Genomic DNA, 57,671 nt, shown 5'->3' with positions numbered 1-57,671 from the left:
ATTAAAGCGAATTACGCAAGTTGTTTCGTTTGGAATTTTTGCGATTACCGCATTATACACCCTTCCGTTTTTTCCGAACAGAAGAAATGCGCGAAACTGGGCCGGAGTAAAAATTTATATGGTTGCCATTTGTTGGGTGGGAGCGACTTTGGTTTTACCTCTAATCAATGCTGAAATTCCTTTTACTTCTGATTTTTTTATCAAATGCATTCAGCGTTTTATTCTGGTTTTTGTTTTGATCTTGGTTTTCGAAATTCTTGATTTGGCCAATGATGATCCACATCTGCAAACTGTGCCACAAACGATAGGTGTGAAAAAAACTAAAATTTTAGGGTTGTTATTGCTGATACCGTTTTGTTTGTTGGAGTTTTTAATTTCGACCTTTAATTATCAAGATCTTTTTATTAATATCATCATGATCACAATGTTGTGTTTGTTCATTGTATTTGCAAACACCAATAGATCTAAGTATTATACTTCTTTTTGGGTAGAAAGTGTGCCGATCTTTTGGTGGCTGATGTTGGTTTTGCTATAAGCTTCAGTAGTTTTTTTAAACACGAATTACACGAATTATCACTAATTAATTAATGAGATTCTTGGCGGGGAATTTTTGCCACAGATTAAAGGATTAAAATGATTAAAAAATCTGTGCAAATCTTTTAATCTGTGGCAAAAAAATAATTCGAGCAAATTCGAGCAAATTCGTGGCAAAAAAATCAGGACGATCAAAATTTACCGAACGCAACGATTTATTAGCAAACAACTCAAAATAGTTATATCGAATCTTTTCTCATTAGAACTCCATACTATTGGTGTTTAATTTTTGCGATTGCACCACTTTTAGATTTGACTTCCTAAATTTTTATTTCTTATTGAAGGTGATATTTTCTAACTATACAATTCCTTGTAAAAGCAATCCTGTAACGGTTTTTTACTTCTTTCATAACCATAAAACGTTGTCTCATAACATTTTATTTATTAATACTATAGATTTAGTATAGTTTTGATCTAAGAAAAAGAGACCGAAAAAAAATCTTTTAGCACAATCTTTAATTAGATGATATGGATTTTTTGTCAGTACGATTTCCCAAAACAAACCCTATATCAGACCAGTGGAGCAGAACCCACTAAAAAAAACGAGGCGGTTCTGAAAAGCCTTACGAGTAAGAAAAAATTAAATTGAAAAGTTATGTCAAAATTATTAGCAGATGCTTATTTAGCAAGTGGCAAAATAGGAAATGTTGGAACTCCGGGAGCTCCAATCGCTACATTTAGTTTAGTAGTTGTACCATCACAAAATTCAGTATCTGGTACTGTTGTGATTACGCAAGCGATAGATGGACCGGACAGCCATATCGTTGTAGATGTAAAAGGAAAAATTTATGCTACCGGATTTGGACCTTTTACAAAAGTAGTTAGCTTGCACGGAGAGTACATTCAGTCTTTCCCGCCGCCGGCAATCGGAGCTTTTCCGGCTGAATTTGATGCGCATTTTGCGATCGATAATGAGTGGAACGGAATTGGAGGTTTCTCTTACTGGAGACACCATATTGAAAATGTACCAGTTCAAGCAATAAGAAACCTAAAGGAAGAGTTGGCGTAAATATAAAATTTACGCCAAATAATTCGATACAGGAATAGTATGAATCACCATAACTATTCCCGACAAGAGTTTCAATGTAAAAAGATCGTCTGACACAGACGGTCTTTTTTGTTACAGGGAGCTGTTCTCTGCGGTCTCTTTCAGGATTTTATTTCTGGCTAAAAGAAAATTGGTCAGATGCTTTTCGAGGCATATAATATCAAACAATTCTCCGAAAATGCCATAAGGCGTTTCATATTGTAAATGGTCTTTCATGATGGTAACCCCGTTTTGTTCTTCAAAAAAATGTTGGTGTTTGAATGATTTGAATTTGCCTTCCTCCATTTCATCCAGAAAATAATCATAAAGATCCATTTTTGTGATTCGGCTTTTGTGCGTCAGATAAAATCCGAAATGTTTTCCTCTCCAGGTGACGGTTTCATTGAAATTAATTAAGCCCGATGTAATACCGGCAATGGCTTTTTCATTTGAAGTTGCTGTTGATTTTTGATGCAAATCAATATCTCTCGCGGTATCAAAAACAATTTGTTTTGAGGCTTTTATTTTGGTGACTAAGTTTATTGTTGTCATTGTATTAGATTTTTTAATGCTTTTTCTAAAGTGTCAAATTCAAATTGAAAACCTTCTTCAAGCAATCGTTTCGGAATCACATTCCTGCTTTTTAAAACCAATTCCGGTTCAGTCCGGATAAGCAGAGAGCCTAATTTTAATAGCGATTCCGTTATTGGAATCCCAAATGGAGCCTTGACGGCTTTTCGTAGTAAGGACATGAAATTTTTATTTGTCACGGGTTTTGGAGCTACAATATTCAGTACTCCGGTTATTTCTTTGTCGATTATAAAATCTATTGCTCTGGCAAAATCTGTTTCATGAATCCAGCTTACCATTTGGTTTCCATTTCCTTGTTTTCCGCCAAAGCCAAATTGGGCAAGGGTTTTTAGCGGTACTAATGCACCTCCCTTTTTTCCTAAAACAATAGATGTTCTCAAAGCCGTTTTTAAGGTACTTGGCGTTTCGGTTTTAAAAAAAGCTTTTTCCCAGGATTGCGCCACGTTCATCGAGAAATCATTGCCAATTTCGCCGTTCCTTTCGTCCATTTCCTTGTCTAATGAGAAACGATATATGGTAGAGGTTGAGGAATTCAACCAGTGTTTCGGTGCGTTTTTACAATTTAAGACTGCTTTATTTAAAATCTTGGTGCTTTCAATTCGGGATAACAGTATCTCTTTTTTATTTTTTTTGGTGTACCGGCAATCAACCGATTTTCCCGCAAGGTTTATCAAAACGGCCGCGTTTTCGAGTTCTTTTTCCCAGCCGGAGAATGTCTTAGCATTCCAATTAACATATTTAATTCCGTCAATCGTTTTTGATTTCCCTCGGGTTAAGATTACGATTTCTCCGAATCTGTCTTTAAAATGACTTAGTAAACCCTGACCTAAAAAGCCGGTTCCTGCTGCGATGATTAATTTATTTCGGATCATTAGAAATTTAAAATTAAGAGTAAAACAATAAGTCTGTAAACAACCCACGTGATACATAAGTAAGTCGGTAGTTGTAGTATTTTAATCCTTCTGTAATGTTCCATAAACATAATAAAAGCGGTAAGAACAAACCAAATTAAAGAGGTATTTACTGAAATAGTGACAACAGTCTGAAATGCCAGTATTGGAAGAAGCAGTAAGGATCCCATTAAAGAAACCGTCATTAGATTCCCGCTATAATTGAGGATTGTTTTTCGGTCTGATTTCAAAAGAAACAAAGATTGAAAAAAGAGTTGTCCAATTGCTATCATAAATTCTCTTGTGATACTTGCTTTTGGCAAACTCGGAATCAGAAAAGAATAGTTGTACAATACGATTGTGGTCATAACAGTAGCAAAACCAATAAATAAAAATCGATACTTATAATTGAAATTCGGTACACATTGTAACTTCGCCGCTGTATTGATTTTACTCGGAATAATGACTTTTCGATTATAAGAAACAAACGAATACAGTTTCTTCAAAAAGAATTTAACGGGTTTTATATTTCCGATTTTTTCAATTAAAGGAAAAGAGAATCCAAGGACTTTTAGCAAACTGTCAATTCCATAAAGCACCGTTTGATTTTTGTTGTCTATTAACGCAATCTCATTGGAAGCACGGTTTATGTCAACAAAAGTTTGTTCGTTTTCATCTAATTGACAATACGATTTACGACCGTTTTCGTCCAGCATTTTTGCTTTTATAAAACCCGTAGTGTAAACTTGACATAACGGACAGTCTTCGTCATACAGTAAAGTTTGGTTTTCCAGTGTTTTCATGACAGGTAGTTTTTAGTAAATCTGACGAGTTTTATAAGTCCCGCCAGATGTAAGGGATGACTTAAGCTTTAAATACTAATCGTTCTTCTCTTGTTTCTTTTGCTTTTCTTTTTCCTCTGAAGAAAAAGTACAAATTGATGAATAACATTATACCTAAGTAAATAGAGAATCCGCCAATTTTATAACTTAAATTTTCAATTAATTCCTGGTAACTGTCTCTGCTCAATTCAAGTTGTAAAATCATTAAAGCGAATCCAACATTTAAAAGATAGAAACCGGTTTCAAAAAGTTTATTGGTGGCCTGAGCGATATCTTCTCTTCCTTTAAAAATATCAAGCATAAAGATTTTCCCATTTTTAAAAAGTGTTTTAGAAACATAGTAGGTAAGGAATAATGCAATTGGCAAATAAATACTGTAACCGATTAAGATTTTTATAGTTTCCATGATAGTTAAATTTAAGGTGTTATTTAATTAGTTTTTGAATGTATTTGGTAAGAATTATAATATTGAGATAATGTAAAATTGAAATGATGAAAATAATGATCGCCGTTTTTATTCCGATGGTTTCAATAAGTTGTGTCGATGATGTGATTTTCTGCCAGGAAACTAAAGTCATGGCACAATAACCACTATTCAAAAGATAATACGCCAGTAACAATACCTGATTGATTTTTTGACAAATTTCGATGTGATCCGGAATCAGTTCGCGGACATAAATGTTCCCATTCTTGTAACAGATTTTCCCAACTCTGAAAATGATGAAAATCGTGATGCTGAGGTAAATCAGATAGCCAGTAATGTTGAGATTCATGGTCTGTTTGTTTATAGTTATTGATTGTTTTAAACTTTCAGAAAAAAATGAAACTTTTAATGAAATTTTTTTATTTCATGATTTTTAAAACCAGACGACCTAGCCAGTTTTCGTTAAACTCTGTTATTTTATCCAGCATATTATCTGCCTTTAAAACAAAATCATACAATTTATTGGTTTGATCGATAAAGTGTTTTTCTTCGGCAGTGTCTTTTGCTTCTATTGAGGAAACTTCTTTTAGGATTTTAAGAGCAGGTTTAATCTCTCTTTTGCTTCTTTCTCTGGCAATTTTTACAGCCAATTCGTCCAGATCTTTTTCAGCAGTAAAAAATTCCCTTCTTTCTCCAGCTTTGTATTCTTTATATACAATTCCCCAATCCATTAAACCTCTTAAGTTCATACTTGCATTACCACGGGAAATCTGCAATTCATCCATAATGTCTTCCATAGAAACCGGCTCGTTAGAAACCATCAGTAAAGCATGAATCTGTGCCATGGTTTTATTGATGCCCCATTGAGAACCTAAAGCTCCCCAGGTCTGTACGAATTTATTTTTTGCTTCTTTGAATTCCATAGATCAAATGTAAGCAAAAGTTTTTAAACTTTCAAAAATAATTGAAAGATAATTTTAAAATATAATATTGTTGCCGCGTAAAACGGTTTCTCAACTGCCTTTTTAAAGTTTTAAAAGCACGGCTATTCTGCGATTAAGTTAGGGATGTTTGCTTTGAATTCATTTACTAAACTATTTATCTCATCTAGGTAAGAAGGGCTTTCATGACATCTAAAAGGACTCTTGGGGCATTTTTTATCTCTTTCATGACAAAAAAAAATTGCCTTATGACATTTTTTTGCTCTAAGCGGGACTGCTGTTATAGCTTTGATAGGGAATTTAAGAGATGGAGTACGGAATAGCGTTCCATTTTTATGCCCGTTTACTTTTCAATAAAGAGAAGAGCAGCCACTCGAAAGAAACCAGCTCAATTCTGAAAAGTTCTAATTAAACATGACAAAAACCAAAAACCAAACCAAAATGGAAAATTTAGTAACAGAAGATTATTTAGCAGAAGGAACTATAGGAAATGTTGGGATGCCGGGTGCTCCCATTGCTACGTTTAGTTTGATAGTAAAGCCATTGAAGAATTCTGTGACGGGTACGGTTATCATTAAACAAACCGTAGATGATTCTGAAAATGATATAGCCATTGAGGTTAAAGGAAAAATCAATGTTACGCGATTAGGGCAATTCACAAAAGTAGTCAGCCTGCAAGGAAAGTACAGACAGTCGTTGGAGAAATCGGAGAATGACTCTTTTTTGGCTGATTTTGATGCCTATTTTGCGATTAATAACTGCTGGGACGGAACGGGAGGTTTTTCGTGCCACAATCACCAGATTGAAAATGAACCTGTTGCTTTGGCGGAAAATTTGAAAGAGGAATTTGGTATCAACTAAAAAAGATACGCCTGATCATTTTACTGCCTGTAATGTGAATTTAAATAAATGTTTTGCTGCTTAATTATATCCCTAAATAAACCAAATCTAAACTGTGAAAAAGATGAAAAAAACAACCACAAAAATTATTGCTGTAGCATTTATGGTAATAGTAATCCTGTTTTTAGGATGTAAAAAAGAGAAAGGCCTTTTGGCTTCTAATGATTATGAGTATTTACCACAAGATGTAAAAGAAACTTGCACGGTGTCTGAATCCGAGTTTAAGTCTTGGTTTGCTTCGGGTACCGTAACTGAAAACGGATTAGTCAAACCGGCAAACAGTGTGTTGTTTCCGAGTAAAAACAATTGTGATTTTTATAAATGGTCGGAGCAGATGTTCTTATGGCTAACGTCTCCGGCTTCAGGAGGATATAACGGAAAAGGAACTGTTTTAGAATCTCCCGTATTTTACAATGTTTCTCCTCCTGATTCCTTAAACAAACGTACGCTGACACAACACAAAGCCAATGAAGCGATTCGTGCGGTAAGTAACATTAATCAAAGCGGACCAAACAGATTGCCTATTTTGATCGATAAAAATGGAAGAAGGTTTGAAATTGAAGCAGCGAAAAAAGACGAAAAAGTTAAAAACGACGCTAACAAATTAATCCAGTTCGATCATATTTTGACCAATGCCTCAGGATTGCACTCTTTTATTGATACAAAAGGAAAAGTCATCAAAAATCCAAAACCTGTTATCGACAGTAAAATTAACCCGTCCGCGGTGGTACAGGAATTTAAAATAGGGGCAAAATCAATTTTTCTTGATTCTAAAGGTAGAGAAGTGCAGTCTGAACAAGGACAAGCAGGTTCTCATGGCGCTTTAATGGGAGAAAATAAATCATTAGTATACTATATCACTATGGTTAATGATGTTTACGCTTATTTTTTAACCGGAGTCAACGAGGGTAAATTAAACGGAAATCAATTTCCAACCACAGCCAGCGCCAGAGATAGTATTTTGGCCTATGCAAAAACAAAAGGCTGGGCCGCACCTCCCGATCCGGATGCTTTGGCAATGGAATTAAAAACGTCATGGGTAGAAGTCAAAGATTTACCAAACGCGGATACTTATGTTACGATAAAAGCGGTAATCCCTACTTATGATAAGTCCAATCCAAAGGTATGGGTTGAAAAGGGGCAAAAAACAACAACATTAGCATTGGTAGGAATGCATGTTGTAGGAAGTGTAGCCGGACATCCTGAAATGGTTTGGGCCACTTTTGAACATGAGAAAAACTCGCCAAATGATGCTTACGCTTACCGCGATAAACAAAATAATATAAAACAGGTGCGAGCCGATACCGGTAAAGGATGGCTTTTTAATGTCAATGCCAATGATACAACAGGAAATCAAAACTTTCAAAGTATGACTGTTTCAGGTAATACGATTCAGGTAAAAGATACAACGATTAAGACTCCTAATGTAAGAAGAATTATGGCTTGGGGAGTGGCTTCTAATACCGTTCCTAACGGAGAAGATCAAACACCGGCTGATTCCAACAGTGAGATCATTTCCATAAATAATGCCGTTCGTAAGATGTTGGTAGGCAAAGATGTCAGAAAAAATTATCTGTTAATAGGAGCAACATGGACTTTTGGAGGTGCTGCACCAAACGGGAATGTTTACCCCTATGGAGGGACAGCTGACTCAATTCCTAATGGAGATGCAATTGGTACCGGACAGTTGTCTAATAGTACCATGGAAACGTTTGTTCAATCTCCATCAACGGCTTCGACAGACAGCACTGCAATCTCTTGTTTTTCTTGTCATAGTAATAATACTAGTCCTAGTCTGCAACCCAAAATCCTGAGTCATGTTTTCGGTGAAATTATACCGTTATCGTCCTCTAGTAAGAAAAAAATATAAGTGAAATAAAAATGGTATTGTCGTCAAAAAGCGATTGATCACCTAAAATAAGAATGGCAAAAAAAGCGAAGCAACAGTTTCGGTTTTTTTGCTGTTTTTGTCTTTCTAAATAATAAATCTCAAACACCAACAATTAACCTAAAAAAGAAGTATTATGACAACATTTTCATCAAGTCCGAATTTTGCAAATGGTTACCCGACACCGGGACCGCAAGATCCGACACCCCAAAAAGTTTTCGATCATATTTTTTTTCTTTCAGAAACAGATTGGAAAATAGCTCGCGAACAAGAGCATTTTGATTTTATTATAATTGGTAGTGGTTTTTGTTCTTTGGCTTTTGCCGAACGAACTTTAGCTCAAAACCCAATGTCTAAAATTTTGATTGTAGAAAGAGGGCCTTTTTTCCTGCCGGAACATTTTCAAAATTTACCTATTCCTTATCAACATGTGTTAGGCGGATTGTCAGAAACATTTCCGTGGACACTTTCGAGTAAAACGGCGACACAACCTGCAGGGAATATTCAGTTTCAACACGGAATGATTCCTTTTTTTGGAGGAAGAAGTATTATGTGGAGTGCCTGGTGTCCAAGACCTACACAGGAAGAAATGCAATATTGGCCGCAAGAAACTATAGATGCTGCAAAAGCGCATTTTAAATCGGCAGAAATTTTATTAAATGTAGTGCCGGCCGATCAGATCGATAGTGATTTAGATCCTGTCGTTTTAAAACATGTTGCATTGCAACGCCCTGTGTATGGACTATTGCAAACCGAGCTTCAGGAGATGTTGGCTGCTAATTTAGGGAAAGTGACTTCAGCAACCAGAAGTATGGCAGCGCCTTTGGCAGCGGGGTCAGGGGTACAGGAAGGTTTGGATTTTGCTAAATTTTCTACCCCATCTGTGATGTTGGATCTTGCCATAAAACAATCTGATTTAAGTAAAAAAGGAGAGGGAAGTCCGCTGCAAATGGTGGGTAACTGTATTGTAAACCGCATTCATCAGCAAGACGGGGTTGCCACTGCTTTAGAAACTTCCAGAGGAATGGTAAATGTAGGTAATGCTAAAGTGATTTTGGCAATGGGAACACTTCCTCCGGCTACGTTGATCTTAAATTCTTTTCCTCAGGTAAAAAAAGCAGGAGAACGTTTTACGGCACATTTCATTACCTCTGTAGTAGCACGTATTCCGCGTAAAGATTATGATTTTGCAAATCAATTAAGTGAATTGGAATTAGCGGCGATCTACATGGCAGGTGTAAATAAAGAAAGTGGTATGCAATATCACGTACAACTTTCGGTTCTTTCAGATAAAAACCCGCTTAAGAATGCTCAGAAAGCAGCTCGTTATATGCCCGATGTTGTCGCTACTGCGTCTATGGCACAGCTTACAAGTTCTGAGGATTATTTGGTATTTGTATGTGCAGTACTGGGCGAAATGGATTTCAGAAATCCGGAGAATTACCTGCGTCTTAACGGACAATCTGATCCTACAACAAATGTAACGTTGCAGGCGGTAGCCGGTGAAACAGATTTGCAGACTTGGGATACCATGGATCATGGGACTTTTCAGATGTTAGAAGAGGCTTTATCACCAAAAGGGCACACTGCTGTAGAATATTGGCACGGTAATGCAGATGAAGGAGTCTGGATGAGTGAGCACCCACCGGTTAAACAACGCAGAGTGGGCGGATTGGTTCATGAAGGTTCAAGTCTTTGGATTGGCAAAGGAGACGAAGGAGTTGTTGGTTTGGATTACCGTCCAAACGGTGTTGAGAATGTCTATGTGACAGGAGGAGCACTTTGGCCTGCAAGTGGTTCGTGGAATCCAACAATGACTATGGTTGCACTAGCTCAGGATTTGGCAGATAATTTGCATCAGGAGTCCCATATTAAGGTTAAAAGTGAATCTAAAACTTTTGTTTCAAATTAATCATGGAAAATCAAACCTTAAACGAACTCGATACCGATATAAATAATATACCATTAGATACTATTCCTGCCATGACAGTGGGAGATGTACTCGATAAAACAGATGGTGTATATTTTTGTATCAAGAATCGCGATGCTGTCTTTTTGTGGGTCAATAAAGATTTTGCAGATTTATTAGGGCAAAAGCAAGAAGACCTTATCGGGACCAGAGATAGTCGTGCCGCACATGTGGCCCATGACAAAGAAGTTATGGAAAGTGGTATTCCATTGTTGAATTACTACGAGACCATTGAAATAACCGAGCCAGACGGATCCGTTGCCGATTTAGAAATTGTTACTCAAAAAGGGCTTTTACGGAAGAAAGGTGGCGACGAAATTATAGGAATCACCGTGTGTTTTTCTAAACGATTTCCTAACGCCAATATCGAGGCCGATCGATTGATTCGAAAGTTAAATATGGTTCCCACAGGAATTGGAGGGTATTTAGCCCATGGACCCGAAAGTGATATCATCCTCCCGGAAGCAGCTTTACCAAAACGTTTTAATGGTGATCGTAGGGCTTATTCTACCAATTATTATCTTTTAAAAGAAGGAGAGGTGCTTAAAATTCATGCCTTGAATCAAGATGAGCAATGGTTTTTCCATCAGGGAAGCGCGATCAAACTGCATATTTTCTCAGAAGAGGGCGTTTATTCTACGGTAACTTTTGGCAGTGATCTCGATCAGGGACAACTTCTAATGGGAGCTGCACCGCATAACCATTGGTTTGGTGCCGAATTAGTAGGCCTGGGTTATGCCTTATCAAGCTGTAGTCTTGCTCCAGCCTGGGATAAAAGTGATAGTTTTCTTCCTACTCCTGAACAAATTGAAATGCTTAAAATTAAATTTCCGGAGCAAGTTGAAATCATTAATAAGCTTCAGTAAAAGCATAAAAAAAATGGAGCTATTTGCGATAGCAAGCAGCTCCATTTATAGTAGTATAAATCAAAACCGAAGCAATTGCTTCGGTTTTTTAGTTATCTTTTGTCTTCCTTGGAATAATTAGATTCTCCATCAAGAGGGATAGGATTTCCTAAAAAATGAGGTTCGCGATTTCTCAGAACATCAAAAAAGGATTTCACTATAGAAATACATTCTCTAAATCGGACATATTTATAGCCATTATATTCCCCTCTGTTTGCAGAGAAACCAATTGATTTTACGCCAAGTTTGTTTCCAATGTAAATGGCTCTGTTTAAATGGTATTCCTGAGAGATTAAAGTTGCTTTTTCAACTTTAAAAATATGCTTCGCTCTATACATCGTTGAATACGTATCGAAACCGGCATAATCAACAAAAATCTTAGTCGTATCAACACCGTTTCTATAACAGTAATTTTTCATGACCGTTAATTCATCATATTCGTCACGTCCATTGTCACCCGAAAGTAAAATTTTGCTAATTCTTTTGGTTTTGTACAGTAGAATTCCGGCATCAAGTCTGTCCTTTAAATATTTACTTGGCTGATCACCATTAATTCCCGCACCAAAAACAATTCCAATGTCGTTTTTTGGTAATTTTTCTAAAGAGTGGTAAATAAGTGGTTCTGTAGTTGATTTTACATAGTAATTAACAGAAATAATTGCAACCAATCCTATAAGAGAAAGGTAAAGGAATAGTTTAAAATACTTTTTCAAGGTAGTTATTTTTTAATATTAAAATTCCAGTCACAGCCTTAAACTGCGACTGAAAACAGAGAACTTTTTAAAGTAATCCCGCACGTTTCAATAAAGCCTCAGGTTTTGGTTCCTGACCTCTAAAACGTTTGTATAAAAGCATCGGGTGCTCTGTTCCTCCTTTTGAAAGTACGTTTTCTTTGAACTTTGAAGCTACTTCAGTATTAAAGATTCCTTTTTCCTGAAAATATTCAAAAGCATCTGCATCTAATACTTCTGCCCATTTGTAGCTGTAATATCCCGAAGAATAACCTCCTTGGAAAATATGTGAAAATGCCGTACTCATGGCATTTTCTTTTACTTCAGGATACAATTTGGTATCGGCAAATTGCTCCGTTTCGAAAGCTTTCAGATCCGTAATGTTGGTCGGATCTTGTCCGTGCCAAGCCATATCTAATAATCCAAAACTCAACTGACGTAAAGTAGCTAGTCCTTCTTGAAAACTGGCACTTTCTTTTATTTTTTGAACATATTCAATCGGGATGATTTCACCCGTTTCATAATGATTCGCAAACAAAGCCAAGGCTTCCGGTTCGTAACACCAATTCTCCATAATCTGACTTGGCAATTCTACAAAGTCCCAAAAAACGGAAGTTCCGGACAGACTTGGGTAGGTGGTGTTGGCCAACATTCCATGTAACCCGTGACCAAATTCGTGGAATAAAGTCGTTACTTCATTAAAAGTAAGTAATGAAGGTTTAGTTTCTGTCGGTTTAGTGAAATTACAAACATTAGAAATGTGTGGTCTTTCATTTACATCATCTTTTACATATTGCGATTTGAATGAGGTCATCCAGGCACCGTTTCGTTTTCCTTTTCTTGGGAAAAAATCCGCATAGAAAATCGAAACTAATTTATTTTCTGCGTCTGTTACTTCATAAGTGGTAACTTCTTCATGGTATTTGTCAATATCAAAGACTTCTGTAAAGGTTAATCCGTATAGTTTTTCGGCAACGATGAAAGCTCCGTTTAATACTTTTTCTAACTGGAAATAAGGTTTTAGCTTTTCATCATCTAAGTTGAAAAGTTGTTGTTTTAATTTCTCAGAGTAATAAGAGCCATCCCATTTCTCCAATTCTTCAATTCCGTCCAGTTCTTTTGCAAAAGCCGTTAATTCTGCAAACTCTTTTTGAGCGGCAGGCTTTGCTTTCGCTAATAAATCGTTTAAGAAAGTAAAAACTTTTTCCGGGCTTTCTGCCATTCTTTCTTCTAGAACAAAATGCGCGTGTGTTTTATAGCCTAACAAATTGGCTCTTTCGAAACGTAATTTAGCTATTTTTAAAACATTCTCCTGATTGTCAAATTCGTTACCCTGAAATGCTTTTGCGCCAAAGGCAATGGCCATTTTTTTACGCAATTCGCGATTGTCAGCATAAGTCAAAAACGGAATATAACTTGGGTGATCTAAAGTAAATATCCAACCTTCTTTCTCCTGACTTTTAGCCAGTGATCGGGCTGCTTCAATAGTTCCTTCCGGTAATCCGGCCAAGTCACTTTCGCTTGTTAAATGCAATTCGAAGGCATTGGTTTCTGCCAAAACATTTTCGCCAAATTGTAAACTTAATTTAGAAAGTTCTTTGTCGATTTCGCGTAATTGCTCTTTTTTGTCTTCGGCTAAGTTGGCTCCGTTTCTGGAGAAACTTTTATATTTTTTATCTAAAAGTGTCGTTTGTTCCGGAGTTAGATTCAAACTTTCTTTTTGATCATAAACTGCTTTTACTTTAGAAAATAAAGCGGCGTTTAGCGTAATGTCGTTTCCGAAATCTGATAATAAAGGCGAAACTTCCTGAGCGATTTTTTGCATTTCGTCATTCGTTTCAGCCGAATTTAAATTGAAGAAAATACTAGAAATACGATCCAAAATATCACCGGAATATTCCAATGTAAGAATCGTGTTTTCAAAAGTGGGTGTTTCGGGATTGTCTACGATAGCGTCAATTTCGGCTTTGGCCTGAGTAATTCCTTCCTGAAAAGCAGGAAAATAATCTTCGATTTTGATTTGCGAAAACGGGGCTGTATTATGTCTGGTGTTGAAATATTGTGTTAAGATACTCATTGATATTGTTTTTTATTCTACTGATTTTTTATGACGTTTCGGGCTAATTTAGCAGTTTAATTTTGATTGTTAGGAGCCTGAAAAGTTAAAGTCATAATTTGAATTTTTCTAAATCTTGAAAGTTGTTCCAAAAACGTAGTAAATTGGATTGTTTCGTTTTCTATTCGGTAATAAAGTGAAATGTGTTTTGTAATGACAATTTTGTAGACGTTTTTGTAGTTGGTCTTTAGGAATAAAACGGTGTCATTTTTTAAAAGGGCTATTGTTGTGTCTACTTTTTTAATAAAATGTAAAGCACTTTTTTCAGACCATTCTGCTTCAAGATAATCGATATTGTTCCAAAAATCTTTTTTAGCTTGTGGAGCCCAAATTACATCCATTATTTAAAATATTTTGAATAGCGGATTTTGGTTTCTTCCATTACGGCATCATGTTGGATTCCTTCTTCTTTTTCTAAAGAATAAATAGCTTCATTGATTTTGCTTTTTTGCTCTTCTGATAAACTTTCTTTCGATTGAATGAAATCAACAATTTCCTGAATCAAATCAGGATTGTCTATGTCCAGAACAATTTTAGCTAATTCTATTTTAGAGGCTTGGATATTCATTACTGCTTTTTTATCAAAGTTAAGTTTTTCTTTTAAGTTTTAAAGTGTTTTAAATCTGATTGTTTGTCAAAAGAGGATAAGCGTAAAGGTCCATTTGAATTGAAATCTAAAATTCCCGCAGGATTTTGGAAATCTTGCGGGAATTAGTTTTTTATTTTTTTAAACCCTCAGCAGCTTTATTAACGGCAGCTTTAAGTTCTTCTTTGTATGAGATAATAGTCTCAAGAACTATTTTGTCATGACTTCCGATGATTTGTGCGGCCAGAATTCCGGCATTTTTTGCTCCATTTAGGGCAACTGTCGCCACAGGAACTCCACCCGGCATCTGAAGAATAGACAATACACTATCCCATCCGTCAATAGAATTACTTGATTTTACAGGAACTCCAATTACAGGTAACGGTGACATTGAAGCAACCATTCCCGGTAAATGTGCTGCACCACCTGCTCCGGCAATAATCACCGAAATACCGCGAGTGTGCGCATTTTTACTGAAATCAAATAATTTTTCCGGCGTTCTGTGTGCCGAAACAATATCAACTTCTACTTCTATATTAAATTGTTTTAGTATGTCGATGGCATCCTGCATGACTGGCATGTCTGAGATACTTCCCATTATGATAGCTACTTTGCTCATGTGTTTTGTTTTTTTGTTGTGTGTTTTGTTTTAAGTTAAAAGTTTCATGTTTCATGTTTCACGTTTTAGACTGTGACTGAAAAGTGTGACTGTTTTTTTGTTTCAAGTTTCAGACTGCGACTGCTACTGTGACTGTGACTGAAAACTGCGACTGTATACTCTCTTAACTAATAACCTTAATAGTATTCTTAACATCCTCTGCAATTCGTCTTGCCTCGGTCATGTCTTGATTTACAATCGTAACGTGTCCCATTTTTCGGAACGGGCGTGTTTGTTTTTTACCGTAAATATGCGGTGTAACACCATTCCAACCTAAAATGGTTTCGATATTTTGGTAGACAACGTCTCCTGAGAAACCTTCTGCGCCTACTAAATTTACCATTACTCCGGCAACTTTACTTTCTGTATCTCCCAATGGAAGATCTAAAATGGCACGTAAATGATTTTCGAATTGGGAAGTATAACTGGCTTCAATAGAATAATGACCGGAATTGTGCGGACGTGGTGCGACCTCATTTACCAGGATTTCATCTTCGTTAGTTTGAAACATTTCGACCGCTAGAAGCCCAACGTGATTGAATTTTTCAGAAACATTTAAGGCAATCGCTCTGGCTTTTTCTGCTACTTTTTCATCAATACGGGCAGGACAGATTACATATTCTACCTGATTGGCTTCGGGATGAAATTCCATCTCCACAACCGGATAGGTTTTTATTTGACCGGACGGATTGCGACAAACAATGACCGCCAGTTCATTTTTGAACGGAATCATCGTTTCTGCAATACATTCTACATTTGGTAAAGAATCCAGATCGGTACTTTTACGAATCACTTTTACGCCATTTCCATCATATCCAAATTCAGTACATTTCCATACAAATGGTAATGTCAGATCGTTGATTTTTGATTTTAGACTTTCCAGATTCTCAAATTTCTCAAAAGGAGCCGTTGGAATATGGTTTGCTGCGTAAAATTCTTTTTGAATCCCTTTGTTTTGAATTCCTTTTAAAGTTTTTGGAGAAGGGTAGATTTTTAGGCCTTCATTTTCTAATTGTGTTAAAGCTTCCAGATTAACCAATTCAATTTCGAAAGTTAAAACATCAACCAGTTTTCCAAAATTGTACACCGTTTCATAGTCCATTAAATCGCCTTTGAAAAATTGGTTGCAGGCAATTTTACTGGGTGCTTCGTCACTCGGATCTAATACATAAGTTTGTATGTCAAATTTTCGGGTATCAAATAACAGCATCTTGCCCAATTGTCCACCACCTAAAATTCCTAATTTAAAATCAGAAGAAAAATAATTCATTGTTGTGTGTTTGTGATGCGCAAAGATACTTTATAATGATTGAATAGGAAAACGCTATTTTATTTTCGTTAAAACTTCTCTGGCAACGGCTTTATAGGCCGCCGAATGTGCTGCATAATCCTTGTTTAGAATGATTTGCAGTTCCGGATGAATCCAGTCGTGATGGTTTCCTAAAACGTATAAAGTTCTGATGGAGTAGGCTTTTGCGGCTACTTTTGTGTCGTTTATAAGCCAGTCAAAAGAGGCTTCGATACAATCCTGAAGGTTTTCTTCTGAAAGTAAAATGCTGTTTTCGTTTTTCTTATAATGCGATTTTACTAAAAGCTGAACGATTTTTGCAATGGGACGGATCGCACTTTCGTCTTTTAAGATTTTAAGATTCGAACAGAAAAAATCAAGATGGGATTGAAGCCAGATCAATTCTTCGTAAGAGACAAACTCTAAAATCCAACACGCTTTATGGTTGTTTTTGTCAAGAGGAGAAAAGCAGATAGAAAGCAATTCTTTGAATTGATCCTTGTTTTCTAAAACGTCCTGTGCGATTTTAAGCCGGTTTTCCCGGTAAGCTTTTAAATAGTTAAGTTTTGATTGGAGTTCAGAGGACATTTGTTTGGGTTTTAAATACGCAACTAAAATAGGTAATTTAGTGAGAATATCTCATAAAATTTGTAGGAATATCAGTCTGATGAGGTGAAGGCAAAGCAGTATCGATTATTGTACTATTAGATTGAAGTCAGGAAGCACGTTTTTTAGTCGCAATCAAGTCGTCATCGGGAGAAAATTTACAGGTTTCTGAGTTCGGTGTTTCGGTCTTTTATGAGGTGTTATGGTTTTAGATTTTACTTAAGGTTTTGAAGAGTAATCGTTTAATCGGAATCGAAATATTTCGAACTTAAAATTAGTAATTGGTAGGGGATGTTAAACAATCTGAAAAAAATTAACTCACCGTGTATTTTGATACTGTCCTTTGGTTGTAATTCTGTATCTTTGCGCATTATTTTAAATATGAAAATAATGATACAACTTCACGATAAACAATTTGTTCCGTTTATTTCGGCAAAAGAAATTGATTTTGCTTTAACGAAAATAGTTGCCCAAGTAGAAGATGATTTTGGAGATGATACGCCAATTTTTATTGGGGTTTTGAATGGCGCATTTATGGTTGTGGCCGATTTTCTGAAAAAATATAAAAGCCCATGTGAAGTTTCATTTATCAAAATGGCCTCTTATGAAGGGACAGAATCAACAAATTCTGTGAAACAAATAATAGGGATTAATCAGGATTTGACTGGCAGAACCGTAGTGCTTATCGAAGATATCGTGGATACAGGAAACACGATTGAGGAATTAAAAGCACTGTTTAAGGCACAAAATGTAAAACATTTTAAGATCGCCACTTTGTTTTTTAAACCTGAAGCTTATAAAAAAGACATTAAGATTGATTATGTCGGGATCAGGATTCCGAATAAGTTCATTGTTGGTTATGGTTTAGACTACGACGGTTTGGGAAGAAACCTGCCAGAAGTATATAAAGTAGCCGAATAAATTTTAAAACACAAACACACAACTATATATTCATTTTAAACTTCTTTGAAAATAAGAAGTCAAGCAACACTCACACTTATTATGATTAACATTGTTTTATTTGGAAAGCCTGGAGCGGGAAAAGGAACTCAGGCAGAATTTTTAAAAGAAAAATACAAATTAACACATCTTTCAACCGGAGATATTTTTCGTTTTAATTTAAAAAACGATACAGATTTAGGTAAAAAAGCAAGAGTTTTTATGGATAATGGAGAGTTGGTACCTTGCGAAGTAACAACTGCAATGTTAATTGACGAAGTGAAAAAACATCCGGATACTGCGGGATTTTTATTCGACGGTTACCCGAGAACGCTAGATCAGGCGGAAGCTTTAGATAAATTTTTGCCAACAATTAATTCAAGCGTAACAGCGACAATTGCGTTAGAAGCGGATGATGAAATTTTGGTAGCTCGTTTGTTGGAAAGAGGAAAAACAAGCGGAAGAGTGGATGATCAGGACGAAGAGAAAATTCGCGTGAGATATCAGGAATACAATGAAAAAACAGCTCCATTAATTGGATATTATAAAACACAGAATAAGTTTCATGCGGTAAACGGTATTGGAACTATCGAAGAAATTACAGAACGATTAACGTCAGTTATAGATAATTTGTAGAAGCTTTTTCCGGCTGTCGTTACATCCCGAGGGTTATTGGGATATAAAAAACTATTTTTCCATACCATAAAATGAGCTTCTTCGGGTTGCTGTTTTTTGGGAGGAAAAATTAGTTTTTTTTAGCTTTTAGCTTTTGACTTCCGGATGGTAACACAGGTGAACTGTAAATTATTATTTTAACGACTATTAAATAACGAATCAATTACAAATTGGAAATACTAATAATATTTTTTCTAATTCTATTAAATGGAGTTTTCTCCATGTCTGAGATTGCATTGATCTCAGCAAGGAAAAACAGATTGGAGACTGCAGCAAAAAAAGGGAATAAAAGTGCCAAAATAGCACTGGATCTGGCCAATTCTCCAAATAAATTTTTATCAACCGTTCAAATCGGAATTACCTTAATCGGAATTTTAACCGGTATTTATTCGGGTGATAAAATCACAATGGATGTTGAAATATTTGTGAGTGGATTTGGAGTTTTAAAACCATATGCGCATTCTGTCGCAGTTGGTATTGTAGTAGTTGTTTTGACTTTTTTCTCTTTAGTTTTAGGGGAATTATTGCCAAAACGAATCGGGTTAAATTATCCTGAATCTATTGCGAAAATGGTAGCAATGCCAATGAAAATAGTCTCGATTATTACAGCGCCATTTATTTGGTTGTTGACATCATCGACTGATTTTCTGTTGAATGTTTTGCAAATTAAACCCACAGCAGACGGGAAAGTTACAGAAGAAGAAATTAAAGCCATTATTAAAGAAGGAACTGAAGGCGGAGAAGTTCAGGAAATTGAACAGGATATCGTGGAACGTGTTTTTCATATTGGTGACCGAAAGGTAAATTCGTTAATGACACACCGTAAATCGGTAGACATGTTGCCCTTAAATGCAGATAAAGCCAAAATAAAAGAGCTGGTTTTGCAGGACTTGCACACAGTTTACCCGGTATATAGTGACAACTACGATGATATTGTCGGGATAGTTACATTAAAAAATATATTCGCCAATATTGAAAGCGATCATTTTGATTTAGCGGCAATTATGATTGAAGCTCCTTATTTAATGGAGCAAACAACAGCTTACAAGGCATTAGAGAATTTCAAAAAAACAGGAATTCATTATGCTATGGTTTCAGATGAATATGGTGTTTTTCAAGGTATAATTACCTTAAATGATATATTAGAAGCCTTAGTTGGTGATGCGTCTGATTTTTATAAAGACGAATTCCAATTAATAGAAAGAGAAGACGGTTCATGGATGGTAGACGGACATTATTCGTTACACGATTTCTTAACCTATTTTGAGCTGGACGAATTAACAAACGATTACGAGGTAAATACCGTAAGCGGAATGATTATGACGGAACTTTCTCATATTCCAAAAGAAGGGGAGAAATTAATCTGGCAAAAATTTGTTTTAGAAGTCATCGATATGGATGGCGTAAAGATTGATAAAGTGCTGGTAAAAGCGCTAAAAGAGTAAAGAGAATTTGTTTTAGGTTTTATTCTGTTTCAAGTTTCAAGTTAAGTGTGATATACCAACTTGAAACCTGAAACTTTAAACTTTAAACTATACATAAACAAAAAGAAAATAGTTTTCAGTTTCAGTTTTCAGTCACATTTGTGCTGAAAACTGCGACTGCGACTGAATACTAAAAACAATGACAGAGGGAAATTTTGTAGATTATGTTAAGATATATGTTTCTTCCGGAAAAGGAGGGAAAGGATCTACACATTTACATAGAGAGAAATTTATTGAAAAAGGAGGTCCGGACGGTGGTGACGGAGGACGTGGTGGACACGTATATTTAGTGGGTAACAAAAGTCTTTGGACATTGTTTCACCTAAAGTTCGCGCGACACGTAAAAGCAGGTCACGGTGGTGATGGAGGAGGAGATCGTAGTACCGGTGCCGACGGAGATGATAAATTTATCGAAGTACCTTTAGGAACTGTTGTAAAAGATAAAGAAACAGGAGAAACCCTGTTTGAAATTACCGAAGACGGAGAAAAAAGAATCCTTTCTAAAGGTGGAAAAGGTGGTTTAGGGAACTGGCACTTTAGAAGTTCAACCAATCAGACTCCAAGATACGCACAACCTGGTTTACCGGGAGTAGAAATGGATGTTATTCTGGAACTTAAAGTTTTGGCAGATGTTGGTTTGGTAGGATTTCCAAATGCAGGAAAATCGACTTTATTGTCTGTACTGACTTCTGCAAAACCAAAAATTGCAGATTATCCGTTTACGACTTTGAAACCCAATTTAGGAATTGTGGCCTACAGAGATTATCAATCTTTTGTAATTGCTGATATTCCGGGAATTATTGAAGGTGCTGCTGAAGGAAAAGGATTAGGTCATTATTTCCTGCGTCATATCGAACGTAACTCAACATTATTGTTTTTGGTTCCTGTTGATACACCGGACATTAAAGCGGAATACGATATTTTGGTAAACGAATTAACAAAATACAATCCTGAGATGTTGGACAAAGAACGTCTTTTAGTGATTTCAAAATGCGATATGCTGGATGATGAACTTAAGGCTGAATTAAAAACAGAATTAGACGTTGCTTTCAAAGATATTCCTTATATGTTTATCTCTTCTGTGGCACAACAAGGCTTAACAGATCTTAAAGATAAACTTTGGAAGATGTTGAATGACTAAAAAGTAATACACTATTTAAAAGGTGTTCTGGAAACAGAACACCTTTTTTGTTTTTGATACTGTTAAATTCGTAAAAAAACGCCAATAATACTTCGTTCTACACAGTTTTAAGAACTTCAACGATTAGATAATTGCGAAAATGAGCTATATTCGCATGACTTAAAATAATTGACATGAAAAAAATAATTTTATTCTTGTATAGGCTATTAAACAATAGTTCTAAGTAGATACAATATAAAAAAGGTCGAAAACTCCAATAAAATCAGTACTTCACAACAAAAAAGGTCGTATTTTGAAACAAAACAAAATTTCCAATTAAATGCTAATAAGTGTCTATTATATACCAGTAAAAAAGCGATTAATTACGTGTGAATGAAAAGAATTACGTCATATCACTTAAAACGCCTTAAAATTACTTGTAACAAGGTCTTAAAGCATATTTACGCATAAAATAAGCCTCCTAATTAGAGGCTTTTTTATTTGATTTATTTAGTTAATTAAAAACACATAAAAAACAGTTTTTTTATACAGGGTGGACAGTTGGGTGGACAGTTGGATAGACAAAACAATAAAAATATAAACAAGTTTATATATTGTTTTTTGTAGTTTATATTGTGTTTTTGCATAAATGTTACAAACTCACGGCACTTAATAACACAAGAAAAACCATTTAAGCCCCGTTTTTACTGGGTTTATCAAAGGTTAAGGTAAAAAAAAACGTTTATTTGTTGCTATATATAGCTTATTTTGTTCTTTATTGATTCTTTTTGCTTTTTAAACTTTCTATTTCCTGCTCGAGTTTCCCGATGTATTTATTTTGCACCTCTAACATTTGGTTTTTATCCTTTAAGGTGGATTGTGCTGTTTTTAAATCTTTTTTCAATAGTTCTACTTCCTGACAATTTAATTCTTCTTTAAACATCGTTTTTTGTTCATTTAAAGATTCTTTATTGTTTTTCCTTAGCATTTGTCCTTTTCCAGTTAAAAGCCAGTTAGCGTCAATATCTTTACATTTTGTAATAATTAGCTCGTAATTTATACTTCCTCTTTTATGCCAAGATGATAAAGTACTCTGATTTATTCCTAAATATGAGGCGAAATCAATATCTTTTTTGAATCCAAGATGTTTTTTTATTTCATTTATAATCAATGATTTATCCATTAAAAAGTAAATTATATTAAAAATAATATTTAAATATGTAATTTATATTGCATATTGTAATATATTTGCACTGTTAGTATTTCAATTTTTAACAAATATATGGAACAAAAAGATATAGAAAACATTAAGACATTAATAAAATCAAAAATTGAAATTGGCGATTATATTACATTAAGTAAAGTTTTAGGTTTAAAAAGAGAGACAGTCGTGTCTAGATTTAATAGGAATGATGAAAATACAGTCTTAATAATGAAAAAAATAATTAAGGAAAAAGAAGTGCTAATTAATAAAGTCAAAAAATATGCTTCCCATTTATATTCTACATAAAAAAAGAATATGTATAAAAAAAAGCTACCTAATTAGATTTTTAGATATTGACAAAGAAGTACTTAATAGTATTGTAATATTCAAAGAAAGACAGGGTGCTATGAGTACACTTTACGAATTTAATAGGTTACCATTTCCAATTAGGGATTTAATAATAGAAGTTTTTGGAAGCTATCATAACCAAAAGGTAATGAAGGATTTTGAAAGAACCGACATAAGTAAAATGCTTGCAAAAGTATATTTATTTGAATTGAAAAAGAGGAAAAGAGAAACTAAAATTTTAAACAAGTAATTTTTTTTCAGCGTATAATACAGGGTTCGACACTAATAAAAAACAAAAAAGGTGGCTTCTACTAAAAGCCACCCTTAGAAATGCTAAAAACGAATTTTTAACAAAATTAGAAAAACAAAATTATGAAAACATTCACACAAAACCAAAACACCGCTTTAATTCCAGTTATCGAAGAAAATAATGATTTATTAAAAGCGCCATCTCACGCATTAATAACCAACGTTGTTTTAAGAAATGGCAAAATTGCGCCAATCATTACAATGTTTAATTGCATTGATTTTGATTTTGAAGAAATGAAAATAGGGGTTGATATGGCACTTAATCGTCAAGAGCAATTTAGAAAAAATGCAAGATCTATTCAAACAACTCTTTGTAGAGTTGAATTAGGCAAATTAAAACCCGTAGCGATATATCCCAAAAAAATAATGGGTAATTAAATAAACTGGTATAAGTATCAGCGATTAAAAAAAACTCTAATTAAACTAAAATAACATTCTAAATGAAAAACCCATTTACTACCATAACTAAGCATTTTTTAGATGAACAACTAAGCGTTGTGAAAGATGTTAAGTATTATAAGCTTTTAGGAATGACCTACTATACAAAAACAGTTTTTACGCCCGTTGAAATTCAAATTTGTGATTCAGGAATAGAGGAAAATGAAATTTATGATTTCAACTAAATTTCTAAAACAATAATCACAGAACACAATGACATTTAAAAACTTTCTCACGGTAATTATAGCTTCTGACCACAACCCAACCGCCTTTAATAAGGCGGTTTTGGTGTTTTAATAAGTGAATAACAAATCGATGCGAACAAAAATTTAAACGTGGTTTAAATCAGAAATAAATAGCAATTAAAAAGGGTTTAACAACGGCAATCAAACAATTATAAAGTAGATTTTAATAAGTAATAAAATATAGTAACAAAATGGATAGAGAATTACGCCTTGAAGAACTTCAAATGATTTTAGAGTATTGCACCGCCAAAAACAAAACTGTTTTTTCAATTGGCGAAAGGATTTGCATTAACCAAGAGCGGGGCGTACTTATGAATGATGATGTAATAATAAATTTTCCTTTTGCGTACTCCAAAAAATTACAATCAAAAATAGATTTCACTTTATCTAAAATAGAAAGTCAAAAATTAATTTAAAAACTAAGAATATAAAAAAGTAAAAGGAATTTTAATAATAGTAAAAAATATAAATGATATGGCAGTAAAAAAGCAAACGTTTTTAATACACGATGAAAGTGTAAATAGCTACGGGTTTTCAATTCTAACCGCTGGAATGGATTTGACCCGATTTAAACAGAATCCAGTAATGTTTTATCAACACGATAAAGCACTTGACGTTATTGGAAAGTGGGAAAACATAACAGTAAAAGGTACACAAGTTTTTGCTGATGCGGTTTTTGATATGGATGACCCGTTGGCGATTAAGATTGCGAAAAAAGTTGAAAACGGTTTTCTTAACGCTACCTCTTTAGGTGTTGAATTTCCCGAAGAGCCACCCCTCGACGGTGTAGCTAAAAAATCAGTCGTTATTGAATGCTCAATCGTTGCAATACCGTCAAATGCAAATGCGGTTAGGGTTAGTAGTGAGTTATCAAAAAATACCGTAAAATACAATCTATACCGTAGAACGTACTTAAAAACTCCAGCGGATTTGAACACTAAACTTATTCAACTGTTGGATTTGAAAAGTAATGCAAAGGATGATGAAATTTTCACAGCAATTGAGGAATTAAAAAAACGGGTTGACGAACTAGGAAATGAAAGGACTGAGGAATCCGAAAATTTAACAAGTTTAGCAATTCAACTAAAAATTATTCCCGCCAGTTTAAAACGTGTCCAGTTGATGGCTTTCAAAGGCGACTTTGTTTCTACAAAAAAAGATTTGCAAGCTCTTATTACAGAAGCAACCAATAAGGACGTTACACGAGCGAACCACAGTTTAATAAAAAGTGTTGTTTTGGGTCACAAAAGCACAAAAACAGAGTTAAGCGACCTTACCGATAAGCCACGAAGCGAATGGACATTACAAGATTATAGAAAACACGCTCCAAAAGAACTTGAAGACGACCGAGAACTTTACAACAAACTAATTAAAGAAGAGTATAACAATTAAATTTTAAATATTAGAGATTATGAGTACATTGAATAAACAAGTTTGGACTAGCCAAATTATGGAAAAATTTTACCCTGAGGCATCGTTTTTAAATTATGCAAAAGACATGACTGCATACGTAGAAAACGACAAAATCAATTTAGCTGATTGCGGTTTTGACCCCGAGGTCTTAATTAATAATACAACTTATCCTATTCCGATAGTTGAGAGAGCCGACATGCCTATATCTCTTGAACTGGATTTCTACGAAACTAAAAACACTTTAGTTAGAAATCCTGAAACGGTAGAGCTGGCTTATGATAAATTAGAAAGCGTTATTTACGGACATAGAAACGCATTAAAATCTTCAACAGGACAAAAAGCGGCACACGCTTATGCTCCCGCTAGTAATACAGTAGATACTCCTATTCTTATTACTACAGGAAGTGACAATGGAGAAGGATTTAAAAGATTAGTTCCTGAGGATATTTTGAAACTAAAAAAGAAATATGATTTATTAGATATTCCTTTTGAAAACAGATATTTAGTGCTTGACCCAAATCATTTAGAGGATTTAATTCTTTTCGACTTAAAATCTTTCAAAGATATTACGGACTTTGTTAACGGACAACCTAACCGATTTGCAGGATTCAATATTTTGCAATATACCAAAACGCCAAAGTATAATGTTTCAACGTTAACAAAACTTCCTTGGGGTGCGATAGCAGATTCTAACACAACTTTCGGCTCATTTTCTTTTAGTTCTGAGGAAGTAATGAAGTGCGACGGTAGTGTAAATATGTACGAGCGTATTAATGATCCAGAGCAAAGGGCTACTATAGTAGGTTTTGATAAAAGGTTTTTGGCTATGCCTATTAGAAACAAAGCCCTTGGTGCTATAATTTCTGCTAAAATTTAAGATTTATGAATGCATATGAATTTATTATATCAATGAAAAACATGGCATCATCGTCGCTTACTCAAATAGCGGCGAGTGTTGGCATGACTAATAATCGAGTTCAAGGATTAAACGGTACTTTTAGAAGTACCGAAAGTTCTTCTAGCTCTTTTTTCAATTCTATGGGTTCGGGCTTTAAAACAGTAATTGGCTTAGTCGGAGCGTTGGGTATTTCGCTTGGTGTCGTTGCGGGAGTCAAGGCTATTTTTAATATGGGGGTGGAAATGGAGCAAACGAACGTTAAATTTGAAGTCTTGCTCGGTTCCGTCGGGAAAGCCCGGGATATGCTCGGGCAACTTAACGAATATGCTAATGCCACGCCTTACAGTAATGACGGAATTATTAAAGGTGCTGAAACAATGCTTGGTTTTGGTATTGCTCAGGAGAAAGTAATGGGTAATATGAAAATGCTCGGGGATGTTGCAATGGGTAATCAGGAAAAGTTAAACGGTTTATCACTCGTTTACTCACAAGTTATGGCTACTGGTCGTTTGATGGGGCAGGATACCTTACAAATGATTAATCAAGGTTTTAATCCACTTCAAATTATATCCGAAAACACGGGTATATCAATGAGTAAATTAAAAGATAAAATGGAACAGGGAGCTATATCTTCGGGGATGGTTGAGGAAGCGTTTAGGCTTGCAACTTCGGAAGGTGGGCGATACCATGATATGGCAAAAAAGATGGCTGAATCTGCGGGCGGTAAATGGACTACTATGATAGGAACATTTCAAAATAAAATAAGCAGAATTGGAATGGCTTTTGCAGAATGGATAAAACCTTTATTTGATATTGGTACGGCAATAGGCGAAAGCATTATTCCTTTTGGTCATGCTGTAGCCGATGTTGTTAAATGGATTATTGAAGCAAAACCTTTAATGTTTTTCTTTGGAGCTTTGGTTACTACATTAGGGATTTCTTTTGTTGCGGCTAATGCAGGTTTTTGGGTGTTTTCAGCTCAATTTGCTTTATTTGAGGCACGGCTTTGGTTAGCTACAGCCGCTCAAAGTGCCTTTAACCTTGTAATGAGTATGAACCCTATTGGATTGGCAGTTATCGCCTTTGCGGGCTTGATTGCCATTGTTTGGGCGTGTTGGAATCGCTTTGAGGGATTTCGGGGTGTCATAATGGGAACTTGGGAAGTACTGAAAGGCTTTGGAACTGCAATTAAAGATTATGTGATTAATCGCTTTCACGATTTATTATCAGGTATTACAGGAATAGGTAGCGCATTGATGGCATTTTTTAAAGGCGATTTCAAAAATGCTTTTGATATTGGTAAAAAAGCCGTAGGCGATTTAATGGGAGTTGATTCAAAAAAGAAACTCTTTGACGATGGACTAAAAGCGGCTCGAACATTTTCCAAAGGTTATAATGATGGTGTTCACATGAAGGCTAAAGAAGTCGGAATAAAAACCGCTGATGATAAAAAAACTACTCCTGATTATCTTAAACAAGAGAAATCTAAAGTTTTTGCTGACTTGATGAATGATACGGGCAAAAAGAAAAAGCGAAAAGGAGAAAAAGACGATAACATTGTATCAGGAGGCTCTAAAATGACAACCATTAATGTAACTATCCATAAGCTACAGGATGATACAAAAATATTTGTTGAAAACACCGAAAAAGGAATTGAAAGATTAGGCGAAACGGTGCAAGAAATATTATTAAGAGCAGTAAATAGTGTAAACCAAATGCAAACCAGTTAATTTAATTTATGGAGAGTAAACAAGAACGTATAAAAAGGAGAAATAAAGACATACGAACTAGCTTTGAAAAGAAAACGAAAGCGCAAAAAAAATGGACGGTTGATGCCGTAATAGAAAGTATTGCAACTGATTTTTATTTGTCTGTTAGAACTATTAATGCGGTTATAGCATACGAGGGAATTTACAAATAAAATATTACGTATATTTGCATTGTCAGGCTTGCGGGTCGGGCAAAGCTCAATAGAATAACATTATGCTAATCTATTGTTCGATAGCATAAAAAAGCCCCAATTGGGGCTTTTTTTGTTTATTCTCGTATTAGCTCAATTTGTCTAAAAAAAGAATCTAATGCGCTTGGTTCGAGTACAGCCACTTACCACAAAAAAAAATTATGTATATTTGCATAGTCAGACCTACGTAGTCGGGCAAAGCTCAATAGATAATATTATGCTATGTCTATTGTTCGATAGCATAAAAAAAAGCCCCAATCGGGGCTTTAATTGCTTTTTAAATGACGTTTAAAAATTTCTATGTACGTCTGAAAAATGGAAATTTTGTTTTTTCAAAGTGGAAATTTTGATTTTTCGATTATACTTGACCATGTGCCTAATGGCTTTTCCTGTAAGAGCTGATGAAGGAATGTGGTTTTTGATGTTTATCGAAAGATTAAACCATAGAGATATGGAAAAAATGGGCTTGCAATTAACAGCCGAAGAGATTTACAGTATTAATAATCATAGTTTGAAAGATGCTATTGTACAATTTAACGGAGGTTGTACAGCCGAAATCGTTTCTAAAAGCGGTTTGGTTTTAACCAATCACCATTGTGGTTATAATGCTATTGCAGAACTTTCGTCTGCAGAAAAAAATTATTTGAAAGATGGTTTTTGGGCAAAAGAAAAAAGTGCCGAGATGAAACCAAAATCATTATACGTTCGTTTCTTCGTTCGTATGGATGACGTTTCGAAAAGAATATTGTCTAAAGTTGATGATAAAATGACGGAAACAGAAAGAAACAAAATTATTCAACAAGAGATCGCTTTGATTGAAAAGGAGAATAATGAAGGTGGAAAATATACAGTTTCTGTTCGTCCTTTCTTTCAAGGAAATGAATATTACTATTTCGTTTACCAAGATTATACTGATGTACGTTTAGTGGGTACACCTCCTGAAAGTGTTGGTAAATTTGGTGGAGATACAGACAACTGGGAGTGGCCGCGTCAAACTGGAGATTTCTCTATGTTTAGAGTGTACGCAGACAAAAACGGAAATCCTGCAACTTATTCTAAAGATAATGTGCCTTTACAGCCTAAACATTATTTACCGATAAGTCTTAAAGGAGTTAAAGAAAATGACTTTGCTATGATTTTGGGTTACCCGGGAAGAACAAACCGTTGGATGCCGGCAGGTGGAATTGAGCAAAATGTAAAATTTGCTTACCCTGCATGGGTTGAAGGTGCTAAGACCGGAATGGACCAAATGAAAAAGTATATGGATAAAGATGCTACTGTTCGTTTACAGTATGCTTCTAAATATGCGTCTACAGCTAATTACTGGAAAAACCGTCAAGGAATGATTGATGCTTTGACTAAAGCAGGAACAGCAGCTACTAAAGAAGAGCAAGAAGATAAGTTTTATGAGTGGGCAACTAAGCCGGCTAATAAAGAAAAGTACGAGAATGTAATTCCGACTATTAATGAGTATTACAGAAGTACAAATGTAAAAGTAGTTCATGATAACTATTTAACGCAACTGATGCGTACTTCAAGTTATGCAAATGGACCTGCAAATTTAGGAAATGCTTTGATTGCTTACTACAACGAGAATGATGCTAAAAAAGCAGAAATGTTACCTAAGATCAACGCAATGATTGATGGCATTTATGGCGATTTTTATGCTCCACTTGAAAAAGAGGTATTAACAGCACAGTTAAATTTATACGCTGCTAAAGCAACTGAATACGGTTTAGCCCCACAAGTAGCTAAAATGAAATCATTGAATAATGGTGATTTTACAGCAGACGTTGCAAAAGCAACTGAAACAAGTTACTTTACTTCTAAAGAAAAAATAGTGGCGTTTATGGCTGATCCAAAACCATTGGCTATTGTACACGATCCTTTATATATTATCTCTACTGACTTGTTGACAAAATACCGTGCTAAATCTGATGATCAAGTAAAATCTGATGAGGCTTTTGCAATTGCTTACAGAAAATTAGTGGAAGGTTTAAGAGAATCTAAATTAAATACGATTCAATACCCTGATGCCAATTCAACTTTGAGATTGACGTACGGAAAAGTTCGTGCTTTGCCGGAAGACAAACGTAACGATGCTAAAATCAACAATTATACTACCATGGAAAGTATGGTGAAAAAGTACAAAGCAGGAGATCAGGAATTTGATTTACCGGCAAGATTGTTAGAATTAAACAAAACCAAAGATTACGGACAATATGCTGATAAAGCAGGATACATGCCAGTAAACTTCCTTACGGATAATGATATTACAGGTGGGAATTCAGGTTCACCGGTTCTTAACGGAAAAGGAGAATTAATTGGTGTTGCTTTTGACGGAAACATTGAAGCTATGGCCGGAGATGTTATTTTTGACTCTAAATTACAAAGAACCATCAACGTAGATATTCGTTATGTACTTTGGATTATTGACAAATACGCAGGTGCCAAAAACATTATTGATGAAATGACAATTATAAAATAATTCGATTTTTTTATAAAATAGACCCGGCAGGTTTTCAAAACCTGTCGGGTTTTTTGTTTTAAATAGGTGAAATAATTTCTAAAGAGTAAACTAAACCTAACAGGTTTTCAAAACCTGTTAGGTTTCTTTAGTTACCTTATTATTATTATTATTATTATTTGACCTTCACCCGAATTCCTCTAGTGTGGCTGGTAAATTCCGGTGCATACATACTCTCGATTGTGGTAATACCATTAGAAAATTCACCACTGTTATTGACACGGATATTATATTCTATTACATAAGTCCCTTTGTTTATTTTGTCAAAAAACAAATGTGTTGCGGCGTCTTTTGTACTGGTGTAGTAACCCAATCCATCTCTGTATTGGTATTTTGAAAGCACATCGACAGGTTCAAAACAAGAAGCACGCATGTCTTTTAAGTGTACGAATTCGGTATCTTCTTTAGAGGTGATAAGCAATCTTACGGTTATCAGATCACCAATTTGTAATGGCTTTTCGGCTGTTATTTTTTCGAGTTCATTTCCTTTTATAGTACTCTTATTATGATACAGTTCCTTTGATACGGATAAAACCGCTCCGGTATTGGTTTTGATTTTATCTAAGTCTTCAAAATATTGCCAGTAAATACCACCAAAACCGGGAACATTAGATTTGTTTTCGATTTTTACTGTAGCCATTTCTTTTTTGACTTCGTCTGCTTTCCAATTCAGTTTGAGGTAACCTGTTTCGGCTTCTTTTTCGTTTTCAGTTAATTTTTTGGTCATGATTTTTTCATCCCCAAGTGTAATAACAGTATTGTCTTTTACACTAAGCCAATCTGTTCCTTGTAACAATAAGGCATAAATGGCTTCGGTCGTAGATTTTGTTGTGGGCCAGTTTTTAGTCTGTTTGTTTTTTAGCAACCAGACTTTCATGGCATCGACAGCTTTGGTATCGTTGTTTATTTCGCTGAAAGCTTCAATCAATAGAGCTTGTGTTTCTATTGGTGCCTGATACCAGTACCAACCCGATTTATTGGCAATCCAATACATTCCCCAATCTTCGTTGTTGGAGGCAGTTTCTTTTAGACTTTCCAGGATTGTTTTGGCAGCTGCTTCGTCTCCAAAACGGTTTAATGTTAAAGCCGCTAATCCTTTTTCATATAGAGAATAGGTTAGCCAGTTTTTTTTGGCGGTATCGAGATACATTTTGGAAGCCTTTTTTAAAGTATCTGAAAGCGGGTAGTTCTCTAAATAAAAACTTCTCGCATACAAATGGTGTAAATCAGCATTTGGGTTAATCCAAAGCAGTTTGTCGGCAGCTTTTAGATTTTTGGTTTTTAGTTTGTAATTTTCCAGAAACTGTTGGTCTAAATAGGGGATTGCTGTTTTTGCAATGGCATCCATTTTAGAAAGATTGTCTTTTGTTTTACTCAATTTAGATAAATGGCCTAAACCTGCCAAAATATGTCTGGTGATATAGTTGTTTTCATCACTTCCGTCAAACCAAGGGAATCCTCCTGAGCTCTTCTGTTTTTGTTTTAATTTTTTGAAAGTCGTTTCCTGAGATACTTTCATTTTCTCTAAATCAAATAACAGGGCTATGTTTTTCTTCTTTTCGTCTTCAGTTTGAGCATCATTAAACCAAGGGGTTTCAGCTAGAAGTATCGATTTTAATTCTTCATTTTCTTCTAATTTTGAATTCAGTTTTCCTTTTTTTCTCCAATTTTCAAAAACGGTGGCGATTTTGGGATTACTCGAAATAATCTCTGTCGCCAATGCGTTGGCATAGAATCGCGCGAAAGTTTGTTCGGCGCATTCATGTTCGTATTCCATTAAATAAGGAAGAGACTGAATCGCAATCCAAGAGGGATTGGACGTATATTCTAAAGTAAACTGATGATTTCTTAAAGTGGTCGAAGTATTGTTTTTTAGATTCTCAAAAGTGTATTCTTTTTTAGAATTTTCACGAACCCAAATCGGAATACTTTCTGTAACCAGCATATTGTTGGTCAGAACAGGAAGAATGTTTTCTTCACCATCAGAGAAGTTTCCGGATTTGGCCAGGATTTTATATTGAACCCCTTGTAATCCTTCCGGAATAGTTATTGTCCAGCTTGCTGTCGTGTTCCCCAAAGCCCCAACGGAGAAGTTTTTAACGTTTTTAGCATTTAGCATTTTGGCATCGATTGGTTCCATAGTGGTGGCATCAAAAAATTGTAAAATGGCGATTCCGGTTTTGACTTCATTCGTAATATTCGAAATCTTAGCAGTAATTACAATGGTATCTTTTTCTCTTAAAAAACGTGGAAAATTAGGTAAAACCATCAAGTCTTTTTGAGTGATTACCGTTTTTTCTAAGTACCCCGAAGCTGCCTCTTTATTATGGGCCAGTAAACGAAGTTTCCAACTTGTTAAAGCTTCCGGAGAAGTAAAGTTGAAACTTACATTCCCTTTAGCATCTGTTTTTAGATGAGGCAAAAAGAATGCCGTTTCAGAGAGGTTTTTTCTTGGTTTGACTTGTAGTATAGCATTTAATTCTTCATTTTTAGAAGCCTGTAATCCTGTAATTCTCTCTTCTAAAGATAATGATGCACTGGCACTGCTATAAACCGAATTGTCTTCTTCGACTACTGAGGCGGCAAATGATTTTTTTACTTTTCGTATACCATAGCCAACTACGATGACTTTTTCCAGAGCTGAATCTTCCACTTCCAGTATAATATTTATTTCTTTTTCAGGACCAATAGTTTTAATTTGGTTTTTATAACCAGGGTATGAAAATTCGAGATTTTCATTCTCACCGGCTTCGATTTGGTAATATCCATCAAAATCAGAAGTGGTAGCTCTATTAGTGCCTTTTATTTTGATAGTGATTCCCGGCAAAACTTCGGCGTTATCAGATACAATTCCGAAAACCATTTTTGCATCAGATGGCTTTTTGGCTTTATTAGTAAGATAGTTTTCGTATTCTTTAAGTGAGTAAGGATTGTTGGTATTATTAAAATTAAAGCCAAACCACATTAACTCAGTTCCCTGATTATAGAATTGGATATGGTTTAAATCAGTATTTAAATTATTTATTGAAGAATATGTTTTTTGGAATCCAAAATGATTTTTGTATCCTGAATTATAGTAAGAATGGAAATTAGGGAATTTTAGCAAGTGCCAATCTTCTTTATCAAATTGGTCTAAGGATTTGTCATACATAGCTGCCAGAATTTCTGATTCTAAAGTTGTATTGGATGCGGATAATTTAAAAGACCAGTTTTCCGGTTTTCCGGGTTCAATTTTATTTCTGAAACTTTTTATTTCAAATTGAAGTTTTGGTTCTTCATTTTTTAGGGTAACGTCCAATTGATTTTTGAGTTCGGCATTGTCAAAAACACTCGTGAAATAGATCGTAATCGTGTTTTCGAACTCTTTTTGTAGTGGAATTGTTAAAGAAGCTTCATTATCTTTTACGATGACATTTTCTTCAAAAAAAGACATATCTCTATAATAAGCAGAGCCGTTTATATACAAGTTAGGAATTTTACTATGAATTTTAATTTTTAAAAATCCATCTTTTTTTGGGTCGGAATTTGTTTGCTCAACTGTGAAAAGTTGGTTCGGAATTGTTTTTTCTGAACTATGAATGAGATTAAAAAGAGAGCTGTTTTCTATGGTAGTGTTAAATTGGTCTGTGGCGACAAAAGTAACTTTGTAGTTTCCGGACGGGTACTCAGCCATAAAGTCTAACGGGATTTCCCGGTTTTTTCCGGTATCTACTTTGTGGGTATAGACTAATTCCCCTGTTTCTTTCTCAGAAAGCGGTTTTTTATTTTGCTCAAAAGGGAATAATCGATCAAATTCAGTATCTGAAATTGACTGTATTTCTGGTTTTTCCCATATTCTGGGTTTGAATTTGTTTTCTGATTTTCGCAAACAATAAATTTTAATTTCGCCTTGCGTTGCGGCAAATACGCCATTTAAGTTTTCGCTTTCTAGTTTTAAAGTGTTTTTCTCTTTTGTTTTAATAATGCTTGGAAGTATTGTTTTTAGTTTTAATCCATGATATCCAACATTACCAATTAGTTGCTCAATAGTATGTGTTTCTCCGTTGATATCCGTTACGGTAGCTCTAATTCGATAACTAAAAATTGGTAAAGTTTCTTTTTTTGGTTCAGGATCTGGTTTTGCGATAAAATCAATTGTGAATTTCCCTTTGTTGTCCGTCTTGGTTTCGGATTGGGATATTATTTGCAATTTTCCTCCATAATATTCATAGTCGTCATACCGGTTAATCTTATAAGTTTCCTGACGAATTTCATAGGAGACTTTGGCATCGGTAATGTTTGCGCCTGTAAAAGAGGTCGCGTTTCCGGTTATTGTTACTTTTTGATTGACAGCATAAGTCTTTGCCAAAGGATCTATACTGATTTCAAAAGTTGGTTTTTTGTATTCTTCCATTCTAAATTTTAAAGAGGAATTCTCAAAATCAACATAATCCCAAAACGAAGGTTTTTCTTTTGTTTTACCATTTATACTGTCTTTTTCGTAATCTTTAGGTCTTTCTGCGGTAATCGAAAAATTTCCGGTTATTCCATTTTTCGGTAAAGTAAATTCACCTGAAAAGGAACCGTATTCATTGCTTGTCAAGTTGAATTCCTTTAGAACTGATCGATTGGCATCAAGAATACTAATTTTAAAAACACAATCAGAAACAATTGTAGATTGAGTTGCTTTTTTCTGAAAAGCGATTCCTTTAAAATAAACGGTTTGACCCGGACGATAAATGGCTCGGTCTAAGTAGAATTTTACTTTGCCTTTTGTAGTTTCATTTACGCGATATTCGTTAGAAACTTGTATTTGGTTATTATACAGAGCCAGGCTGTCGTTTTCTTTGGTTAACGTTAAATTTAGATACGAACTTTCAATACCGTCTTTTTCGTAAATAAGAATCCCGGTTTTATCTGTGTGACCAGTGAATTTATCCGTTTGGATCTTTACATTTTCTATAGGTTGCCCGGATTTTCTATCCAGTACCTGATAATATTCTTTTTTGTCTTTTATTTCTGTCAGAACGGTAAAATTACTTACGGTAAGGGTTTCAGAAGCAAAAGCTTTACTATCTTTTTTATTGTTGTTGCTTTCGAAAAATACTACATAGTTACCTGTTTTTAAATTGGGCAGGATGATTTCTGTAGTATGTTCAAAATAGTCTTTAGGATTTTTTAAAATGTAATTTTTCTTAGCTACAGGAATGTGATTTAAAAGCAGATGATTTAAGACGCTGTCTTTTTTTGCGTAGGAATAATGGAAAAAATTAATTTGACTAAGATCTATTTTGTAAAAACTTATTTTTAGACTGTCAACATTTTTATAGGTAAGGAACGCTCTGGTGTTTTGATCGGGATAAGTGTATTTTTCAAGTTGAATTTGTAACGATTTTGAATTGATGTAGTGTTTTTTCTCAATGGCTTGTTTGTACGCGTTAGATCGATTATTGATTTTTAGGATACTGTCTAAAGTTGCAACAGCTTTAATTTTATAATCGGAATGTAGGTCTTTAAATGCATTTTGAATAAGGATTTCCGCTTTTTCTAATTGAGTTTTTTGTATAATTAGTGTATCCGTTGTACTTTTTTGAATTTTAGTAAGCGCATTGATGTAGTCGGTATCAGCTTCAAATATAAAATTTTTGCAGAATAGGACACGGTCAAATGTATTTTCGGCAGATGGTGTGTTTTTTTCTAGTTTTTGGTATAACAAAAGGAGATTTTGAAGGTCTGGACTGCTGACAAAATCAAAATTTATTTTTGTAAAGTCGTCAGATTTTCCATAAAGTTCTTTTTTATAATTTAAAAATTGATCTCTTTTGATTTCCCAGGTAGCCAATCTTTGCTTAAACAGAAATATATATTCTTTTAAAATGTAATGAAATAAAGTATTAGTTTTAAATTTTTCTTTTGTTGAATAATCAAAAATAGATTTATATTGGCTTAAAGAAGTATTCTTTAAAATGTTTTCATTTTCGAGCGTTTGTTTCAACGAACTGTTTATTTGATCTTTAAAGTTGATTTCGGTCCAGGTCAAAAAATCTGCATCAAAAGTTACGGTGTTTGTACGGTTGTTGATTTGATATCTGTTTTGCGTGAAGTACTCATCCAGGCATTTCGCATAAACTAAATTTAAAATAGCCCTTGAAGGAATAGTAATTCTACTTATGTCTTTTTTTAGATTATTTACTATTTTAGTTTGAGCGTTTTCTTCAAGGATTTGCATGTACTTCGATTGATAGAAAAAGCATTTTATTATTTGAACTTCATCTTTGTCGAGTACTGCTTTTTTATAGATTTTAGCAACTATTTCATTAGCGGATTTTATTTTGCCTGCTTTTTCGTAAAAAACAACGTTATCCCATTTTTTGTCATTTTGTTGTCCAAAAAGTGTTGTAGAGAGCAATAAGAATAAAAATAATATATTTTTCATAGCAGCGTTTTAATGTATGATGACCTTTTTAAAAGAAAGGTTGGGAAGTTCTTAGAATATTTTTCACCCAAAGTAGCAATTTATATCTAAAAGCAAATGATACATTTTATATTTCCTTATTTTTGAAACATGAAACAACTGCTACTTCTATTTTTGCTTTCGCCATTAGTAATGTGCTCGCAATCTAATTTCGAAAAGGGAGAGAAGTTGTTTCACGCAAAAAAATACGATGAAGCGCAAAATCTGTTCGAAGAGGTTTTGAAAAACAAACCATCAGATACAAAGGTTATAGAGTATTTAGGTGATATTGCTTCTTATAATAAATCGTGGGAAGAAGCGGTTGGATATTACAAAAAACTGAAAGAGTTAAAACCAACGGAAGCTAATTATTATTTTAAATATGGCGGCGCTCTTGGAATGCGGGCTTCAGAAGTAAATAAATTTAAAGCTTTAGGAATGGCAACCGAAGTGCGGGAATCATTTGAAAAAGCTATAGAACTCAATCCAAAACACCTTCAGGCTCGCTGGGGATTGATCGAATATTATTTGCATTTGCCCGGTATTTTTGGAGGAAGTGAGACTAAGGCAATTTCTTATTCAGTAGAATTAATGCAATTGTCTGTGGTAGACGGATACTTGTCAAAAGGAAGGATTGAAGAATATTTTAAACGCTATAACTCGGCCGAAAAATATTATATGAAAGCGAATGAAATTGGTAAATCAAAAACTACGTTTCAAAAATTATATAATTTATATTTGAACAAATTAAAAGACCCTAAAAAAGCTCGGGAATTAAAACAAAAATTTGAGACCTAATAAATAGATTTTTAAAGTATTACGGTTCGGAATTTAAGATAAAATTGGAATTTAAAATGAAAACACATTTCATCGCTATAGGCGGAAGTGCCATGCATAATCTGGCATTAGCATTGCATAACAAAGGATATCAGGTGACGGGAAGCGATGATGCTATCTTTGAACCGTCAAAATCAAGGTTAGAGAACAAAGGAATTCTTCCTGCTGAATTAGGATGGTTCCCTGAAAAAATCACGACGGATCTTGATGCGATAATTTTAGGAATGCACGCAAAGGCAGATAATCCGGAATTGCTAAAAGCACAGGAATTGGGTTTGAAAATATATTCTTATCCGGAATTTTTATACGAACAATCTAAAAATAAAACCCGTGTTGTAATCGGTGGTTCGCACGGAAAAACGACTATAACTTCGATGATTTTGCATGTTATGCATTATCATAATATAGAAGTGGATTATATGGTTGGAGCACAATTGGAAGGTTTTGATACCATGGTGCATCTTACTGAAGAGAATGATTTTGTGGTTTTAGAAGGTGATGAGTATTTGTCCTCTCCAATCGATAGAAGACCAAAATTTCATTTGTACCAACCTAATATCGCTTTGATTTCTGGAATTGCATGGGATCATATTAATGTTTTTCCAACCTATGAGAATTATGTGGAGCAATTTGAAATCTTCATTGGTAAAATTACAAATGGTGGAATTTTAGTTTACAACGAAAATGATCCTGAAGTAAAACGTGTTGCCGAAGCAGCAACAAATCCAATTCGTAAATTAGCTTATGAAACTCCCGAATATACTGTTAGTGATGGGGTTACTTTACTAAAAACTCCGGAAGGAGATATGCCTATTGAAGTTTTTGGTGCACATAATTTAAATAATCTTGCCGGAGCTAAATGGATTTGTCAAAACATGGGGGTTGATGAAGCCGATTTCTACGAAGCCATAGCTAGTTTTAAAGGAGCATCTAAACGTCTGGAGAAAATTGCAGAAGGAAAAGGAAAGGTGGCTTACAAAGATTTTGCGCATTCGCCAAGTAAGGTAGCTGCTACTACCAAAGCGGTAAAAGAACAATATCCGAACAGAACTTTGGTAGCGTGTCTGGAATTGCATACCTACAGTAGCTTGAATGCTGAGTTTCTAAAGGAATATGAAGGAGCACTGGAATATGCCGATGTGGCAGTGGTGTTTTATTCTCCCGATGCTGTTAAGATTAAACAGCTTGAAGAAGTTACCTATGAACAAATTGCAAGTTCATTCAACAGAAAAGATTTAATTATTTATACTAATCCTGTTGAATTTAAGGAATACCTGTTCAATTTAAATCTCGAGAATTCTGCATTGCTTTTGATGAGTTCAGGGAATTACGGAGGATTAAATTTTGATGATGTTAAAGGACTAATCGAATAGCCTTTATCTAAATATTTTTTAAGAGCCAATTGACAGTTTGTTAGTTGGCTTTTTTATTTGACATATTTATAATGTCCTACTATTTCATAATTAAATAAACAATCTTCCAAAACCTGGCCGCCGCCAACATTGTGTACGATCAGATTTCGTTTTCCGTCTTTTGATTTTTTGTTGGTAACAATTCCAATATGAGGAAGTTTGCCATTGATCATCCAGGTTACTATTTCACCTGTTTTATAAGCAGACGGATCTTGGCTAATGTTAAGTTTCTGCCCCTTTCGTTCAAAGTAAACCTCTAGATTTGGAACTCTTCTGTGATCTATGTTAGGGTCTGTTTTTGTCATTCCCCATTTTTCTAAATTGGGATAGGCAGAGAAGTTTGCAATCATATTTTCGTGCACTTCTTTTTGTAAATCGATACCCAGTTTTCTGTAGGAACGAATGATAACATCAGTACAGACGCCTTTATTTTTAGGAACATCTCCATTAGGATAGGGTATAGAAAAATAAGCAGGATCATATTCTATTGTGGGGTCAATGATCGAAATTGCGGCATCAGATAGTTTTTCTTCAAATTTTTTTATCGCCTGATTTGAAGTCAATGAAATTATTTTACTCTCCTTTTTTTGTTGACAGGAATAGGATATAATTAAAAGGAAAAGAATAGAAAAGTATTTCATCGTTTTTTATTTAAATGTAGGAATAATTTAAATGATAATTTATGTTTATTTTGAATGAATTTTCTTAGTTTTTATTTAAATTTGAAGGATAAGATATTTACCTAAATTTTTACAGATGGAAGCGATACATTTCCCTATAAGAAACTGGTCAGAAGACGACAGACCACGTGAAAAGTTAATGCTAAAAGGCAAAAGTGCTTTGAGCGATTCAGAATTAATTGCAATTTTAATTGGATCCGGTAACAGAAACGAATCGGCCGTTGATTTAAGTAAAAGAATCTTGACCACTGCTGATAATCTCAGTGCATTGGGCAAAATGTCGATTCCTCAATTGATGAATTTTAAAGGAATAGGAGAGGCGAAAGCAATCAGTATTGTCGCTGCTTTAGAATTGGGGCGTCGCCGTAGAAGTGAGGATTCTGTAGAATTGATTAAAATTACATCCAGCAAGTTGGTCTTTGAGATTATGCAACCCATAATTGGCGATTTACCACATGAAGAATTTTGGGTTCTTTTTCTAAATAATTCGAATAAAGTAATTTTTAAATCACAACTAAGTAAAGGAGGAATAGCAGGTACAATTGTTGATGTACGCCTAGTTTTTAAATTAGCTTTAGAAAAAGGTGCTACAGGCTTGATTTTGTGTCATAATCATCCTTCGGGGGCATTATCTCCAAGTGATGCAGATAAGAAAATTACAAAGACATTAAAATTGGCAGGAGACAGCTTAGATGTTAAAGTTTTAGACCATTTGATTATTACTGAAACAAAATATTATAGTTTTGTAGATGAAGGAATTTTTTAATATATGAACACTACTATTACCGATATCTTTTTTGATTTAGACCATACACTTTGGGATTTTGATAAAAACTCTGAGATGACTTTTAATCGTATTTTTAAAGAGAAATCTCTAAACATAAACACAGCCGATTTTATTGATAAATATGTGCCGATAAACCAAGCGTGCTGGAAACTGTACCAACATGATAAAATCACACATCAGGAATTGCGATATAATAGACTGAAATTTTCTTTTGATGAATTAAACTATGAAATTTCGGATGAAGATATCGATTTAATCGCAAATGAGTATATCGAGCTCTTAACAGAGAATAATCACCTTTTTGATGGTGCTATTGAAGTATTGGAATATTTGAAGCCAAAATACAAATTGCACATTATTACCAATGGTTTTGCCCAGGTTCAGGATAAAAAAATAAATAATGCAGCTCTTGGGGGGTATTTTAGCACGATCACTAATTCGGAATTGGCAGGTGTAAAAAAGCCAAATAGTATTATCTTTGATTATGCGCTCAATTTAGCTCAAACTACTAGGGAAAATAGTATTATGATAGGTGATGACCTTGACGCAGATGTTAATGGTGCTTTAAATGCAGGTTTAGATGCTATTTTTTTTAATGATAAAAAGATTGAAGCCCCGACAAATTTTAAACAAATAAATCATTTATTAGAACTTAAAAAATATTTATAATTATGAAAATTAAATTTTTACTGACAGCACTTTTATTTTCGGTTATTGGATTTTCACAATCCGTTAATGATTATAAGGCTGTCATTATTCCGTTGCGATATGATTTTGTTAAAACAGATAATCAGTACAGATTGGCAACTAGAACTAAATCAAATTTGCTTAAAGCCGGTTTTAATGCATTTTATATCAATGAAGAAATCCCTGCAGAATTAAACGATCGTTGTCAGCTTTTATATGTTGATGTAAAGAAGGAGGGTGGTTTTTTAGTAACGAAGCTTTTTGTTGAATTAAAAGATTGTTATGGGAAAGAGATTTACACTTCGGAGATTGGAAAAAGCAAAGAGAAGGATTATGAAATTGCCTATAGAGAAGCACTTGATGGCGCTTTTGTTTCGGTAAATAGTTTACATTATAAATATAGCGGAAATCTGGTTGCAGCTCCTGTAACGAGGGTGAACACTGTTGCGTCTTTACCTGTGGTTGCTACCGCTGCTGTTGCAACTACTGCTGCTGTAAATACTGTTGCAGCTCCTGTTGCAGACATTTCAGATCCAAATTTACTATACGCACAGCCAACAGAAAACGGATATCAGTTAATTGATAAGACTCCAAAAGTAGTGATGAAATTGTTTAAAACGTCTCGCTCGGATTCTTTTATAGCAATAAAGGATACTGTTCAGGGTACATTAAATGCTAAAGATAATCAATGGTATTTTGAGTACTATCAAAACGATAAACTGGTATCTGAAAAAGTTACGGTTAAATTCTAAATAATAAGATCTGGTTTTAATAACCATATTTGTCTTTCCAACGGTTCTTTAAAAATTCGCGGTTGCTATTCTCTCGGGAATTGCTTCCCGGATTATAAAGAACCGTTTCTTTTACGACGTCCGGCAAAAATTCCTGTTCGGCAAAATTATTGGCATAATCATGAGAGTATTTGTAATCTTCACCATACCCCAGTTCTTTCATAAGCTTAGTTGGGGCATTGCGCAAGTGAATAGGTACTGGTAAATCTCCGGTTTGCTTGACCAATTGTTGTGCAGTTCCGATAGCCATATAGGAGGCATTACTTTTTGGTGAGGTAGCCAGATAAATAGCGCATTGACTTAGTATGATACGACTTTCAGGGTACCCAATGGTTGATACAGCTTGAAAAGTACTGTTTGCCATAATAAAAGCAGTAGGATTGGCATTTCCGATATCTTCACTCGATAAAATAAGCATTCTTCGTGCTATAAATTTTACATCTTCACCACCTTCAATCATTCGTGCTAACCAGTAAACAGCTCCATTTGGATCACTGCCTCTAATTGATTTTATAAATGCAGAAACAATGTCATAATGTTGCTCTCCCGTTTTGTCATACAAAACCGTATTTTGTTGTACCAGTTCAAATACACGATCATTTGTAATGATAATTTCTCCGTCTGGCGAGGCATTTATCACTAACTCAAAAATATTAAGCAGTTTCCTGCCATCTCCGCCAGAAAGTCGTAGTAGTGCTTCTGTTTCCTTGAGCGTTATGTTTTTTGAAGCTAATTCGGTGTCCGTTTTCATGGCACGGTGTAATAAAGCTTCCAGATCATGTTTGCTAAAAGCATTTAGGATGTAGACTTGACAGCGTGATAGTAATGCGGGTATAACTTCAAAACTCGGATTTTCTGTAGTGGCACCAATTAGTGTAATCCAGCCTTTCTCTACAGCTGCCAAAAGTGAATCCTGTTGTGATTTGCTAAACCTGTGAATCTCATCAATAAAAAGAATTGGATTTTTGGCCGTAAACAATCCGCCACTTTGTTTGGCTTTTTCGATGACGTCCCGAATATCTTTTACCCCCGAGTTTATGGCACTTAAAATATAAAACGGGCGTTTTGATTCTTGTGCAATAATCTGGGCTAAGGTTGTTTTTCCTGTACCCGGTGGTCCCCAAAAGATTAGCGAAGGAATAGCTCCTCTTGAAATTTGCTGTGTCAAGGAACCATTTGGTCCAACCAAGTGAGCTTGACTAATATAATCTTCTAATTTCTGTGGACGAATTCGTTCGGCTAAAGGTGCTTCCATTTTGTAAAATTACTATTTTCAATTTTAATTTTATATTTTTAGGAGTATATTCCTGTTGTACAATTCTATTTTGTTGCTATTGGGAACAATATTTTTGATAGCTGACAAATTAACAGTAAATTGTAATTGGATAGTTTTTTGATGGTTATCAATCGAACGGAATATTATATTATGAACGACAATCACTTTAAATTTTCAACCGCCGTAATTGGTCTGCCTTTGTTTTTTGTCCTTTTTCTTTGGATTGTCTATTGGTTTCAAATTCGTTTTGATTTGGATTTTTATCGAAATGGTATTTATCCACGGGATTTTTCGGGTCTGCAAGGAGTTTTGTTTAGCCCTTTTATACATGAAAATTTAGGTCATTTGTATAATAACTCCATTCCGTTGTTTGTGTTATTGGCGGCGCTGCAATTTTTTTATCCCAAACAGACTTTAGGTGTTATTGGTTTTGGGATTTTATTTTCAGGATTTATTACCTGGGTTATTGGTCGGGAGAATTATCATATCGGAGCTAGTGGGTTGATTTATGTTTTGGTTAGTTTTATTTTTTTCAAAGGAATTCAGACACGTTATTACCGTTTAGTAGCTCTTTCTTTTTCTGTTGTTTTACTTTATGGTGGTATGATTTGGTATGTTTTTCCGGATGTAGATCAGTCCATTTCCTGGGAAGGGCATTTAGCGGGATTTGTCACTGGTTTTGTTTTGAGTTTGTTTTATAAAGCGCCTGAATATGCAAAACCAATTGTTTACGATTGGCAGAAGCCGGATTTTGATCCTCAAGGGGACGCATTTATGAAGCATTTTGATGAGAATGGAAATTTTGTTAATACCGAGATCGAAGAAGAAGAGGTGATTTCAAGTTATTTTAGCTCTGATGTTTTGGTTAATTATACCATTAGAAAAAGTGATGAAATCGACGAAATTGAATAGTTTTAATACGATGAAATTTGCTTTTATAAAATGAGTACTTTTGTTTTAATGATTTAATTTCTAAATATTTAATTATGAAAAGTGTCGTCTTTGTAGTTCTTTCGGTTTTCTTTTCTGTATCGGTTGTTGCTCAATGTGAAATTCATAATAAAGTGCAGGCTGACGGATCGATGTCCTATTTTTTGGAACCGGCAACTTTTTATACTACAAAATCAAAGTCATTAAAAATTGGAATTGTTACGGATAAAGAGAGCTATTTTATTGCCTTACAGCCGATTCCATTTCCTTCTAAGGGAACTGGACAAAAGATAAAAGAAGATTTGATTATTGAGTTGTCAAATACTAATAAGTATAAACTACAACATTTCGATACCCGTTATATAAAACATGATTCTGTTATGCAGGTGCTGTATCTGATTGACAAAAAAGATTTAAAAGACTTTTCTGTTTTTGAAGCCGTTTCGGCTGACATAAATATGGAAGGAACAGAGTTTGTGAGAAACTATGCTTTTAAATTACATAAAAAGGCAATTATGCAGCAGTTAAATTGCTTTTTGAAAGAAGAGGAATGATGTGTTACTCGTCCTCTTTAGTAACTGGGGGATCATTTTTGTGAGATAGTTTTTTTCTAACGTTTTTGTACAGATTGTTAAAAGTTAGTGTTAACGAAGCTGCATTTACTATTTGATCACCATTGTTTCTTGGGAGATACTCATTGGCATAAGTAAGTTCAAGCTGTATGTCATCATTAAATAAATAACCGGCTCCAATATTAAATCTATTTCGATCGAAGAAACTTTCTCCGGTTACTTTTGTTCCGGTTTTTAAGAATATTTCATCAGAGGCTATTGCGTAAATGACTCCTTTTCGTAGTACTTTACTATTTAATGGTTTTAGGTATTTAATTTGTTGCCGATACCGTAAAACGTTTTCATATTCTAGATTTTCATCTCTAATGTGTCGCAGCTCTAAACGCATTCTCGTGGTTAAACTATAACCTATTTTGTGAAAATAGTAGGTACCCTGAAGCGCAAATCTCCATTCCGGGGATTTAAATTGTCCAATTTCAGGTACATCCTTATTGTCGTAATAAGCTACGAAAGCTGAAGTCTTCCATCTCGGAGTTAGGTAGTAATTTCCCCAAAATCTAAAAGAGCGCTGTACATTATTTTCGAAAAGATTGGAAGAGGATTCTGTACTACTAAAGGAGTTTGCGAGATCTAATTCTGCAGACCATTTTTCGTTTAAAGTACGTGTAAATTGAATCTCATTCCAGAATTGATTATAGGTAGTCTTTTGTCCATAACAGTAATCTGAAAGTACTGTTATGGATAAAAGTATGAAAAGTTTTTGTAAGGATCGTTTTAACGGCAAGTATGAATGCATTCGATTTTAAGTTAAAATTATTCATTACCAATCTAAAATCTAAACTTCTGATCTATTTAGCTTCTTTGACGTACAGCCTCATATAAGAATGCTCCACAGGCAACAGAAACATTTAAAGAGCCAATTGTTCCAAACATTGGAAGTTTTGCTTTTTCATCTACAATTTTAAGTACAGACGGGTTTATTCCGCGATCTTCAGATCCCATTATTATTGCAACAGGTTCGTTTAAAGATAAATCATAAATAGTTTGCTCTGTTTTTTCAGTAGCGGCAACGGTTTTGATTCCTGAACCTTGTAAATAAAAGATCGCATCTTTAATATGTTCAACTTTACAGATAGGCACATTAAAAACGGCTCCGGCTGATGTTTTAACAGTATCTCCATTCACAGGAGCAGATCCTGCTTTCTGAACGATGATTCCGTTTACACCTGTACATTCAGCAGTACGAATAATAGCGCCAAAATTTCTTGCATCTGAAATCTGATCCAGTATAAGAAATAAAGGTTTAGTACCTGACTCGATTGTTGATTCAACCAAATGCTCTAAATCGATAAAACCAATAGGGGAGATTGTTGCTACAGCACCCTGGTGATTGTTAGGTGTTAGTCGATTTAGTTTTTCTACAGGAACATAGGAAAAATTTATGTTGGCGCGTTTCATCACCTTCATCAAATCTTTCATTAGCTCACCGGAAATCTCTTTTTGGATGAATACTTTATCTACTTCTTTACCTGCCTGAATTGCTTCTATAATGGCTCTAATTCCAAATATTTGATGTTCTTTTTCCATAGGGCAAATATAGGGATAATGTTTATATAAAAAAAAACCACTCTGAATGAACAGAGTGGTTTAGTATATTTATTTGAGAATAAAATTAGAATTTATCCCAGAATAATTTTGTTGTCAATAAATCTCCACCGATTGCTGTAGATGCAGCTTTCCAGTTTGAGTTATTTACTTGTTGTTCAAGAACAGGATAAGCCATTCTCACAGGAACTTTACCACCTGCATTGATAATAGCTGTAGCTGGAGCTGCTAAAACAGGGAAATCTAATCTTCTCCAGAAATTCCAAGAAGTTAATCCTTGATTAAACATCGCTACCCAAGCTTGCTCTCCAATTGATTTTTTCCAATTAGCAGCATCGTATGGTTTTGTTAGAAGATATGCTGTAGCCTGTGCGGGAGTACCACCCCATTCTACGATAGATGCAGTTACGGCTGTAGTGTAAGCCGTTGCTGCTGCTGCTGGAGTCCAACGAGCATTAGCCTCAGCAATATAAAAAGCAACTTCAGTGTAGTTTAGAATAGTACCTGGTGTTGTTGCAGTGTAAGCAAATTCACCAATATTAGAAAAAGTTCCAAATTCACCACCTTGACCAATTACTTGACCAACGTAAGTTCCACCAGTTATTGGATCATAATAATGGCTTATTCTTGGGTCATTAGTTGTGTTCATGTAGTCAACTAATGTTTTTCCGGCGAAGAAATCATCTCTACCGCTTGCAGAAAGGTTTTCAAACAAAGGATTGTAGTTTGGCGATGCAGATAAATACGGTAATTGAGCATTATCAGCAGGAGAAGTCATTACCCCAGCAGCAATAGCTGCATTTGCAGTAGTTTGTGCTAAAGTTGGATTTGAATCTGCTATTCCTATTGCTAGTTTTAATTTTAAGGAATTTGCAAATATTCTCCACTTTTGAATAGATCCAGCGTAATATTTGTCACCATCAGTAAAAGTGTCAAAGTCAGTGGTTGATGTAGTGTTTACTAATTTAGCAGTGGCTGCATCAACTCTTTTAATCAAATCTACGTAGATAGTAGCTCCGTCATCATATACAGGTAATGGATAAGCATTAAGATTTGCTGCCTGAGTATAAGGAACGTTTCCAAAAGTATCTACTAAAAGCTGATAAGTGTAAACTTGCATTAAGTCAACTATTGCTAATTGATTTTGTTTGTTAACAGGCCAGTTTGGTGCCTCGGTTGGTGTTGGATCATATACATTGATAATTTCTTTTGCCTTACCAAGGTTGTTTAGGATGTTTACATAATTAAGCAAAAAGATGTTATTAGAAACATTTCTGTTTGTAAAATCATAATTACTCTCGTTTACATAAGTTGTTTCCTGCCAATACTGCATCGTCAGTCTAAAGTTGTTTTCGTTTACACTTGGTGTATTTACGTAATCACTTAATTCCTTTTGTGTGTAAGTTACTAGTGCTCCCGGTACAGTGGTATATGCACTGTTTGGGTCTGTATTTATGTCCTCATTAACACAAGCTGTCATCGACAGACCAATGGTTAATATTGCTATGATTTTTTTCATTTCCATTTTTTTTAAAAATTAACTTTGACATTAAAAGAAATATTTCTTGTTGTCGGCATAGGTCCTGATTGGTATCCTTGCGTGTTACCTGAAGACAATCCAGCTTCTGGATCAGCATATGGTAAGCTTTTGTCAATTATCCAAAGATTGTTACCTATTAAGCTAAATGAAGCTCCTTTTATAGATTTTCCTATTATGCTTTCAGGAAGATTATATGTAAAAACAACTTCTCTTAATTTTACAAATCCAGCATCATAAATAAATGCTTCAGCAGGAGGATCTGTACCTAAAACCTGGCTAGATTGAGATCTGTCTAATCTAGTTGTGTTTGTGATGTATTGTGGTTGGTTACCTCCTGGTGTATAAGCAGGGTTAGCCATTACACCTTTTAGAATTTCACCTCCATTATTTGCTAATGTATTTCTTATTGGGAATCCTAGGTCATTGTTTCCAACAGAGTTAGCGTAAATACCAGTTCCGTATCCATAATATTGATCAAGCGAAAATATCTCTCCACCTTTCTTGATGTCAATTAAGAAACTGAAAGAAAGATTTTTGTACGAGAACTTATTATTGATTCCTCCAGTCCAATCAGCTTGGTAGGTTCCTAATTTGTTGTCAGTTGTAGTAGAAACTACATAAGCACCATTGTCTCCGATGATTCTGTTTCCAGCATCATCTAACACATAAGTTGTTCCCCAAATTTGACCGTAATCTTGGTTAAGAGGAGCATTGATACTGATACCACCTTGTAGTGAGTTGATATTGATGTTTTCGATACCAGGAGCTAGTTTTGTAACTTTAGTGTTTGGGTTTGACCAGTTTATGTTTATATCCCAAGCAAAGTTATCTGTTTTAAAGGGAGTAGCATTAAGGGTAACCTCGAATCCTTTTGTAGTTAATGTACCAGCATTGACTGTGTTGAATGAAGATCCGGTAGCTGTTGATACAGGTAGCGGTAAAATTTGATTGTATGCTTTGTTTTGGAACCAAGCGACATCAAATCCAAATCTGTTTTTAGCGAATTGCATGTTTAAACCTAACTCGACATTGTCTAACTGTTGTGGTTTTAGGTTTGCATTTTTCTTAGTAGTATTGAAAGAGTATACTGGTGTTCCGAATGGATTTCGTGCAGTATAAGTGTCAAGTAATTGGTTAGGATCAGTGTCCGAACCTACTTGAGCGTATGCTGCTCTGAATTTACCAAAATTGATGAATTCAACATCTTTTAACCAATTTGAGAAAATAACACTTGCTGATACAGAAGAATACCAATAATCATTAAGATCTACAGGTAATGAAGAAGCTACGTCTCTTCTTACGGAACCTTCAAAGTAGTAAGTTCCTTTGTAACCTAATGTTGCTTGCGTAAATAAACCAAGTACTTCTTTTCTAGTGTCTACAATTCTAGGAAGAGCCGGAGCCGATACAGAGTTAGAAATAGTATACAATCCAGGGATATATAATCCTCCTGATGTCATTTGTTGGTTGATAAATCTACTTTGTACGTTGTAGTTACTACCTACAATTACACTAAGATTTAATTCTTCAGCTAAGTCTTTTTTGTAAGTGGCTAAGAAGTCATAGTTTTGCTCACTAAAATCATAGATGTCCAAGGCATAACCAGATGGTTGAACAGGTAAGTTTTGACCGTTTGAGTTTGATCCAAGAGTTGCAGGAATTGAACCAGCAGCTATTCTGTCTTCAGTTCTCATTGTGAAACCGTCAGTACCTATTCTACCAGTAAAGCTTAAGCTTTTAGATGCATCATAAGTAACACTAGCATTGGCAGCAAATCTTTTTCTGCTGTCGTTGTTGTAATTTTGGTATCTTGTGAAATAAGGGTTGTCCCAGTATTGTGGAGCAATATTTGTTGGACTTTTAATGTTCCATGTGTAATTTTGGTGACCTAATTCGTAAAGGTATTTTTGCTCTTTAATGTCAACGTTTGTTGCCCACCATTGTCTGAAACCAGCCACGTTGTTTCCTCCGTAACCAGTCGTATTTCTGTTTCTGGTGTTTTGCGATACGTAAGTAGCGTTAAAAGTTGAACTTAATTTGTCGTTAAACTTGTAAGTAGCACTAGCATTAAAGTTGTTCTTGCTTAATAAAGCATTTGGCATAATATCATCACTGTTGGTGTTAGCATAAGTCAATCTGTAAGTTGCCTTTTCAGTTCCACCGTTTAACGAGATGTTGTTGATTGTAGATGTCGCAGTGTCAAAAAATTCAATTGGACCATTTTTAGCAGCTTCCCATGGAGTTCTTTGTCCGTATGTTGGTGAACCCGGGATAAAGGCGTCGTATTGCCAAATTAGTGCGCCATCAAATTTTGGTCCGTAAGAAGCATCATGTGTAGTACTAGGTCTTGGTTGTCCTTGGTAGCTTCCAAATGATTGTCCTAAATATCCTTGTCCGTATTCACTTTGATATTCAGGGAAAGTTTTTTTGTCTACAGAAGACATAGTGTAAGAAGATGAAAATTCTACAGCTAAGTCAGTTCTTGCTTTTCCTTTTTTAGTAGTAATGATAATCGCTCCATTTTGTGCTCTAGATCCGTAAAGAGCTGTTGCAGCTGCACCTTTCAGTACGTTAATATCTGCAATGTTATTTGGGTTGATATCTGAAGCAGCGTTACCATAATCGTAACCACCTCTACCACTTTTTTGATCAGCACTGTTTACGTTACTGTTCAAAATTGGCACCCCATCAACTACGAATAAAGCCTGGTTGTCTCCCAAAAGTGATTTGAAACCTCTAAGAACTACGTTTGTAGATCCTCCAAAGTTAGTACCATTGGTTACACTAAGACCAGCAACTTTTCCTGTTAAGTTGTTTACGAAGTTTCCTGTAGGAACTGTTGATACTTGCTCAGCAGTTACTTGTTGTGCAGAGTATCCAAGAGATTTTTTCTCTCTTTTAATACCTAAAGCTGTTGTTACAACAACTGCTTCAAGTTCGTTTGCATCTGCGCCTAATTTTACATTAAGTGAGGATGAGCTTGCTGCTACTTCCTGAGTTTTCATCCCAATGTAGCTGAATACCAAAACTTGGCTTGTTGATGCTTTGATAGAGAATTTACCATCAAAATCAGTTTGTGTTCCAGATTTTGTTCCTTTGATCAATACACTTACCCCTGGAAGAGGCATTCCTGTATTGTCAGAAACCATTCCTGAAACAACTCTTTCTTGCGCGAAAGTTAGTTGCGCCACTAGTACTAGCAATAGTACTAAGAATCCATTGAACTTTAGTTTCATTTTTAAATATTTTGAATTAGTATCGCAAAACTCTTAATAATTTGTTAACTTTCCTAATAAATAAAAATCTTTTTTTGATAAACGCTAAAATTTAACATTATAACATATGTTTATGATACTGTTATATAATTGCATTTCCTGAATATTCTCGCCTCCGTTCGTTAGTGTAATTTTTAATAAGCCATTTTTGGTTTGTATAGCAGTTCCAATTCCGATTCCTATTAATTTTTTGATTTCGCTTTTGTTTGAGGTGTTGGTTAAGTCTTGGTATAAGCCATAATCGACGATAGAATTTAGATATAAGTTTTTAGAGACGATATATCTGTATTCTGTAAGAATTAACGAATTGAAATTGGCTTGTAAACTGTTTTCTAAAAAACCTCTGATGGAATTAATTCCGCCAAAACGATATAGTTCATTCGAAATATAACTTTTGCTTTTTAAATAGAAATTCTGTGAATTAATACTAATAAAATTCTTTTCATTTAGTTCAAAATTGTAGGAAATGTCCAGATTGATGAAAAATTGTTTACTTGATCCTGCGGTATCCGGATCATTGTTTGTGTCTCTTTTTCCATAGCCAATTATGAAGTTTGCAAAAGCTTTTTTAGGGAAGAGATTGTTGATAGGATCTATTTTTTTGTACTCAAAAGTTGCGGTAGTGTAGGAGTTGTTGTAGTCGCTAATAGCAGAATTGTTTGTGTTTTGAATATCGCTTGATTCGGTAGATTGATAGCCCAGATATATTTTGGAATTGTAGTTGATGTAGTAACCTAAATCAATTGCTGTTTTTGTGTTTTGAAAGGTGCTGTCTTGCTTAAATATGTTGAGTTGCGCTTTTATTCCCAATGAAGTTTTGAAAATGTATGGGATTTCTAGTTTTGTGTTAAAAGTTTTTTGCTGGTTTCCATCGCTCTTCCAGTACAAGGAGAATTTTTCCCCGGAATGAAGAATGTTTTGCAAGGTGACATCGAGGTATCCGTTAAGGTTGATTTTTTTGTTTTCATCATTAGAGAAGCCGATGTATCCGTCAAAAGTGTTTGCTTTTCTTTTCTCTATGTAGGTGTAGATTTTGGTTGAATCGTTGGTGAATAATATTTCAGGATATTTTGTTTGGGTAATGAATTCAAAGCGGTTTATATCGTCGTATAATTCTTTGGTTATTTCCTGATTAAAAGTTTTGTTGATGTATTTTTTATTGAGTTGCTTTAAGTGTCCTTTTGGGAAAAAATCTTTTCCATCACTGTTTGTGTAATTGAGAATAATTGAATTTAGGACACGTTTTTTTTCGGATTTAAAGTTTAAGTCGGCGTAAATTATTGAATTCTTTCGGGTGATATTTTCAAGTTTTATCTTGCTTAATGCGTAGCCAAGCTTTTCGGCTTCAATTGTTTTTTGGTTCAGATAGTTTTCTATCTCAACATAGGGGATGATGATAGTGTCGTTTTGGTTTTTTGATGTTTTGAAAAAAGTATTATTTCTACCTATATATATACGGGCCTGTTTTATTCTGTTTTTAAGATTTATGATCGATATATAAGTGCTATCGTTTAGTTTGCTGGTTTCTACTGTTTTGTTGTCCGGGTATCCTTTTTTAGAAAGCTTTTTTGAGGTGCTGTTGATTTCGTCAAACAATGATTTTATGTTGTTGTGTTTTGTTGTGTAATTTAGCGAATCGATAGTTTTGTTTTCAATTTGATTGGTTCCGTTTATTTTTAAATAAAAATTTTGGGCATGGCAGCTAAGTCCAAAAATGAAAATCAATATGTTTAGAAGCTGTTTCAAGTGTTAAATTAAGTTTAATAATTGTATTGCAAATATCTATTGTTTGTTTGTAAAATCATAAGTATAAATAATGTTATTGAAAATTAATGAATTAACGTTTGTATAGTGAAAAATATTTTATACATTTGCAACCCCGTAAAAAGCGGGAATTTAATATACATAATAAATTTTTAGTATTAATTATGCCAACAATTCAACAATTAGTAAGAACAGGAAGAACTCAGATAACTAAGAAGAGTAAATCGGTTGCTTTAGATTCTTGTCCTCAAAGAAGAGGGGTTTGTACGCGTGTTTACACTACTACACCAAAAAAACCAAACTCTGCAATGCGTAAAGTTGCGCGTGTACGTTTGACAAATGGTAATGAGGTGAATGCTTACATCCCTGGAGAAGGACACAATTTACAAGAGCACTCGATAGTATTAGTTAGAGGTGGAAGGGTAAAAGATTTACCAGGTGTTAGATATCATATCGTTCGTGGAGCGCTTGACACGTCAGGAGTTGCAGGAAGAACGCAAAGAAGATCTAAGTACGGTGCTAAACGCCCAAAAGAAGCAAAAAAGTAATTTAAAACGTTAAGAGTTGGAGGTTAGGAGTTAAGGGTTTGAAATTAAAGCGTAGGCTAAAATGGATGACACATAACATTTAACGGATAACCTATAACTTTTTATTAAAAAAAAGACATGAGAAAAAGAGCGGCAAAGAAAAGACCACTTTTACCAGATCCAAGGTTTAATGACCAATTGGTAACGCGTTTTGTGAACAACTTAATGTGGGATGGTAAGAAATCTACAGCTTTCAAAGTATTTTATGATGCAATTGACATCATTGAGTCTAAAAAGCAAGATTCAGAAAAATCTTCATTAGAAATTTGGAAAGATGCTTTAACAAACGTTATGCCTCACGTAGAAGTACGTAGTCGTAGAGTTGGTGGAGCTACATTTCAAATTCCAATGCAAATTAGACCAGACAGAAAAATTTCTATGGCAATGAAGTGGTTAATACTTTATTCAAGAAGAAGAAATGAAAAATCTATGGCACAACGTTTAGCGTCAGAATGTTTAGCTGCTGCTAAAGAAGAAGGTGCTGCTGTTAAGAAAAGAATGGATACTCACAAAATGGCAGAAGCTAATAAAGCTTTCTCTCACTTTAGATTTTAATTCGTAAAGAAATGGCTAGAGATTTAAAATATACAAGAAATATCGGAATTGCTGCTCACATTGATGCTGGTAAAACAACAACAACGGAGCGTATTCTTTTTTATACTGGAAAGTCACACAAAATTGGTGAAGTACACGATGGTGCTGCAACAATGGACTGGATGGCTCAAGAGCAAGAAAGAGGTATTACAATTACTTCAGCAGCTACAACTTGTGAGTGGAATTTTCCAACTGAGCAAGGTAAAACGTTGCCTGAAACATTGCCTTACCACTTTAATATTATTGATACTCCTGGACACGTTGATTTTACTGTAGAGGTAAACCGTTCTTTACGTGTACTTGATGGTTTAGTATTCTTGTTTAGTGCTGTTGATGGTGTTGAGCCTCAATCAGAAACTAACTGGAGACTTGCTGATCAATATAGAGTTCCACGTATGGGGTTTGTTAATAAAATGGACCGTCAAGGATCTAACTTTTTGGCAGTTTGTCAACAAGTTCGTGATATGTTGAAATCTAATGCTGTTGCGATCACTTTACCTATTGGTGAAGAAAATGATTTTAAAGGTGTTGTTGATTTAGTAAAAAACCAAGCAATCGTTTGGCATGATGCTACTCAAGGAGCTACTTTTGATATTGTGCCTATCCCTGAGGATATGGTTGCAGAAGTAAAAGAATACAGATCAATTCTTATCGAGGCAGTTGCTGATTACGATGAGAACTTGTTGGAGAAATTCATGGAAGATGAAAACTCTATTACTGAAGAAGAAATTAATGTTGCTTTAAGAGCTGCTACAATTGACATGGCTATCATTCCTATGATTGCTGGTTCTTCTTTCAAAAATAAAGGTGTTCAGTTCATGTTAGATGCAGTATGTAAATACTTACCATCTCCAATGGATAAAGAAGGTATCGAAGGAATTCACCCTGATGATGCTGAATTATTAGAAGAAGATCAAGTTAAAATTTTACGTAAGCCAGATGTTAAAGAGCCATTCGCAGCTTTAGCATTTAAAATTGCTACTGACCCATTCGTAGGTCGTTTAGCTTTCTTCCGTGCTTATTCTGGTCGTTTGGACGCAGGTTCTTACGTTTTGAATACACGTTCTGGTAGTAAAGAAAGAATTTCTCGTATTTACCAAATGCACGCTAACAAACAAAATCCAATCGAATATATTGAGGCTGGAGATATTGGAGCTGCTGTTGGGTTTAAAGATATTAAAACTGGAGATACATTGTGTGATGAAAAACACCCAATTATTCTTGAGTCTATGAAATTCCCTGCACCGGTAATTGGTATTGCTATTGAGCCTAAAACAAAAGCTGACGTAGATAAAATGGGTATGGCTTTAGCTAAATTAGCTGAAGAGGATCCAACGTTTACAGTTAGAACTGATGAGGCTTCTGGTCAAACAATTATCTCAGGTATGGGTGAGCTTCACTTAGATATCTTAGTAGATCGTATGAAACGTGAATTTAAAGTTGAAGTGAACCAAGGTGAGCCTCAAGTTGAATATAAAGAAGCGTTTACAAGAACTGCGACACACAGAGAAACTTACAAGAAACAATCTGGAGGTCGTGGTAAATTCGGTGATATCGTATTTACACTTGAGCCTGCTGATGAAGTTGATGGTAAAGTTCCAAAAGGATTACAGTTTATTAATGCTGTAAAAGGTGGTAACGTTCCTAAGGAATATATTCCATCTGTAGAAAAAGGTTTCCGTGAAGCTATGAAAACTGGTCCTTTGGCTGGTTATCAAGTGGATAGTTTGAAAGTAACTTTGACAGACGGATCTTTCCACCCTGTCGATTCTGATGCGCTTTCTTTTGAGTTAGCTGCTAGAATGGGTTATAGAGAAGTAGCTAAAGCTGCTGGTGCAATTGTTCTTGAGCCAATCATGAAAATGGAAGTTATTACTCCTGAAGAAAACATGGGAGATATCGTAGGTGATATCAACCGTCGTAGAGGTCAGGTTAATGATATGGGTGACAGAAATGGTGCTAAAACTATTAAAGCTGATGTACCATTATCAGAGATGTTTGGATATGTTACTACATTGAGAACATTATCTTCTGGTAGAGCTACTTCAACAATGGAGTTTTCTCACTATGCAGAAACGCCTTCTAATATTTCAGAAGCGGTAATTAAAAAAGCAAAAGGTAACGCTTAATTCTTAAGAAAATGAGTCAAAAAATCAGAATAAAACTAAAATCTTACGATCACATGTTGGTAGATAAATCTGCTGAAAAGATCGTAAAAACAGTAAAAACTACTGGAGCGGTTGTAACAGGTCCAATCCCGTTGCCAACTCACAAAAAACTTTTCACTGTATTGCGTTCTCCGCACGTTAACAAAAAAGCGAGAGAGCAATTCGAAGTAATGTCGTACAAAAGATTGATCGATATTTACTCGTCTTCATCTAAAACAATTGATGCTTTAATGAAACTTGAATTGCCAAGTGGGGTTGAAGTAGAGATCAAAGTATAATTTTTTATTATATTTTATAAATAAAAAGCGGAACAGAAATGTTCCGCTTTTTTTATGTTTTTAAGTTTTTTCTTCCGGGTTAATTGTTGTGTTTTATTTTTGTGAAAATAATGTTTGTTTTTGCGAAAGGTCTTTATTTTAGGCTGTTGGCAACGTTTTTTATTTTTAATTATGATGTAATTGTTAAGTATTTTGTTGTTTTTGGTTAAGGAAAATATTTTTATTTTTTCTATAATTATGCGGTAGATGAAGTTTGATTTCGGGCTTGGATTTTGATTATGAGCGATTTAATTTTTGTAACTGTTTGGTATATTCAATTTTAATAGCTACTTTTGCACTCCCTGTTTGGAAATTTCTGTTATTTTCAAATTGAAGGGAATTTTAGTAATTAATAATTAATATTTATGTCTGGGTTAATTGGTAAAAAAATCGGCATGACTAGTATTTTCGACGAAAACGGGAAAAATATTCCTTGTACAGTAATCGAGGCTGGGCCGTGTGTTGTTACCCAAGTCAGAACCAAAGGTGTTGACGGGTACGAAGCGTTGCAACTTGGTTTCGATGACAAAAACGAGAAACATTCTACTAAAGCGGCTTTAGGTCACTTTAAAAAAGCTGGAACTGTTGCTAAGAAAAAAGTCGTTGAATTCCAAGATTTCGCAACTGAACAAAAATTAGGAGATCTTATTGATGTTTCTATTTTTGCTGAAGGAGAATTTGTAGATGTGCAAGGTGTATCTAAAGGTAAAGGTTTCCAAGGTGTTGTAAAACGTCACGGTTTTGGTGGTGTTGGTCAAGCAACTCATGGTCAACATAACCGTTTAAGAGCGCCAGGTTCTGTGGGAGCTTCTTCTTATCCATCTAGAGTATTCAAAGGAATGCGTATGGCTGGAAGAATGGGAGGAGATAATGTAAAAGTACAAAACCTTAGAGTTTTAA

Annotated in this window: 54 protein-coding genes (2 of these 54 running past the window's edge); 32 read left to right on the top strand and 22 right to left on the bottom strand. The window is 34.8% G+C overall.

Annotation, left to right across the window (positions count from 1 at the left end):
* Both LNP23_RS02230 and LNP23_RS02225 read left to right on the top strand, forming a co-directional pair.
* Positions 1-535, top strand: partial view of a hypothetical protein gene (locus LNP23_RS02230; RefSeq protein WP_230003462.1) — the 3' portion only. The gene continues 278 nt to the left of window position 1, outside the view; 535 of the gene's 813 nt are visible here — the last part of the coding sequence; its start codon lies beyond the left edge, outside the window; it ends in the stop codon at positions 533-535.
* Between the two features lie 654 nt (positions 536-1,189).
* Positions 1,190-1,603: a DUF1842 domain-containing protein gene (locus tag LNP23_RS02225; RefSeq protein ID WP_230003460.1), complete on the top strand. Its 414-nt coding sequence runs from the start codon at positions 1,190-1,192 to the stop codon at positions 1,601-1,603.
* A 111-nt stretch (positions 1,604-1,714) separates the two neighbouring features.
* On the opposite strand, the gene LNP23_RS02220 is transcribed toward LNP23_RS02225, so the two are convergent.
* The 6 genes from LNP23_RS02220 to LNP23_RS02195 all read right to left on the bottom strand — a co-directional run bounded on the left by LNP23_RS02220 (position 1,715) and on the right by LNP23_RS02195 (position 5,291).
* Complete coding sequence (locus tag LNP23_RS02220) at positions 1,715-2,173, bottom strand: SRPBCC family protein (RefSeq protein ID WP_230003458.1); 459 nt, start codon at positions 2,171-2,173, stop codon at positions 1,715-1,717.
* Positions 2,170-3,084: a TIGR01777 family oxidoreductase gene (locus LNP23_RS02215; RefSeq protein ID WP_230003457.1), complete on the bottom strand. Its 915-nt coding sequence runs from the start codon at positions 3,082-3,084 to the stop codon at positions 2,170-2,172. Before LNP23_RS02215 ends, LNP23_RS02220 begins: the two co-directional genes overlap by 4 nt.
* Positions 3,084-3,905, bottom strand: a complete 822-nt coding sequence (locus LNP23_RS02210) for a DUF393 domain-containing protein (RefSeq protein WP_230003455.1) — start codon at positions 3,903-3,905, stop codon at positions 3,084-3,086. Before LNP23_RS02210 ends, LNP23_RS02215 begins: the two co-directional genes overlap by 1 nt.
* Before the next feature lie 61 nt (positions 3,906-3,966).
* The gene (locus LNP23_RS02205; protein ID WP_230003453.1) at positions 3,967-4,350 is read right to left on the bottom strand and encodes a hypothetical protein; all 384 of its coding nucleotides are present in this window, start codon (positions 4,348-4,350) and stop codon (positions 3,967-3,969) included.
* 19 nt (positions 4,351-4,369) lie between these two features.
* Positions 4,370-4,717 (bottom strand): hypothetical protein, encoded by a 348-nt coding sequence (locus tag LNP23_RS02200; RefSeq protein WP_230003450.1) that lies wholly within the window; start codon positions 4,715-4,717, stop codon positions 4,370-4,372.
* 70 nt (positions 4,718-4,787) lie between these two features.
* Positions 4,788-5,291 (bottom strand): GbsR/MarR family transcriptional regulator, encoded by a 504-nt coding sequence (locus LNP23_RS02195; protein ID WP_230003448.1) that lies wholly within the window; start codon positions 5,289-5,291, stop codon positions 4,788-4,790.
* A 459-nt stretch (positions 5,292-5,750) separates the two neighbouring features.
* Between LNP23_RS02195 and LNP23_RS02190 the strand changes: the two genes are divergently transcribed.
* From LNP23_RS02190 to LNP23_RS02175, 4 genes are all read left to right on the top strand, one after another.
* The gene (locus LNP23_RS02190) at positions 5,751-6,170 is read left to right on the top strand and encodes a DUF1842 domain-containing protein (RefSeq protein WP_230003446.1); all 420 of its coding nucleotides are present in this window, start codon (positions 5,751-5,753) and stop codon (positions 6,168-6,170) included.
* 103 nt (positions 6,171-6,273) lie between these two features.
* Positions 6,274-8,079: a hypothetical protein gene (locus tag LNP23_RS02185; protein WP_230003445.1), complete on the top strand. Its 1,806-nt coding sequence runs from the start codon at positions 6,274-6,276 to the stop codon at positions 8,077-8,079.
* Between the two features lie 154 nt (positions 8,080-8,233).
* Positions 8,234-10,009, top strand: coding sequence for a GMC oxidoreductase (locus LNP23_RS02180; protein ID WP_230003443.1), 1,776 nt, complete (start codon positions 8,234-8,236; stop codon positions 10,007-10,009).
* 2 nt (positions 10,010-10,011) lie between these two features.
* Positions 10,012-10,932 (top strand): cupin domain-containing protein, encoded by a 921-nt coding sequence (locus tag LNP23_RS02175; RefSeq protein ID WP_230003441.1) that lies wholly within the window; start codon positions 10,012-10,014, stop codon positions 10,930-10,932.
* A gap of 92 nt (positions 10,933-11,024) precedes the next feature.
* On the opposite strand, the gene LNP23_RS02170 is transcribed toward LNP23_RS02175, so the two are convergent.
* From LNP23_RS02170 to LNP23_RS02140, 7 genes are all read right to left on the bottom strand, one after another.
* Entirely contained in the window at positions 11,025-11,684 is a 660-nt protein-coding gene (locus LNP23_RS02170; protein ID WP_230003439.1) for a SanA/YdcF family protein, read from the bottom strand.
* Between the two features lie 67 nt (positions 11,685-11,751).
* Complete coding sequence (locus LNP23_RS02165; RefSeq protein WP_230003437.1) at positions 11,752-13,779, bottom strand: M3 family metallopeptidase; 2,028 nt, start codon at positions 13,777-13,779, stop codon at positions 11,752-11,754.
* A 56-nt stretch (positions 13,780-13,835) separates the two neighbouring features.
* Positions 13,836-14,159 carry a type II toxin-antitoxin system RelE/ParE family toxin gene (locus LNP23_RS02160; protein ID WP_230003436.1) on the bottom strand — a complete coding sequence of 108 codons (324 nt, stop codon included), beginning with the start codon at positions 14,157-14,159 and terminating at the stop codon, positions 13,836-13,838.
* On the bottom strand, positions 14,159-14,386 hold the full coding sequence (locus LNP23_RS02155) for a hypothetical protein (RefSeq protein WP_047774358.1): 228 nt from the start codon (positions 14,384-14,386) through the stop codon (positions 14,159-14,161). The genes LNP23_RS02160 and LNP23_RS02155 overlap by 1 nt, the downstream gene beginning before the upstream one ends.
* Positions 14,387-14,537: 151 nt before the next feature.
* Positions 14,538-15,023 (bottom strand): 5-(carboxyamino)imidazole ribonucleotide mutase, encoded by a 486-nt coding sequence (gene purE / locus LNP23_RS02150; RefSeq protein WP_230003434.1) that lies wholly within the window; start codon positions 15,021-15,023, stop codon positions 14,538-14,540.
* Between the two features lie 163 nt (positions 15,024-15,186).
* The gene (locus LNP23_RS02145; RefSeq protein WP_047774354.1) at positions 15,187-16,332 is read right to left on the bottom strand and encodes a 5-(carboxyamino)imidazole ribonucleotide synthase; all 1,146 of its coding nucleotides are present in this window, start codon (positions 16,330-16,332) and stop codon (positions 15,187-15,189) included.
* Between the two features lie 54 nt (positions 16,333-16,386).
* A complete protein-coding gene (locus LNP23_RS02140; RefSeq protein WP_230003432.1) occupies positions 16,387-16,938 on the bottom strand; it encodes a hypothetical protein in 552 nt (183 codons plus the stop codon).
* A gap of 408 nt (positions 16,939-17,346) precedes the next feature.
* On the opposite strand from LNP23_RS02140, the gene hpt reads away from it, so the two are divergent.
* The 4 genes from hpt (at position 17,347) to obgE (ending at position 21,195) form a co-directional block, all read left to right on the top strand.
* On the top strand, positions 17,347-17,877 hold the full coding sequence (gene hpt / locus LNP23_RS02135) for a hypoxanthine phosphoribosyltransferase (RefSeq protein WP_230003430.1): 531 nt from the start codon (positions 17,347-17,349) through the stop codon (positions 17,875-17,877).
* An 81-nt stretch (positions 17,878-17,958) separates the two neighbouring features.
* The gene (locus tag LNP23_RS02130) at positions 17,959-18,531 is read left to right on the top strand and encodes an adenylate kinase (RefSeq protein WP_230003428.1); all 573 of its coding nucleotides are present in this window, start codon (positions 17,959-17,961) and stop codon (positions 18,529-18,531) included.
* 209 nt (positions 18,532-18,740) lie between these two features.
* Entirely contained in the window at positions 18,741-20,015 is a 1,275-nt protein-coding gene (locus LNP23_RS02125) for a hemolysin family protein (RefSeq protein WP_082210587.1), read from the top strand.
* A 178-nt stretch (positions 20,016-20,193) separates the two neighbouring features.
* Complete coding sequence (obgE, locus tag LNP23_RS02120) at positions 20,194-21,195, top strand: GTPase ObgE (RefSeq protein ID WP_047774347.1); 1,002 nt, start codon at positions 20,194-20,196, stop codon at positions 21,193-21,195.
* 754 nt (positions 21,196-21,949) lie between these two features.
* On the opposite strand, the gene LNP23_RS02115 is transcribed toward obgE, so the two are convergent.
* Positions 21,950-22,345 carry a helix-turn-helix domain-containing protein gene (locus LNP23_RS02115; protein WP_230003426.1) on the bottom strand — a complete coding sequence of 132 codons (396 nt, stop codon included), beginning with the start codon at positions 22,343-22,345 and terminating at the stop codon, positions 21,950-21,952.
* 111 nt (positions 22,346-22,456) lie between these two features.
* On the opposite strand from LNP23_RS02115, the gene LNP23_RS02110 reads away from it, so the two are divergent.
* The 10 genes from LNP23_RS02110 (at position 22,457) to LNP23_RS02065 (ending at position 30,477) form a co-directional block, all read left to right on the top strand.
* Positions 22,457-22,684 carry a hypothetical protein gene (locus LNP23_RS02110; protein ID WP_230003424.1) on the top strand — a complete coding sequence of 76 codons (228 nt, stop codon included), beginning with the start codon at positions 22,457-22,459 and terminating at the stop codon, positions 22,682-22,684.
* Positions 22,659-22,976: a hypothetical protein gene (locus LNP23_RS02105; protein ID WP_230003422.1), complete on the top strand. Its 318-nt coding sequence runs from the start codon at positions 22,659-22,661 to the stop codon at positions 22,974-22,976. The genes LNP23_RS02110 and LNP23_RS02105 overlap by 26 nt, the downstream gene beginning before the upstream one ends.
* A 122-nt stretch (positions 22,977-23,098) precedes the next feature.
* Positions 23,099-23,413 carry a hypothetical protein gene (locus LNP23_RS02100; protein ID WP_230003421.1) on the top strand — a complete coding sequence of 105 codons (315 nt, stop codon included), beginning with the start codon at positions 23,099-23,101 and terminating at the stop codon, positions 23,411-23,413.
* 62 nt (positions 23,414-23,475) lie between these two features.
* A complete protein-coding gene (locus LNP23_RS02095) occupies positions 23,476-23,658 on the top strand; it encodes a hypothetical protein (RefSeq protein WP_230003419.1) in 183 nt (60 codons plus the stop codon).
* Positions 23,659-23,909: 251 nt separating this feature from the next.
* Positions 23,910-24,134: a hypothetical protein gene (locus LNP23_RS02090; RefSeq protein ID WP_230003417.1), complete on the top strand. Its 225-nt coding sequence runs from the start codon at positions 23,910-23,912 to the stop codon at positions 24,132-24,134.
* Positions 24,135-24,192: 58 nt separating this feature from the next.
* Entirely contained in the window at positions 24,193-25,110 is a 918-nt protein-coding gene (locus LNP23_RS02085; RefSeq protein WP_230003415.1) for a hypothetical protein, read from the top strand.
* Between the two features lie 58 nt (positions 25,111-25,168).
* Complete coding sequence (locus LNP23_RS02080; protein ID WP_230003414.1) at positions 25,169-26,008, top strand: hypothetical protein; 840 nt, start codon at positions 25,169-25,171, stop codon at positions 26,006-26,008.
* Positions 26,009-26,013: 5 nt separating this feature from the next.
* Positions 26,014-27,759, top strand: coding sequence for a tape measure protein (locus LNP23_RS02075; RefSeq protein ID WP_230003412.1), 1,746 nt, complete (start codon positions 26,014-26,016; stop codon positions 27,757-27,759).
* Between the two features lie 8 nt (positions 27,760-27,767).
* The gene (locus LNP23_RS02070) at positions 27,768-27,950 is read left to right on the top strand and encodes a hypothetical protein (RefSeq protein ID WP_230003410.1); all 183 of its coding nucleotides are present in this window, start codon (positions 27,768-27,770) and stop codon (positions 27,948-27,950) included.
* Positions 27,951-28,359: 409 nt separating this feature from the next.
* Positions 28,360-30,477: a S46 family peptidase gene (locus tag LNP23_RS02065; protein ID WP_428979174.1), complete on the top strand. Its 2,118-nt coding sequence runs from the start codon at positions 28,360-28,362 to the stop codon at positions 30,475-30,477.
* A gap of 154 nt (positions 30,478-30,631) precedes the next feature.
* On the opposite strand, the gene LNP23_RS02060 is transcribed toward LNP23_RS02065, so the two are convergent.
* On the bottom strand, positions 30,632-36,931 hold the full coding sequence (locus tag LNP23_RS02060; RefSeq protein ID WP_230003406.1) for an alpha-2-macroglobulin family protein: 6,300 nt from the start codon (positions 36,929-36,931) through the stop codon (positions 30,632-30,634).
* Positions 36,932-37,060: 129 nt separating this feature from the next.
* Between LNP23_RS02060 and LNP23_RS02055 the strand changes: the two genes are divergently transcribed.
* Together LNP23_RS02055 and LNP23_RS02050 are read left to right on the top strand one after the other, a co-directional pair.
* A complete protein-coding gene (locus tag LNP23_RS02055; RefSeq protein WP_230003404.1) occupies positions 37,061-37,747 on the top strand; it encodes a tetratricopeptide repeat protein in 687 nt (228 codons plus the stop codon).
* A 56-nt stretch (positions 37,748-37,803) separates the two neighbouring features.
* A complete protein-coding gene (locus LNP23_RS02050; protein ID WP_230003402.1) occupies positions 37,804-39,159 on the top strand; it encodes a UDP-N-acetylmuramate--L-alanine ligase in 1,356 nt (451 codons plus the stop codon).
* A gap of 53 nt (positions 39,160-39,212) precedes the next feature.
* Here the strand turns inward: LNP23_RS02050 and LNP23_RS02045 are convergent, their stop codons facing one another.
* The gene (locus LNP23_RS02045) at positions 39,213-39,839 is read right to left on the bottom strand and encodes a DUF1287 domain-containing protein (RefSeq protein WP_230003400.1); all 627 of its coding nucleotides are present in this window, start codon (positions 39,837-39,839) and stop codon (positions 39,213-39,215) included.
* A gap of 115 nt (positions 39,840-39,954) precedes the next feature.
* Here LNP23_RS02045 and radC point away from each other — a divergent pair, with 115 nt between their 5' ends.
* The 3 genes from radC to LNP23_RS02030 are packed head-to-tail and all read left to right on the top strand — an operon-like array spanning position 39,955 to position 42,104.
* On the top strand, positions 39,955-40,644 hold the full coding sequence (gene radC, locus LNP23_RS02040) for a RadC family protein (RefSeq protein ID WP_230003399.1): 690 nt from the start codon (positions 39,955-39,957) through the stop codon (positions 40,642-40,644).
* Positions 40,645-40,647: 3 nt separating this feature from the next.
* The gene (locus LNP23_RS02035; protein ID WP_230003397.1) at positions 40,648-41,334 is read left to right on the top strand and encodes a YjjG family noncanonical pyrimidine nucleotidase; all 687 of its coding nucleotides are present in this window, start codon (positions 40,648-40,650) and stop codon (positions 41,332-41,334) included.
* A gap of 2 nt (positions 41,335-41,336) precedes the next feature.
* Positions 41,337-42,104 (top strand): hypothetical protein, encoded by a 768-nt coding sequence (locus tag LNP23_RS02030; protein WP_230003395.1) that lies wholly within the window; start codon positions 41,337-41,339, stop codon positions 42,102-42,104.
* A gap of 16 nt (positions 42,105-42,120) precedes the next feature.
* Here the strand turns inward: LNP23_RS02030 and LNP23_RS02025 are convergent, their stop codons facing one another.
* Entirely contained in the window at positions 42,121-43,398 is a 1,278-nt protein-coding gene (locus LNP23_RS02025) for a replication-associated recombination protein A (protein ID WP_230003393.1), read from the bottom strand.
* A 171-nt stretch (positions 43,399-43,569) separates the two neighbouring features.
* Between LNP23_RS02025 and LNP23_RS02020 the strand changes: the two genes are divergently transcribed.
* Together LNP23_RS02020 and LNP23_RS02015 are read left to right on the top strand one after the other, a co-directional pair.
* The gene (locus tag LNP23_RS02020; protein WP_047774332.1) at positions 43,570-44,331 is read left to right on the top strand and encodes a rhomboid family intramembrane serine protease; all 762 of its coding nucleotides are present in this window, start codon (positions 43,570-43,572) and stop codon (positions 44,329-44,331) included.
* Between the two features lie 74 nt (positions 44,332-44,405).
* Entirely contained in the window at positions 44,406-44,903 is a 498-nt protein-coding gene (locus tag LNP23_RS02015; RefSeq protein ID WP_230003391.1) for a hypothetical protein, read from the top strand.
* Between the two features lie 4 nt (positions 44,904-44,907).
* Here the strand turns inward: LNP23_RS02015 and LNP23_RS02010 are convergent, their stop codons facing one another.
* The 5 genes from LNP23_RS02010 to LNP23_RS01990 all read right to left on the bottom strand — a co-directional run bounded on the left by LNP23_RS02010 (position 44,908) and on the right by LNP23_RS01990 (position 53,087).
* The gene (locus LNP23_RS02010; RefSeq protein WP_230003390.1) at positions 44,908-45,717 is read right to left on the bottom strand and encodes a DUF2490 domain-containing protein; all 810 of its coding nucleotides are present in this window, start codon (positions 45,715-45,717) and stop codon (positions 44,908-44,910) included.
* 56 nt (positions 45,718-45,773) lie between these two features.
* Positions 45,774-46,508 (bottom strand): 23S rRNA (guanosine(2251)-2'-O)-methyltransferase RlmB, encoded by a 735-nt coding sequence (rlmB, locus tag LNP23_RS02005; RefSeq protein WP_047774328.1) that lies wholly within the window; start codon positions 46,506-46,508, stop codon positions 45,774-45,776.
* Positions 46,509-46,593: 85 nt separating this feature from the next.
* Complete coding sequence (locus LNP23_RS02000; protein WP_230003388.1) at positions 46,594-48,045, bottom strand: SusD/RagB family nutrient-binding outer membrane lipoprotein; 1,452 nt, start codon at positions 48,043-48,045, stop codon at positions 46,594-46,596.
* An 11-nt stretch (positions 48,046-48,056) separates the two neighbouring features.
* Complete coding sequence (locus LNP23_RS01995) at positions 48,057-51,302, bottom strand: SusC/RagA family TonB-linked outer membrane protein (RefSeq protein ID WP_230003386.1); 3,246 nt, start codon at positions 51,300-51,302, stop codon at positions 48,057-48,059.
* Positions 51,303-51,386: 84 nt separating this feature from the next.
* On the bottom strand, positions 51,387-53,087 hold the full coding sequence (locus LNP23_RS01990; protein WP_230003384.1) for a BamA/TamA family outer membrane protein: 1,701 nt from the start codon (positions 53,085-53,087) through the stop codon (positions 51,387-51,389).
* A 182-nt stretch (positions 53,088-53,269) separates the two neighbouring features.
* Here LNP23_RS01990 and rpsL point away from each other — a divergent pair, with 182 nt between their 5' ends.
* The 5 genes from rpsL to rplC form a co-directional block, all read left to right on the top strand.
* Positions 53,270-53,653, top strand: a complete 384-nt coding sequence (gene rpsL / locus LNP23_RS01985; RefSeq protein WP_007136570.1) for a 30S ribosomal protein S12 — start codon at positions 53,270-53,272, stop codon at positions 53,651-53,653.
* 117 nt (positions 53,654-53,770) lie between these two features.
* Positions 53,771-54,247 carry a 30S ribosomal protein S7 gene (gene rpsG / locus LNP23_RS01980; protein WP_007803600.1) on the top strand — a complete coding sequence of 159 codons (477 nt, stop codon included), beginning with the start codon at positions 53,771-53,773 and terminating at the stop codon, positions 54,245-54,247.
* An 11-nt stretch (positions 54,248-54,258) separates the two neighbouring features.
* Positions 54,259-56,415 carry an elongation factor G gene (gene fusA / locus LNP23_RS01975; RefSeq protein WP_047774322.1) on the top strand — a complete coding sequence of 719 codons (2,157 nt, stop codon included), beginning with the start codon at positions 54,259-54,261 and terminating at the stop codon, positions 56,413-56,415.
* Positions 56,416-56,426: 11 nt separating this feature from the next.
* A complete protein-coding gene (gene rpsJ / locus LNP23_RS01970; RefSeq protein WP_007803605.1) occupies positions 56,427-56,732 on the top strand; it encodes a 30S ribosomal protein S10 in 306 nt (101 codons plus the stop codon).
* Between the two features lie 404 nt (positions 56,733-57,136).
* Positions 57,137-57,671, top strand: partial view of a 50S ribosomal protein L3 gene (gene rplC, locus LNP23_RS01965; RefSeq protein ID WP_007803612.1) — the 5' portion only. The gene runs 83 nt beyond the window's last position; the window shows 535 of its 618 coding nt (coding positions 1-535); it begins with the start codon at positions 57,137-57,139; its stop codon lies off the right edge, out of view.

It is taken from the genome of Flavobacterium cupriresistens (genome assembly GCF_020911925.1).
In the GTDB taxonomy this organism is placed as follows: Bacteria; Bacteroidota; Bacteroidia; order Flavobacteriales; family Flavobacteriaceae; genus Flavobacterium; species Flavobacterium cupriresistens.
Note: the sequence above shows the minus strand (reverse complement) of the source record. Positions and strands in the feature narration are given on the sequence as shown.

Excerpts from the sequence above, each read along its gene's own strand:
- LNP23_RS02060 (WP_230003406.1), bottom strand. The coding sequence starts at position 36,931 with ATGAAAAATATATTATTTTTATTCTTATTGCTCTCTACAACACTTTTT.
- LNP23_RS02050 (WP_230003402.1), top strand. The coding sequence starts at position 37,804 with ATGAAAACACATTTCATCGCTATAGGCGGAAGTGCCATGCATAATCTG.
- LNP23_RS02210 (WP_230003455.1), bottom strand. The coding sequence starts at position 3,905 with ATGAAAACACTGGAAAACCAAACTTTACTGTATGACGAAGACTGTCCG.
- LNP23_RS02180 (WP_230003443.1), top strand. The coding sequence starts at position 8,234 with ATGACAACATTTTCATCAAGTCCGAATTTTGCAAATGGTTACCCGACA.
- LNP23_RS02175 (WP_230003441.1), top strand. The coding sequence starts at position 10,012 with ATGGAAAATCAAACCTTAAACGAACTCGATACCGATATAAATAATATA.
- rpsJ (WP_007803605.1), top strand. The coding sequence starts at position 56,427 with ATGAGTCAAAAAATCAGAATAAAACTAAAATCTTACGATCACATGTTG.
- LNP23_RS02065 (WP_428979174.1), top strand. The coding sequence starts at position 28,360 with ATGTGCCTAATGGCTTTTCCTGTAAGAGCTGATGAAGGAATGTGGTTT.
- LNP23_RS02140 (WP_230003432.1), bottom strand. The coding sequence starts at position 16,938 with ATGTCCTCTGAACTCCAATCAAAACTTAACTATTTAAAAGCTTACCGG.
- LNP23_RS02095 (WP_230003419.1), top strand. The coding sequence starts at position 23,476 with ATGAAAAACCCATTTACTACCATAACTAAGCATTTTTTAGATGAACAA.
- LNP23_RS02000 (WP_230003388.1), bottom strand. The coding sequence starts at position 48,045 with ATGAAAAAAATCATAGCAATATTAACCATTGGTCTGTCGATGACAGCT.
- LNP23_RS02100 (WP_230003421.1), top strand. The coding sequence starts at position 23,099 with ATGAAAACATTCACACAAAACCAAAACACCGCTTTAATTCCAGTTATC.
- LNP23_RS02155 (WP_047774358.1), bottom strand. The coding sequence starts at position 14,386 with ATGAATATCCAAGCCTCTAAAATAGAATTAGCTAAAATTGTTCTGGAC.
- LNP23_RS02020 (WP_047774332.1), top strand. The coding sequence starts at position 43,570 with ATGAACGACAATCACTTTAAATTTTCAACCGCCGTAATTGGTCTGCCT.
- LNP23_RS02110 (WP_230003424.1), top strand. The coding sequence starts at position 22,457 with ATGGAACAAAAAGATATAGAAAACATTAAGACATTAATAAAATCAAAA.
- LNP23_RS02160 (WP_230003436.1), bottom strand. The coding sequence starts at position 14,159 with ATGGATGTAATTTGGGCTCCACAAGCTAAAAAAGATTTTTGGAACAAT.
- LNP23_RS02075 (WP_230003412.1), top strand. The coding sequence starts at position 26,014 with ATGAATGCATATGAATTTATTATATCAATGAAAAACATGGCATCATCG.
- LNP23_RS02080 (WP_230003414.1), top strand. The coding sequence starts at position 25,169 with ATGGAAAAATTTTACCCTGAGGCATCGTTTTTAAATTATGCAAAAGAC.
- LNP23_RS02055 (WP_230003404.1), top strand. The coding sequence starts at position 37,061 with ATGAAACAACTGCTACTTCTATTTTTGCTTTCGCCATTAGTAATGTGC.
- LNP23_RS02165 (WP_230003437.1), bottom strand. The coding sequence starts at position 13,779 with ATGAGTATCTTAACACAATATTTCAACACCAGACATAATACAGCCCCG.
- obgE (WP_047774347.1), top strand. The coding sequence starts at position 20,194 with ATGACAGAGGGAAATTTTGTAGATTATGTTAAGATATATGTTTCTTCC.
- LNP23_RS02015 (WP_230003391.1), top strand. The coding sequence starts at position 44,406 with ATGAAAAGTGTCGTCTTTGTAGTTCTTTCGGTTTTCTTTTCTGTATCG.
- LNP23_RS02215 (WP_230003457.1), bottom strand. The coding sequence starts at position 3,084 with ATGATCCGAAATAAATTAATCATCGCAGCAGGAACCGGCTTTTTAGGT.
- LNP23_RS02045 (WP_230003400.1), bottom strand. The coding sequence starts at position 39,839 with ATGAAATACTTTTCTATTCTTTTCCTTTTAATTATATCCTATTCCTGT.
- LNP23_RS02090 (WP_230003417.1), top strand. The coding sequence starts at position 23,910 with ATGGATAGAGAATTACGCCTTGAAGAACTTCAAATGATTTTAGAGTAT.
- radC (WP_230003399.1), top strand. The coding sequence starts at position 39,955 with ATGGAAGCGATACATTTCCCTATAAGAAACTGGTCAGAAGACGACAGA.
- LNP23_RS02145 (WP_047774354.1), bottom strand. The coding sequence starts at position 16,332 with ATGAATTATTTTTCTTCTGATTTTAAATTAGGAATTTTAGGTGGTGGA.
- LNP23_RS02070 (WP_230003410.1), top strand. The coding sequence starts at position 27,768 with ATGGAGAGTAAACAAGAACGTATAAAAAGGAGAAATAAAGACATACGA.
- LNP23_RS02225 (WP_230003460.1), top strand. The coding sequence starts at position 1,190 with ATGTCAAAATTATTAGCAGATGCTTATTTAGCAAGTGGCAAAATAGGA.
- LNP23_RS01995 (WP_230003386.1), bottom strand. The coding sequence starts at position 51,302 with ATGAAACTAAAGTTCAATGGATTCTTAGTACTATTGCTAGTACTAGTG.
- LNP23_RS02035 (WP_230003397.1), top strand. The coding sequence starts at position 40,648 with ATGAACACTACTATTACCGATATCTTTTTTGATTTAGACCATACACTT.
- LNP23_RS02205 (WP_230003453.1), bottom strand. The coding sequence starts at position 4,350 with ATGGAAACTATAAAAATCTTAATCGGTTACAGTATTTATTTGCCAATT.
- rpsG (WP_007803600.1), top strand. The coding sequence starts at position 53,771 with ATGAGAAAAAGAGCGGCAAAGAAAAGACCACTTTTACCAGATCCAAGG.
- rlmB (WP_047774328.1), bottom strand. The coding sequence starts at position 46,508 with ATGGAAAAAGAACATCAAATATTTGGAATTAGAGCCATTATAGAAGCA.
- LNP23_RS02030 (WP_230003395.1), top strand. The coding sequence starts at position 41,337 with ATGAAAATTAAATTTTTACTGACAGCACTTTTATTTTCGGTTATTGGA.
- LNP23_RS02220 (WP_230003458.1), bottom strand. The coding sequence starts at position 2,173 with ATGACAACAATAAACTTAGTCACCAAAATAAAAGCCTCAAAACAAATT.
- hpt (WP_230003430.1), top strand. The coding sequence starts at position 17,347 with ATGATACAACTTCACGATAAACAATTTGTTCCGTTTATTTCGGCAAAA.
- LNP23_RS02085 (WP_230003415.1), top strand. The coding sequence starts at position 24,193 with ATGGCAGTAAAAAAGCAAACGTTTTTAATACACGATGAAAGTGTAAAT.
- LNP23_RS02185 (WP_230003445.1), top strand. The coding sequence starts at position 6,274 with ATGAAAAAAACAACCACAAAAATTATTGCTGTAGCATTTATGGTAATA.
- LNP23_RS02010 (WP_230003390.1), bottom strand. The coding sequence starts at position 45,717 with ATGCATTCATACTTGCCGTTAAAACGATCCTTACAAAAACTTTTCATA.
- LNP23_RS02195 (WP_230003448.1), bottom strand. The coding sequence starts at position 5,291 with ATGGAATTCAAAGAAGCAAAAAATAAATTCGTACAGACCTGGGGAGCT.
- purE (WP_230003434.1), bottom strand. The coding sequence starts at position 15,023 with ATGAGCAAAGTAGCTATCATAATGGGAAGTATCTCAGACATGCCAGTC.
- LNP23_RS02190 (WP_230003446.1), top strand. The coding sequence starts at position 5,751 with ATGGAAAATTTAGTAACAGAAGATTATTTAGCAGAAGGAACTATAGGA.
- LNP23_RS02130 (WP_230003428.1), top strand. The coding sequence starts at position 17,959 with ATGATTAACATTGTTTTATTTGGAAAGCCTGGAGCGGGAAAAGGAACT.
- LNP23_RS02025 (WP_230003393.1), bottom strand. The coding sequence starts at position 43,398 with ATGGAAGCACCTTTAGCCGAACGAATTCGTCCACAGAAATTAGAAGAT.
- LNP23_RS02105 (WP_230003422.1), top strand. The coding sequence starts at position 22,659 with ATGCTTCCCATTTATATTCTACATAAAAAAAGAATATGTATAAAAAAA.
- fusA (WP_047774322.1), top strand. The coding sequence starts at position 54,259 with ATGGCTAGAGATTTAAAATATACAAGAAATATCGGAATTGCTGCTCAC.
- rpsL (WP_007136570.1), top strand. The coding sequence starts at position 53,270 with ATGCCAACAATTCAACAATTAGTAAGAACAGGAAGAACTCAGATAACT.
- LNP23_RS02200 (WP_230003450.1), bottom strand. The coding sequence starts at position 4,717 with ATGAATCTCAACATTACTGGCTATCTGATTTACCTCAGCATCACGATT.